48 protein-coding genes and 1 pseudogene (2 of these 49 only partly in view) are annotated in these 57,671 nt (G+C 70.3%); 19 read left to right on the forward strand and 30 right to left on the reverse strand.

The genetic code is table 11. The annotated features are described in order from the left end of the window. On the reverse strand, positions 1–776 hold the start of the coding sequence (locus Q8A52_RS20860; protein WP_316754180.1) for an ArnT family glycosyltransferase. 1,444 nt of this gene lie to the left of the window's left edge; the window shows 776 of its 2,220 coding nt (coding positions 1–776); the start codon lies at positions 774–776; its stop codon lies beyond the left edge, outside the window. Between the two features lie 158 nt (positions 777–934). Between Q8A52_RS20860 and Q8A52_RS20865 the strand changes: the two genes are divergently transcribed. The 5 genes from Q8A52_RS20865 to Q8A52_RS20885 all read left to right on the forward strand — a co-directional run bounded on the left by Q8A52_RS20865 (position 935) and on the right by Q8A52_RS20885 (position 8,919). Further along, positions 935–1,858 (forward strand): serine hydrolase, encoded by a 924-nt coding sequence (locus Q8A52_RS20865; RefSeq protein ID WP_316754181.1) that lies wholly within the window; start codon positions 935–937, stop codon positions 1,856–1,858. Positions 1,859–1,911: 53 nt separating this feature from the next. Next, positions 1,912–2,979: an esterase-like activity of phytase family protein gene (locus Q8A52_RS20870; RefSeq protein ID WP_316754182.1), complete on the forward strand. Its 1,068-nt coding sequence runs from the start codon at positions 1,912–1,914 to the stop codon at positions 2,977–2,979. A 173-nt stretch (positions 2,980–3,152) separates the two neighbouring features. Further along, positions 3,153–6,896, forward strand: a complete 3,744-nt coding sequence (locus tag Q8A52_RS20875) for an ABC transporter ATP-binding protein (RefSeq protein WP_316754183.1) — start codon at positions 3,153–3,155, stop codon at positions 6,894–6,896. A 115-nt stretch (positions 6,897–7,011) separates the two neighbouring features. Beyond that, positions 7,012–7,401: a hypothetical protein gene (locus Q8A52_RS20880; protein ID WP_316754184.1), complete on the forward strand. Its 390-nt coding sequence runs from the start codon at positions 7,012–7,014 to the stop codon at positions 7,399–7,401. Positions 7,402–7,485: 84 nt separating this feature from the next. Then, positions 7,486–8,919, forward strand: a complete 1,434-nt coding sequence (locus Q8A52_RS20885) for a S28 family serine protease (protein ID WP_316754185.1) — start codon at positions 7,486–7,488, stop codon at positions 8,917–8,919. A gap of 41 nt (positions 8,920–8,960) precedes the next feature. Here Q8A52_RS20885 and Q8A52_RS20890 read toward each other — a convergent pair whose 3' ends face one another. Next, positions 8,961–9,581 carry a hypothetical protein gene (locus Q8A52_RS20890; RefSeq protein ID WP_316754186.1) on the reverse strand — a complete coding sequence of 207 codons (621 nt, stop codon included), beginning with the start codon at positions 9,579–9,581 and terminating at the stop codon, positions 8,961–8,963. Positions 9,582–9,694: 113 nt separating this feature from the next. Beyond that, positions 9,695–11,545: a glycoside hydrolase family 3 protein gene (locus Q8A52_RS20895; RefSeq protein ID WP_316754187.1), complete on the reverse strand. Its 1,851-nt coding sequence runs from the start codon at positions 11,543–11,545 to the stop codon at positions 9,695–9,697. 399 nt (positions 11,546–11,944) lie between these two features. Here Q8A52_RS20895 and aroA point away from each other — a divergent pair, with 399 nt between their 5' ends. Further along, positions 11,945–13,195, forward strand: coding sequence for a 3-phosphoshikimate 1-carboxyvinyltransferase (gene aroA, locus Q8A52_RS20900; RefSeq protein WP_316754188.1), 1,251 nt, complete (start codon positions 11,945–11,947; stop codon positions 13,193–13,195). Beyond that, entirely contained in the window at positions 13,192–13,794 is a 603-nt protein-coding gene (locus Q8A52_RS20905) for an RBBP9/YdeN family alpha/beta hydrolase (RefSeq protein ID WP_316754189.1), read from the forward strand. Before aroA ends, Q8A52_RS20905 begins: the two co-directional genes overlap by 4 nt. Here the strand turns inward: Q8A52_RS20905 and Q8A52_RS20910 are convergent. The 4 genes from Q8A52_RS20910 to Q8A52_RS20925 form a co-directional block, all read right to left on the reverse strand. Further along, positions 13,769–15,010 (reverse strand): MFS transporter, encoded by a 1,242-nt coding sequence (locus Q8A52_RS20910; RefSeq protein WP_316754190.1) that lies wholly within the window; start codon positions 15,008–15,010, stop codon positions 13,769–13,771. The genes Q8A52_RS20905 and Q8A52_RS20910 overlap by 26 nt on opposite strands. A 152-nt stretch (positions 15,011–15,162) precedes the next feature. Continuing rightward, positions 15,163–15,963: a sugar phosphate isomerase/epimerase family protein gene (locus Q8A52_RS20915; protein ID WP_316754191.1), complete on the reverse strand. Its 801-nt coding sequence runs from the start codon at positions 15,961–15,963 to the stop codon at positions 15,163–15,165. A gap of 16 nt (positions 15,964–15,979) precedes the next feature. Continuing rightward, positions 15,980–16,912: a bifunctional helix-turn-helix transcriptional regulator/GNAT family N-acetyltransferase gene (locus Q8A52_RS20920; RefSeq protein WP_316754192.1), complete on the reverse strand. Its 933-nt coding sequence runs from the start codon at positions 16,910–16,912 to the stop codon at positions 15,980–15,982. Between the two features lie 264 nt (positions 16,913–17,176). After that, a complete protein-coding gene (locus Q8A52_RS20925; protein ID WP_316754265.1) occupies positions 17,177–18,223 on the reverse strand; it encodes a LacI family DNA-binding transcriptional regulator in 1,047 nt (348 codons plus the stop codon). Positions 18,224–18,530: 307 nt separating this feature from the next. Here Q8A52_RS20925 and Q8A52_RS20930 point away from each other — a divergent pair, with 307 nt between their 5' ends. From Q8A52_RS20930 to Q8A52_RS20940, 3 genes are read left to right on the forward strand one after another with little or no spacing between them, the layout of a single operon-like run. Continuing rightward, the gene (locus Q8A52_RS20930) at positions 18,531–19,682 is read left to right on the forward strand and encodes a Gfo/Idh/MocA family protein (protein ID WP_316754193.1); all 1,152 of its coding nucleotides are present in this window, start codon (positions 18,531–18,533) and stop codon (positions 19,680–19,682) included. Next, a complete protein-coding gene (locus tag Q8A52_RS20935; RefSeq protein ID WP_316754194.1) occupies positions 19,679–20,830 on the forward strand; it encodes a dihydrodipicolinate synthase family protein in 1,152 nt (383 codons plus the stop codon). Before Q8A52_RS20930 ends, Q8A52_RS20935 begins: the two co-directional genes overlap by 4 nt. Next, complete coding sequence (locus Q8A52_RS20940) at positions 20,827–21,669, forward strand: sugar phosphate isomerase/epimerase family protein (RefSeq protein ID WP_316754195.1); 843 nt, start codon at positions 20,827–20,829, stop codon at positions 21,667–21,669. Before Q8A52_RS20935 ends, Q8A52_RS20940 begins: the two co-directional genes overlap by 4 nt. 22 nt (positions 21,670–21,691) lie before the next feature. On the opposite strand, the gene Q8A52_RS20945 is transcribed toward Q8A52_RS20940, so the two are convergent. From Q8A52_RS20945 to Q8A52_RS21025, 17 genes and pseudogenes are all read right to left on the reverse strand, one after another. Continuing rightward, positions 21,692–21,847 carry a hypothetical protein gene (locus Q8A52_RS20945; RefSeq protein ID WP_316754196.1) on the reverse strand — a complete coding sequence of 52 codons (156 nt, stop codon included), beginning with the start codon at positions 21,845–21,847 and terminating at the stop codon, positions 21,692–21,694. Positions 21,848–22,071: 224 nt separating this feature from the next. Then, on the reverse strand, positions 22,072–23,472 hold the full coding sequence (locus Q8A52_RS20950; RefSeq protein WP_316754197.1) for a DUF6177 family protein: 1,401 nt from the start codon (positions 23,470–23,472) through the stop codon (positions 22,072–22,074). After that, positions 23,469–27,443, reverse strand: coding sequence for a type VII secretion protein EccCb (eccCb, locus tag Q8A52_RS20955; protein WP_316754198.1), 3,975 nt, complete (start codon positions 27,441–27,443; stop codon positions 23,469–23,471). The genes Q8A52_RS20950 and eccCb overlap by 4 nt, the downstream gene beginning before the upstream one ends. 52 nt (positions 27,444–27,495) lie before the next feature. Further along, positions 27,496–28,764, reverse strand: a complete 1,269-nt coding sequence (locus Q8A52_RS20960) for a hypothetical protein (protein WP_316754199.1) — start codon at positions 28,762–28,764, stop codon at positions 27,496–27,498. A 13-nt stretch (positions 28,765–28,777) separates the two neighbouring features. Further along, positions 28,778–30,151, reverse strand: a complete 1,374-nt coding sequence (eccD, locus tag Q8A52_RS20965) for a type VII secretion integral membrane protein EccD (RefSeq protein WP_316754200.1) — start codon at positions 30,149–30,151, stop codon at positions 28,778–28,780. 31 nt (positions 30,152–30,182) lie between these two features. Next, a complete protein-coding gene (locus Q8A52_RS20970; RefSeq protein ID WP_316754201.1) occupies positions 30,183–30,464 on the reverse strand; it encodes a hypothetical protein in 282 nt (93 codons plus the stop codon). Next, a complete protein-coding gene (locus tag Q8A52_RS20975; RefSeq protein ID WP_316754202.1) occupies positions 30,461–31,201 on the reverse strand; it encodes an immunity 49 family protein in 741 nt (246 codons plus the stop codon). Before Q8A52_RS20975 ends, Q8A52_RS20970 begins: the two co-directional genes overlap by 4 nt. Positions 31,202–31,341: 140 nt before the next feature. Continuing rightward, on the reverse strand, positions 31,342–31,776 hold the full coding sequence (locus tag Q8A52_RS20980) for a hypothetical protein (RefSeq protein ID WP_316754203.1): 435 nt from the start codon (positions 31,774–31,776) through the stop codon (positions 31,342–31,344). Positions 31,777–32,000: 224 nt separating this feature from the next. After that, entirely contained in the window at positions 32,001–32,372 is a 372-nt protein-coding gene (locus tag Q8A52_RS20985; RefSeq protein WP_316754204.1) for a toxin-antitoxin system YwqK family antitoxin, read from the reverse strand. After that, positions 32,372–34,762: a YwqJ-related putative deaminase gene (locus tag Q8A52_RS20990; protein ID WP_316754205.1), complete on the reverse strand. Its 2,391-nt coding sequence runs from the start codon at positions 34,760–34,762 to the stop codon at positions 32,372–32,374. Before Q8A52_RS20990 ends, Q8A52_RS20985 begins: the two co-directional genes overlap by 1 nt. Then, on the reverse strand, positions 34,759–35,148 hold the full coding sequence (locus Q8A52_RS20995; RefSeq protein ID WP_316754206.1) for a DUF6507 family protein: 390 nt from the start codon (positions 35,146–35,148) through the stop codon (positions 34,759–34,761). The genes Q8A52_RS20990 and Q8A52_RS20995 overlap by 4 nt, the downstream gene beginning before the upstream one ends. A gap of 63 nt (positions 35,149–35,211) precedes the next feature. Further along, positions 35,212–35,523 carry a pore-forming ESAT-6 family protein gene (locus Q8A52_RS21000; protein ID WP_316754207.1) on the reverse strand — a complete coding sequence of 104 codons (312 nt, stop codon included), beginning with the start codon at positions 35,521–35,523 and terminating at the stop codon, positions 35,212–35,214. Positions 35,524–35,557: 34 nt separating this feature from the next. Then, entirely contained in the window at positions 35,558–35,890 is a 333-nt protein-coding gene (locus Q8A52_RS21005) for a hypothetical protein (protein WP_316754208.1), read from the reverse strand. Positions 35,891–36,567: 677 nt separating this feature from the next. After that, positions 36,568–37,047 (reverse strand): hypothetical protein, encoded by a 480-nt coding sequence (locus tag Q8A52_RS21010; protein WP_316754209.1) that lies wholly within the window; start codon positions 37,045–37,047, stop codon positions 36,568–36,570. Between the two features lie 224 nt (positions 37,048–37,271). Then, the gene (locus Q8A52_RS21015) at positions 37,272–37,643 is read right to left on the reverse strand and encodes a toxin-antitoxin system YwqK family antitoxin (protein WP_316754210.1); all 372 of its coding nucleotides are present in this window, start codon (positions 37,641–37,643) and stop codon (positions 37,272–37,274) included. Between the two features lie 219 nt (positions 37,644–37,862). Continuing rightward, positions 37,863–38,081 carry a DUF397 domain-containing protein gene (locus Q8A52_RS21020; protein WP_316754211.1) on the reverse strand — a complete coding sequence of 73 codons (219 nt, stop codon included), beginning with the start codon at positions 38,079–38,081 and terminating at the stop codon, positions 37,863–37,865. After that, positions 38,068–38,890 (reverse strand): annotated as a pseudogene (locus Q8A52_RS21025) (helix-turn-helix domain-containing protein). The gene Q8A52_RS21020 and the pseudogene Q8A52_RS21025 overlap by 14 nt, the downstream one beginning before the upstream one ends. Positions 38,891–39,310: 420 nt before the next feature. Here Q8A52_RS21025 and Q8A52_RS21030 point away from each other — a divergent pair. After that, on the forward strand, positions 39,311–39,640 hold the full coding sequence (locus tag Q8A52_RS21030; RefSeq protein WP_316754212.1) for a hypothetical protein: 330 nt from the start codon (positions 39,311–39,313) through the stop codon (positions 39,638–39,640). A 180-nt stretch (positions 39,641–39,820) separates the two neighbouring features. Here the strand turns inward: Q8A52_RS21030 and Q8A52_RS21035 are convergent, their stop codons facing one another. After that, positions 39,821–40,723 (reverse strand): ribokinase, encoded by a 903-nt coding sequence (locus Q8A52_RS21035; protein ID WP_316754213.1) that lies wholly within the window; start codon positions 40,721–40,723, stop codon positions 39,821–39,823. 119 nt (positions 40,724–40,842) lie between these two features. Between Q8A52_RS21035 and recD2 the strand changes: the two genes are divergently transcribed. Both recD2 and Q8A52_RS21045 read left to right on the forward strand, forming a co-directional pair. Then, positions 40,843–43,101: an SF1B family DNA helicase RecD2 gene (gene recD2 / locus Q8A52_RS21040; RefSeq protein ID WP_316754214.1), complete on the forward strand. Its 2,259-nt coding sequence runs from the start codon at positions 40,843–40,845 to the stop codon at positions 43,099–43,101. A gap of 197 nt (positions 43,102–43,298) precedes the next feature. Beyond that, complete coding sequence (locus Q8A52_RS21045) at positions 43,299–44,588, forward strand: citrate synthase (protein WP_316754215.1); 1,290 nt, start codon at positions 43,299–43,301, stop codon at positions 44,586–44,588. Positions 44,589–45,285: 697 nt separating this feature from the next. Here Q8A52_RS21045 and Q8A52_RS21050 read toward each other — a convergent pair. From Q8A52_RS21050 to Q8A52_RS21065, 4 genes are all read right to left on the reverse strand, one after another. Next, positions 45,286–47,538, reverse strand: a complete 2,253-nt coding sequence (locus Q8A52_RS21050; RefSeq protein WP_316754216.1) for a heavy metal translocating P-type ATPase — start codon at positions 47,536–47,538, stop codon at positions 45,286–45,288. A gap of 114 nt (positions 47,539–47,652) precedes the next feature. Continuing rightward, complete coding sequence (locus tag Q8A52_RS21055) at positions 47,653–47,892, reverse strand: heavy-metal-associated domain-containing protein (protein ID WP_316754217.1); 240 nt, start codon at positions 47,890–47,892, stop codon at positions 47,653–47,655. Between the two features lie 73 nt (positions 47,893–47,965). After that, a complete protein-coding gene (locus Q8A52_RS21060) occupies positions 47,966–48,916 on the reverse strand; it encodes a PrsW family intramembrane metalloprotease (protein WP_316754218.1) in 951 nt (316 codons plus the stop codon). Between the two features lie 162 nt (positions 48,917–49,078). Next, complete coding sequence (locus Q8A52_RS21065; RefSeq protein ID WP_316754219.1) at positions 49,079–49,750, reverse strand: TetR/AcrR family transcriptional regulator; 672 nt, start codon at positions 49,748–49,750, stop codon at positions 49,079–49,081. A gap of 160 nt (positions 49,751–49,910) precedes the next feature. On the opposite strand from Q8A52_RS21065, the gene Q8A52_RS21070 reads away from it, so the two are divergent. Continuing rightward, positions 49,911–52,121 carry an MMPL family transporter gene (locus tag Q8A52_RS21070; protein ID WP_316754220.1) on the forward strand — a complete coding sequence of 737 codons (2,211 nt, stop codon included), beginning with the start codon at positions 49,911–49,913 and terminating at the stop codon, positions 52,119–52,121. 30 nt (positions 52,122–52,151) lie between these two features. Further along, positions 52,152–53,195: a zinc-dependent alcohol dehydrogenase family protein gene (locus Q8A52_RS21075; RefSeq protein WP_316754221.1), complete on the forward strand. Its 1,044-nt coding sequence runs from the start codon at positions 52,152–52,154 to the stop codon at positions 53,193–53,195. 67 nt (positions 53,196–53,262) lie between these two features. On the opposite strand, the gene Q8A52_RS21080 is transcribed toward Q8A52_RS21075, so the two are convergent. Further along, on the reverse strand, positions 53,263–53,463 hold the full coding sequence (locus Q8A52_RS21080; protein ID WP_263208920.1) for a helix-turn-helix transcriptional regulator: 201 nt from the start codon (positions 53,461–53,463) through the stop codon (positions 53,263–53,265). Between the two features lie 385 nt (positions 53,464–53,848). Here Q8A52_RS21080 and iolC point away from each other — a divergent pair, with 385 nt between their 5' ends. The 4 genes in view from iolC to iolD are tightly spaced (at most 59 nt apart) and all read left to right on the forward strand, a layout consistent with a single transcriptional unit that may run on beyond the window. Beyond that, positions 53,849–54,823, forward strand: a complete 975-nt coding sequence (iolC, locus tag Q8A52_RS21085; protein WP_316754222.1) for a 5-dehydro-2-deoxygluconokinase — start codon at positions 53,849–53,851, stop codon at positions 54,821–54,823. Positions 54,824–54,882: 59 nt separating this feature from the next. Further along, on the forward strand, positions 54,883–55,758 hold the full coding sequence (locus Q8A52_RS21090) for a Cgl0159 family (beta/alpha)8-fold protein (protein WP_450820763.1): 876 nt from the start codon (positions 54,883–54,885) through the stop codon (positions 55,756–55,758). A 7-nt stretch (positions 55,759–55,765) separates the two neighbouring features. Continuing rightward, the gene (gene iolB, locus Q8A52_RS21095) at positions 55,766–56,581 is read left to right on the forward strand and encodes a 5-deoxy-glucuronate isomerase (RefSeq protein WP_316754223.1); all 816 of its coding nucleotides are present in this window, start codon (positions 55,766–55,768) and stop codon (positions 56,579–56,581) included. Continuing rightward, on the forward strand, positions 56,578–57,671 hold the 5' portion of the coding sequence (gene iolD / locus Q8A52_RS21100; RefSeq protein WP_316754224.1) for a 3D-(3,5/4)-trihydroxycyclohexane-1,2-dione acylhydrolase (decyclizing). Its footprint extends 790 nt past the window's final position; only the first 1,094 of its 1,884 coding nucleotides appear in the window; the start codon lies at positions 56,578–56,580; the stop codon falls past the right edge of the window. The genes iolB and iolD overlap by 4 nt, the downstream gene beginning before the upstream one ends.

Raw genomic sequence — 57,671 nt, forward strand, 5'->3', positions numbered from 1 at the left:
TCGGAGGCCGGGACGAGCGAGACCGCCGCCGCCCACCAGAAGCTGGAGACGGCCAGGACCACGGCCGCGATCGCCAGGTTGGCCATCCGCCTCATCAACGGAAGGCGTGTCGCGTAGAGATAGACCGCGAAGACGGCGGGCAGCGCGATGTAGCCCTGCAGCATCTTCGTGTTGAACGCGAGGCCGAAGCAGGCCGCCGAGCCGAGCAGCGGCAGCAGCCGGCCGCCCGTCACCGCCCGCAGGGCGAGGGCCGCGCCCCCGACCATCAGCAGGACCAGCAGTGTGTCCGGGTTGTTGTCGCGGTTGATGGCCACCGTGATCGGGGTCAGCGCGAGGACCAGCGCGGCCAGCGCCGCGGCGCCGTGGCCCCACACCCGCTTCACCGACGAGTGCAGGATCCAGATCGTCGCCAGCGCGGCCACGATCATCGGCGCCATCATCTGCCAGGTCCCGAAGCCGAAGACACGGCAGGACAGGCCCATGACCATCAGCGCGAGGGGCGGCTTGTCGACGGTGAGGAAGTTTCCCGCGTCCAGCGAGCCGAAGAACCACGCCTTCCAGCTCTCTGTGCCGCTCAGCACGGCCGCGCTGTAGAAGCTGTTGAGGCCGGAGCCGGAGAGGTTCCAGGAGTAGAGCGCCGCCGCCAGGATCATGATTCCGATCAGCGCGGGGAGCGACCAGCGCGGTGCCGCGTCCGGCGGCGCCGTCGGCGGGGCCGGCGACGGCGGATCGGGGGTCACGGTCGGGTGGGGGTGAGGGTCGGTGGCAGAAGTCACAGGGCGCATCGTGCACAGCGGGGGTGGGTGAGCGCTGTGCCAAACCTGGCGACTTCCTGTGAAAACGCTCAGGGTGGGGTAACGGCTTGCAAAGGCTTTGCCCAACGACAAGATCCGCACGTACAACCATTCGGGTGAATGTGTGAGTCAACACGGGTATGACTCACCGGACATCCAGACGCGCCAGAGCGCTGGCGGCCGCCGTCGGCGCCGCGGTGCTCATACCGGGCATCGCCGCAGCCACGCCTGCCGCCGCGGCGGCGCCCGCGGTCAGCTGCACCTCCGCCAAGGCGGGCCTGGCCGACAAGCTGAAGAAGGACATCACGGCGGCGCTCGCGAACCGCAGGGGCACGGTCGCGGTCGGCCTGTACGACCGCTCCACCAAAACCACCTGCACCCTTCGGCCCACCACCGCGTACGACTCGGCCAGCACGGTCAAGGTCACCGTCCTCGCCACGCTGCTGTGGGACGCGAAGAAGCACAACCGGTATCTGACGAGCACCGAGCAGTCGCTCGCCACGGCCATGATCACCAAGTCGGACAACGACGCGACCAGCAAGCTGTGGAAGCAGCTGGGCATGACGAAGATCAAGGGCTTCCTGGCCGCCGCCGGCATGACGCAGACCACGCCGGGGGCCGACGGCTACTGGGGCCTGACCCGGGAGAACGTCACCGACGAGCAGAAGCTGCTCAAGCTCATCACCGCCAAGAACACCGTGCTGAGCGACAACTCCCGTGCCTACATTCTGAAGTTGATGGGCCAGGTCATCTCGTCGCAGCGCTGGGGCACGCCCGCCGGTGCGCCCTCCTCGGTGGCCGTGCACGTCAAGAACGGCTGGCTGCAGCGGTCCACGCACGGCTGGCGGGTGCACAGCCTGGGCACCTTCAACGGCGCCGGCCACGACTACATGATCACGGTGCTGACACAGGACAACAGCACCATGGACTACGGCGTCACCACCATCCAGAACGTCGCCAAGGCGATCCACAAGGACCTGGTGCCGACGACGTCCGCCGCCACGCGCTACACCCCGACGAGCGCGCCGAGCGAGGCGTTCGTGGCGGTGCCGCCGCAGGGCTGACGCTTCACGAGGCGGTCTCCTGCCCGTCATCGGGCCGCCCTACGGTGACGCCCATGCGCCTGAGAACCGTACTCGCCACCCTCACCGCCGGCCTGGCGGCGGCCACTTGTGTGTCCGCCGCCGGGTCCGCCGGCGCCGATTCCGTTGCGGACAACGCCTGTTCGCCCTCCGTCTCCATCGACCGTTTCTCCGACGCGCTCGACAAGACGACGTACCACGGCACCTTCGTCGGCAACTTCTCCGCCCTCGCCGTGGACGGCGACGGCTCCCTGGCCGCGCTGGAGGACCGCTCGTCCCACCTCGGCCTGGACCCGAAGACCCTCCAGCCGACCTCGGCCGTCCACCTGGCCGACGAGAAGGGCGCCGACCTCGACTCCGAGGGGCTCGTCATCGACATCCCCCACTCTCGGCTTCGCTCGAGCGGGGGGACCCCCGTCAGCACCCTGCTGATCACCTCCGAGACAGAGCCCTCCGTCCGCCGCTACTCCCGCGACGGGAAGATCCTCGACCGCCTCCCGGTCCCGGCCTCCCTCCAGGTCGCCCCGGCCGGCCGCGCCACGGGCAACCAGACCTTCGAGGGCCTGACCCTGCTGCCCGGGGGCCGCACCCTGCTCGCGTCCATGGAGTACGCGATCTCCGGGGACTCCGCCGGCATCGTCCGCTTCCAGACCTGGAAGCGTCACCACGGCCGCTTCGAGCTCGCCGCCCAGTACGCCTACCGCACCGACGCGGGCCTCGGCGTCCCCGAGGTCCAGGCCACCCCCGACGGCCGTCTCCTCGTCCTGGAGCGCGGCTTCACCGCGGGCGTCGGCAACACCGTCCGCCTCTACCGGGCCGACCTCCGCCACGCCACGGACACCAGCGGCATCGAGAACCTGACGGGGCAGCCGGACGTTCACCTGATCAAGAAGACCCTGCTCACGGACATCGCCACCTGTCCGTCCCTGGGCGCCACGGCCAAGCAGCCCCAGCCGAACCCCCTGCTGGACAACATCGAGGGCATGACGATCACGGGACGTGACCGCACCGGCCGTCTGAAGGTCCTGCTGGTCAGCGACGACAACCAGAACGCCGCACAGACGACGCGGTTCTACTACCTGCGGGTAAGGACAACTCCCTAGGGGCCGCGGGCTGTATCGATGTGCGGCTCCGCCGCGTGGGCGCGACCAGCCACAACGGCGCCGCACCGGGAAAACGGCCGAACCCAGTGCAGCGATTTGTTGCGGAGGGATGAAATCCGCTTCCGTATGCGTTGGTGCTTTCCGGGACATCACCATCAACGGAGGGCACCGGCGTGGCAGCGCAGCAGGGGGAGAAACAGGGCTGGGCACGGAGACTGGTGGGCTATGCCTGGCGCTACCCGAAGGACGTGATCCTCGCCCTCGGCTCCTCGCTGGCCGGTATGGCCGTCATGGCGCTGGTCCCACTGATCACCAAGGTGATCATCGACGATGTGATCGGCGACCACAGCCGTTCCATGGCCCCCTGGGCCGGCGCCCTGATCGGCGCCGCCGTCCTCGTCTACGTCTCCGCCTACATCCGCCGCTACTACGGCGGCCGCCTCGCCCTCGACGTCCAGCACGATCTGCGGACCGAGATGTACGGCACGATCACCCGCCTCGACGGCCGCCGCCAGGACGAGCTGTCCACCGGCCAGGTGGTGGGCCGCGCCACCAGCGACCTCCAGCTGATCCAGGGCCTGCTCTTCATGCTGCCGATGACCATCGGCAACGTCCTGCTGTTCCTGATCTCCCTGGTGATCATGGCCTGGCTGTCGCTCCCGCTGACCCTGGTCGCGCTCGCCGTGGCGCCCGCGCTGGGCTGGATAGCCCGGCGCAGCCGCACCCGCCTCCACCCCGCCACCTGGTACGCCCAGGCCCAGGCCGCCGCCGTCGCGGGCGTGGTCGACGGCGCCGTCAGCGGCGTACGCGTGGTGAAGGGCTTCGGGCAGGAGGACCAGGAGACCGGGAAGCTGCGGGAGGTCGGCCGCCGCCTCTTCGCCGGGCGGCTGCGCACCATCCGGCTGAACAGCAGGTTCACCCCCGCCCTCCAGGCCGTCCCCGCGCTCGGCCAGGTCGCGATGCTGGCGCTGGGCGGCTGGCTCGCCGTGCGCGGGCACATCACCCTCGGTACCTTCGTCGCCTTCTCCACCTATCTCGCCCAGCTCGTCGGCCCGGTCCGGATGCTCGCCGTGGTCCTCACGGTCGGCCAGCAGGCCCGTGCGGGCACGGAGCGCGTCCTGGAGCTCATCGACACCGAGCCGACGATCAAGGAGGGCACCAAGGCCCTCCCCACGGACGCGCCCGCGACGGTCGAGTTCGACGACGTGTCCTTCGGGTACGGCGACGCCCCCGGCAGAACCAGCCCGGTGCTCGAAGGGCTCAGCTTCGAGATCCGCCCCGGCGAGACCCTCGCGGTCGTCGGCTCCTCCGGCTCCGGCAAGTCCACGGTCTCCCTCCTCCTCCCGCGCTTCTACGACGTCACCCACGGCGCCGTCCTGGTCGGCGGCCACGATGTGCGCGAGCTGACCCTCGACTCCCTCAGGGCCGCGATCGGCCTGGTCCCCGAGGACTCCTTCCTCTTCTCGGACAGCGTGCGCAACAACATCGCGTACGGCCGCCCCGAGGCGACGCAGGAAGAGATCGAGAAAGCCGCCCGCGCCGCCCAGGCGGACCGTTTCATCGCCGAGCTGCCCGACGGCTACGACACCAAGGTCGGCGAGCACGGCCTCACCCTCTCCGGCGGCCAGCGCCAGCGCGTCGCGCTCGCCCGCGCGATCCTGACCGACCCGCGCCTGCTGGTCCTCGACGACGCGACCTCCGCCGTGGACGCCCGCGTGGAGCACGAGATCCACGAGGCCCTCAAGCAGGTCATGGAGGGCCGCACGACCCTCCTGATCGCCCACCGCCGCTCCACCCTCAACCTCGCCGACCGCATCGCCGTCCTCGACGGCGGCCGCCTGGCCGACATCGGCACCCACGAGGAACTGCAGGAACGATCCGCCCTCTATCGCCGACTGCTCACCGACCCCGACGAGCTGGGCGGCGTCTCCCCGGGCCACGCCGAGCCCGCCCTGCCGCGCGAGGACACCACCGTCCGCGAGGAGTTGGACGCCGAGTTCGACGCCGAACGCGGAGTGACCCCCCACCTGTGGACCGGCGACCGTGAGCCCAGGGATCAGGCGCTGGCCGACTCCCCGGCCACCCCCGAACTCCTCACCCTGGTGGAGGCGCTGCCCCCGGCGACCGACACCCCCGACGTCGACGAGGCGACGGCGGTCCGGCCGGAGGACTCCTACGGGCTGACCCGGCTGCTCCGCGGCTTCGGCCCGCCCCTGCTCGCCGGCCTGCTGCTGGTCGCCGTGGACGCCGGCATGGGCCTGCTGCTGCCGATCCTGATCCGGCACGGCATCGACCAGGGCGTCACCCGGCTCGCCCTGGGCGCGGTCTGGTCGGCTTCCCTGCTCGCCCTGCTCGCCGTACTCGTCCAGTGGACGGCCCAGATCGGCGAGACACGGATCACCGGACGCACCGGCGAACGCGTCCTCTACGCCCTCCGTCTCAAGATCTTCGCCCAGCTCCAGCGCCTCGGCCTCGACTACTACGAGCGCGAGCTGACCGGCCGGATCATGACCCGGATGACGACGGACGTCGACGCGCTGTCGACGTTCCTGCAGACCGGTCTGGTCACGGCGTTCGTCTCGGTCGTCACCTTCTTCGGCATCATGGGCGTCCTGCTGGTGCTCGACGTACAGCTGGCGCTGGTCGTCTTCGCGACCCTGCCCCCGCTGATCGTCGCCACCTTCTTCTTCCGCCGGGCGAGCGTGAAGGCGTACGAACTCGCCCGCGAACGCGTGTCGTTGGTCAACGCCGACCTCCAGGAGTCCGTCTCCGGGCTGCGGATCGTGCAGGCCTTCCGGCGCGAGCGGGACGGCGGACGGCGGTTCGCGGAGCGCAGCGACGCCTACCGGCGCGCCCGTATCCGCGGTCAGTGGCTGATATCCGTCTACTTCCCCTTCGTCCAGCTGCTGTCGTCGGTGGCGGCCGCCGCCGTCCTCATCGCGGGCGCCGGCCGGATCGAGGCGGCGACGCTCACCACGGGCGCGCTGGTCGCCTATCTGCTCTACATCGACCTCTTCTTCGCCCCCGTCCAGCAGCTCTCCCAGGTCTTCGACGGCTACCAGCAGGCCACCGTCTCCCTGGGCCGCATCCAGGAGCTGCTCCGGGAGCCGACCTCCACCAGGCCCGCCGACGAGCCGCTCGAAGTCCGCTCGCTCAGCGGCGAGATCGCCTTCGAGGACGTGCGCTTCGCGTACGGCACCGACGAAGAGGCGCTCAGCGGCATCGAGTTGACGATCCCGGCCGGTCAGACCGTCGCCTTCGTCGGCGAGACGGGGGCGGGCAAGTCGACCCTGGTCAAGCTGGTGGCGCGGTTCTACGACCCGACGGGCGGCCGGGTGACGGTCGACGGCACGGATCTGCGGGCGCTCGACCTCACGTCGTACCGCCACCGCCTGGGCGTCGTCCCGCAGGAGGCGTACCTCTTCCAGGGCACCGTGCGCGACGCCATCGCCTACGGCCGGCCCGACGCCACCGATGCCCAGGTCGAGGCGGCGGCACGGGCGGTCGGCGCCCATGACATGATCGCCACGCTCGAGGGCGGCTATCTCCACGAGGTCGCCGAGCGCGGCCGCAACCTCTCGGCGGGCCAGCGCCAGCTGATCGCACTCGCCCGCGCCGAACTGGTCGACCCGGACGTCCTGCTCCTCGACGAGGCGACGGCGGCCCTGGACCTGGCCACGGAAGCCTTGGTCAACCAGGCCACGGATCGCCTCGCCGGCCGTCGGACGACACTGGTCGTCGCCCACCGCCTCACCACCGCCGCCCGTGCGGACCGCGTCGTGGTGATGGACCACGGGCAAGTGGTGGAGGACGGCACCCACGAGGAGCTGCTGGCGCTGGACGGCCGGTACGCCTTGCTGTGGCGCACTTTCGTGGGCCAGTCCGAACCGGAGGAGCCGGTGGGCGTGTCCCGCTGACGGCCGCCGGTGGACGTGCAGTTCTGACGATCGTGCAACCATCCGACATATGTCGTGCGTCCGTACATCAGTACGTTCATCGATGGTGCTTGACTGCGGTACGGGAGGGACGACAGTGGACAGTGGTGCGATACGCCGAAGGCTGGCACTCGGCGCGGCCGTGCTGGCCGCGTCCGGGGTGCTCGCGCTCGTGGCACCGGGCAGCGCCCAGGCGGCGGACGGCTCGTGCGCCGGGCGCAAGGTGAAGACCCTGCCCTTCTCCACCGGCATCGTGCGCGTCTACAAGAGCAATGGCTACGTCTGCGCGGTCACCGTGCCCGACCACCCGGGGACCAGGCGCTCGATGTCGGTCAGTGTGCAGGCCCGCGGCAACCGCCCGGTCGTCGACAAGGGCCGGTTCGCGTACCTTGCGGGCCCGGTGACGGTGCACGCGGGTCACCGCTGCGTGTGGGTGAAGGGTTCGGTGGGCAGTGGCACGGTGAGTTCCGGCTGGATCCTGTGCTGATGCTGCGGTAGCTCAATTACCCCTGGTGTGACGGATGTTGCTCCGATAGTTTCCGGCGCACATCTGTCTCACAGGGGAGTGTGCATGCGCAAGGCGCTCAGATGGCTGCTCGCGCTCATGGTGTTCCTAGGCACGCTGAGCACGGCGGGAGCGGCCACCGCCGCCAACGCCACGGGTGGCACGGACGTCGACATCAAGGACCGGCTGCTCGGGATACCGGGTATGAGCCTGATCCAGGAGAAGCCGTACGCCGGCTACCGCTACTTCGTCCTGAACTACACCCAGCCGATCGACCACCGGCACCCGTCGAAGGGCACGTTCCAGCAGCGGATCACCGTGCTGCACAAGGACGTCGGCCGCCCGACGGTCTTCTACACCAGCGGCTACAACGTCTCCACGAACCCCGGCCGCCGTGAGCCGACCCAGATCGTGGACGGCAACCAGGTCTCCATGGAGTACCGCTTCTTCACCCCGTCCCGCCCCGACCCGGCCGACTGGTCCAAGCTCGACATCTGGCAGGCGGCGAGCGACCAGCACCGCGTCTTCGAGGCCCTGAAGCCGCTCTACACGGGCAACTGGCTGGCGACGGGCGGCTCGAAGGGCGGCATGACCGCCACCTACTACGAGCGCTTCTACCCGCACGACATGGACGGCGTGGTCGCGTACGTGGCCCCCAACGACGTCGTGAACAAGGAGGATTCGGCCTACGACCGCTTCTTCGAGAACGTCGGCACCAAGGAGTGCCGGGACCGGCTGAACGCCGTCCAGCGGGAGGCGCTGGTGCGCCGTGCGCCGCTGGAGAAGAAGTACGAGGCGTACGCCACCGCCAACGGCCTCACCTTCACCACCATCGGCGGCCTGGACCGCGCCTACGAGGCGGTCGTCCTCGACTACGTCTGGGGCTTTTGGCAGTACAGCCTGCTGTCCGACTGCGACAAGATCCCCGCGAACGCGGCGAAGGCGACCGACGACGAGATCTGGACCTCGGTGGACACGATCTCCGGCTTCTCCGCCTACGCCGACCAGGGCCTGGAGACGTACACCCCGTACTACTACCAGGCCGGCACCCAGCTCGGCGCGCCCACGATCCACTTCCCGCACATCGAGAAGAGCCTGATCCGCTACGGCTACCAGCCGCCGCGGAACTTCGTACCGCGCTCGATCCCGATGCGCTGGCAGCCGGGCGTCATGCGTGATGTGGACACCTGGGTCCGCCACCGCGCCGACCACATGCTGTTCGTCTACGGCCAGAACGACCCGTGGGGTTCGGAGCGCTTCCGGCTGGGCGCGGGCGCCCGTGACTCCTATGTCTTCACCGCGCCCGGCCTGAACCACGGCGCGAACGTCGCGGGCCTGGTACCCGACCAGAAGGCCCTGGCCACGGCCCGGATCCTGGAGTGGGCGGGGGTCGCGTCGCCCGCGGTACGGGCGAACCCGTCGGCGGCGAAGCCGCTGGCCCGCTACGACGCGAAGCTGGACAGGGCCGACGTGGAGCGGGAGCCCGTGCTGCGGCCGTAGCCGTGTCCCCCTGAGAGGACCGGTAGGGGGCCGGTGGGATGTCACACGCGCCGTGCGCATCCCACCGGCTCCGGCCCCCCGAGCTGTACGTACAGGGCCGTCGACGCGGGGCATTCGGTGCGGCCGGCTCCCGCCTTGACGACCTTGTACTGGGGCTTTCGGCTGCCCGAGCCGTCGCAGGCCGTCTCCCGGACCTGGCCGTCGCCGGAGCTGTAGACGCAGTCGCCGACGATCGTGCGGGGGCCGCCTCCGCCGCCGGGGTCGCCGGGGTGCGGGGGTTCGAGGTTGCGCATACAGGCGTAGCCCTGCGGGATCGTCCCGTCGCCGTCCTCGTCGCTCGACGGGCGCTGCTCGCTTATGTGGAGCACGAAGTCGGTCGTGGCCGGGCACAGGGGGCCGTCGCCCATCCTGCCGTCGTAGCGGGCGACGACCCGGGCCGCCGCACGCTCACCGGTGCACGGGACCTCGGTGAAGCTCGTCGTGCCGAAGGAGCTGCACTCGTCGACCGCGAGGAACTGGACGCCGTATCCGGAGGTTTGGGCGGGCGCCGGTTTCGCGACGGGCTCGCCGGAGCCCTGCGATCGCTGGCAGCCCGTCGCCGCCAGGGCGAGGACCAGCGCCGGCAGTGCGTACACCACCCCCACCGACCGTCTCCCGCGCATTGCAATCCCCCCTGACACCCCCGCCCAGCGTGGCCCGCGACGGCGGGCACACGCCAGAGGTGTGGGAGGCTTTCCGCCTGTTGGCGGTGTTACGCCCGGTGTGCGACGTACGTCTAGTACGACAGTCCATGGCCGATGGGGTACAGCACCTGTGTCGGATCGTCCGCCCGCTGCACCGGCACCGGCAGCTTCCCGCGCGGCGCGACCCGCCCGGCGATGACCCGCGCGGCGGCGCGCAGTTCGACGTCGGTCCAGGAATAGGTGGCCAGACAGCCCGGGACGGAGGGGAGCTGGGCGACGTCGTACGGGTTGCGGATCGCGATCGCCACCACCGGCCTCCCGGTCCCCACCAGCCGTTCCACCAGCGTCTTCTGACTGCCGGCCGCCGTGACGTTGTACGTCCCGACCACCACCGCGTCCACGTCCTGCGCCGCAGTGACCGCCTTGGCGATGGTCGCGGCGGAGGGGGCCGTGCCCGTCGGCAGGGCGGTGGCGGTGAAGCCGAGTTCGGTGAGGGCGGCGGCCAGGACCGAGGTGGGCGGGCCCGTGGTGCCGGACGGGGAGGCGGGATCGGCGCCGACGACCAGGATCTTGTTGTGCGTCGGACGGGACAGCGGAAGGAGGCTGCCCTCGTTGACCAGAAGGGTCGTCGTCCGCTCGGCGATCCGGTCGGCCGCCGCCAGATGCGCGGGCGTGCCCACCACCCGGTCGACGCCCGCGTCGCTGACGTACGGCTGCGCCAGCAGCCCCAGCTTCGCCTTCAGCCGCAGGATGCGCAGGATCGATTCGTCGAGCCGTGCCTCGGTGAGCTCGCCGTCCTGTACGGCCTTGAGGACGGCGTTCCACGCCACGCTCAGGTTCGGCGGGTTGAGGAGCTGGTCGACTCCCGCCTTCAGAGCGAGCACCGGCACCCGGTCGTCCCCGTACTTCGTCCGTACCCCCTCCATGCCGAGCGAGTCGGTGACGACGACTCCGTCGTAGCCCAGTTCCTCACGGAGGATGCCGGTGAGGATGGGGTGGGAGAGGGTGGCCGGGTCGCCCGAGTCGTCGAGGGCCGGGAACTGGATGTGCGCGGTCATGATCGAGTCGATGCCGGCCCTGATCGCCGCCCGGAAGGGCACCGCGTCCAGCCGCTCCCACAGCTCCCGGCTGTGCGTGATGACCGGGAAGCCGTAGTGGCTGTCCACGGTGGTGTCGCCATGCCCGGGGAAGTGCTTGGCGGTGGCCGCGACCCGGGCCGACCGGTACCCCTTCACCTCGGCCGCCACCAGCTCGGCGACCGCGTCCGGATCGGCGCCGAAGGACCGTACGCCGATGACCGGGTTGGCCGGGTTGACGTTCACGTCGGCGTCGGGGGAGTAGTCCTGGTTGATGCCGATGGCGCGCAGTTCGGCGCCGGAGATCCGGCCGAGGGTGCGGGCATCGGTGCGGGAGCCGCCGGCCCCGATGGCCATGGCCCCCGGGAAGAGGGTGGCGGGCTTGCCGACCCGGCAGACGATGCCGTGCTCCTGGTCGGTGGCGACGAGGAGGGGGAGTCCGCGGGGCTGCTCCAGCGAGGCCCGCTGGATGCCGTTGGACAGATCGGCGATCTGGTGGGGATCGCGGGTGTTGTGGGCCCAGGTGAAGTAGATGATGCCGCCGACGCGGTACTTGGCGATGAGCTCGGCGGCGGTCCGTACGCCGATCTCCTTGAGGTTGGCGTCGATGTCGGCCTGGTCGGGGGCGGTGGCCGAGTGGCCGTAGACCCGCATCACGAAGAGCTGGCCGACCTTCTCCTCCAGCGGCATACCGGAGATGAGGGCGCGGAGCCTGCGTTCACCGGGGACGGCGGCGTGTGCGGAACCGCCGGCCGTCAGCGCGGCGGTGAGGCCGGCGGCCGCCGCGAGGACGGCACGTCTGGCCGGACGTCCCGTGTCTCCCGCTCTTCCCGTGCTTCCTGTTCTTCCCGTACTGGTGTCGGGCACGTGCGCTCCTTTCGGAGATCACTGAAGGAAACTTCCGAGAAGTCACCCATATCCGGGAAGTTTCTGCCAGTCAAGGGAATGCACAGTAACCAGACCGGGGCCGCCATCGGCGCAGTTGGAGGGGGGCGCGCCGATGACGGCGTGCTGCCGGCCGCAGTGCGGCGGAGAGGGTGGTCAGCGATCGCAGCCAGCAGCGAGGGCCGACACCGCACCGCGGAGACTCGTCCGGCAGCCTGCGTGTTGGACGGACCGGGGTGGGGCAGGGTTCCCCGGTCCGGGCGCATTCCCGCAAGTCGGTGAAGGGGTGCCGGAGGTGCCGGGGGAGGCGCGTGCGACGGCGCGCGGTCCAGTCGGCGGACGCACCGGCACACGCCGGGCCCTGCGTCGGATCATGTGGGCATGCCCGTAGTCGACATCCCCGGTTCCAAGTCCATCACCGCCCGCGCCCTCTTCCTCGCGGCAGCGGCCGATGGAGTCACCACCCTCGTACGACCGCTTCGTTCGGACGACACCGAGGGCTTCGCCGAGGGCCTGACCCGGCTCGGCTACCGAGTGGGCCGCACCCCGGACACCTGGCAGATCGACGGCCGCCCCGAGGGCCCCACGGTCCCCGAGGCCGACGTGTACTGCCGCGACGGCGCCACGACCGCCCGCTTCCTGCCCACCCTGGCGGCGGCCGGCCACGGCAGCTACCGCTTCGACGCCTCGCCCCAGATGCGCCGCCGTCCCCTGGCTCCCTTGACCCGGGCCCTGCGCGACCTCGGCGTGGACCTGCGGCACGAGGAGGCGGAGGGGCACCACCCGCTGCGGATCGAGGCGGCGGGCGTCGAGGGCGGCGAGGTGGTCCTGGACGCGGGCCAGTCGTCCCAGTACCTGACGGCCCTGCTCCTGCTGGGCCCGCTGACCCGCAAGGGCCTGCGGATCCGGGTGACGGACCTGGTCTCGGCGCCCTACGTGGAGATCACCACCGCGATGATGCGGGAGTTCGGGGCCGAGGTACGGCGGGAGGGCGACGTCTTCGTGGTCGCGCCGGGCGGCTACCGGGCCACGACGTACGCGGTGGAGCCGGACGCGTCGACGTCGAGCTACTTCTTCGCGGCGGCGGCCGTGACGCCGGGCGCGGAGGTCACGGTCCCCGGGCTGGGAGCCGGCGCCCTCCAGGGGGACCTGGGCTTCGTGGACGTGCTGCGCAGGATGGGCGCCGAGGTGGAGATCGGCCCGGACCGCACGACGGTGCGGGGGACGGGCGAACTGCGCGGTGTCACGGTCAACATGCGGGACATCTCCGACACGATGCCCACGCTGGCGGCGGTCGCGCCCTTCGCCTCCGGCCCGGTCCGCATCGAGGACGTGGCCAACACGCGCGTGAAGGAGTGCGACCGGCTGGACGCCTGCGCGGAGAACCTCCGGCGGCTGGGGATCTCCGTGTCCACGGGCCCCGACCGGATCGAGATCGAGCCCGGCGAGCCCCTGCCCGACGTACGGATCAAGTCCTACGGCGACCACCGCATCGTCATGTCCTTCGCGGTGACGGGACTTCGGGTGCCGGGAGTGTCGTACGACGACCCCGGGTGCGTACGGAAGACGTTCCCCGGGTTCCACGAGGCCTTCGGGAACCTGCGGGCCGCACTGGGATCATCGAACGCATGACCAAGCGCGCTCCCGGCTCCTACCTCATCCTGCACGGCTGGCAGAACCGCCGCCCCGAGGACCACTGGCAGCACTGGCTGGCCGACCGGCTCACCGAGCTGGGACACCGGGTCACCTATCCGCAGCTGCCCGACCCCGACGACCCGGACCTCGACGTCTGGCTCGGCGAACTGGCCCGCCACCTCGGCGGGCTCGACCCGGCCGGGGACCGGGTCGTCCTCGCCCACAGCGCCTCCGCCGTGCTCTGGCTGCACGCGGCCGCCCGTGGCATGAAGGAGCAGCGGGAGGCGGATCGGGTGCTGCTCGTCGCGCCGCCGTCCGCCTCCGTGCTCGTACGGCATCCGGAGATCGCGGAGTTCGCCCCGCCCGCCCTTGACTTCACCCTCCCCGGGCCCACCCGGCTCGTCGCCGGCGACGACGACCCGTACTGCCCCGAGGGCGCGCGGACCGCTTTCGGCGACCCGCTCGGCATTCCCACCGAGGTCATCCCGGGCGCCGGCCACCTCGACCTCGTCGCGGGCTACGGCTCCTGGCCCGCCGTACTGGAGTGGTGCCTGGACGCCTCCGCGCCGCTCACCGCTCGTCCGGCGGCGGCGTAGCCCCGTCGCGCAGCTCCGGTGTCGTGGCGCCCACCGCCCCGACCGCCAGCAGGCACAGCAGGCCGCCGGTGATCAGGGCGGTGGCACCGGAGGTCCAGCCGGCCACCAGGCCGCCGCGCACATTGCCGAGGCTGGGGCCCGCCTGGCCGACGATCGTCTCCGCCGCCGTGACCCGGCCCAGCAGGGCGTCGGGGGTGCGCGTCTGCACGATCGTGGAGCGCGAGACGACGGAGAGGGCGTCGGCCGCCCCGGCCACGACCAGGAGGCCGAGGCCGGTCCACGGGTCGGTGGACATGCCGAACAGGACGAGTGCGGCGCCCCAGGTTCCCGCCCCCCACAGCATCACCCGGCCCGGTCGCCCGAGCCGGGTCACCGAGCCGGACATGGCCGTCGCGCCGATGCCGCCGATCGCCATCGCGGAGAGGAACAGGCCCAGCGTGCGCGGGTCGTCGCCGAAGCGCTCGGCGTTGACCAGAGGGAAGAGGCTGGCCGGGAAGGACAGCACGGTCGCGGCCAGGTCGGTGATCAGCGCGCCCCGCACCACCCGGTGCCCGGCCAGGAAGCGCAGGCCGTCCAGCACCCCGTGCAGGCCCGCTCGCGACGGCTCGCCCTCGGGCTGCAGCGCGGGCAGGCCGAAGGCGCCGTAGAAGGCGAGGGCGAAGCTCAGGGCGTCCAGGAGGTAGCAGGCGCCGATGCCCAGCCAGCCCAGCAGGACACCCCCCAGCGCGGGGCCGATGAGCATCATCGACTGGCCGGTCATCTGGTTGAGGGCCAGTCCCGCGGCCACCTGGTCCTTGGGCAGCAACCGGGGGACGAAGACGCCCGCGGCCGGTGCGCCGAGGGCGCCGAAGGCCGACTGCGCGGCCACCAGGGCGAGGACGGCGGTCCCCGGGACGTGCCCGGTGAAGCCCTGCACGGCGAGCAGCAGGGAGCAGGCCGCCTGGCCGACGGTCGCCGTCAGGAAGACCCGGCGCCGGTCGGCCCGGTCCACCCAGGCCCCGGCGAACAGCCCGAACGCCGTCATCGGCAGCGCCTGCGCGAGCCCGACCGCACCGCTCCAGGCCGCGCTGTGGGTCATGCCCCAGACCTGGTACATCACGGTGACCATGGTCATGAAGCTGCCGAGCACGGACACCGTCCGGCCGATCAGCAGTCGCCGGAAGACCGGGGAGGTGCGCAGCGGCCTGACGTCGATGAGCGAACGCGTCAGGCTCATGAGGGCATGACGGGGCAGGGCGGGGCGGGTGGCTGAATCACCGGGGGAGGCTAACCGGGGCCTGGCGGCCGGGCCAATCAATTACCGGGCCCGGTCGCCCGCCGGGTACCGGGCCCGGTACCCGACCGGGTCGGCCCGTCGGGGAGGGTGCCTCAGGCGGCGTCGGTGAGCAGTCGCGCGAGATGCTCCCGGCCCTTGCCCAGCAGCTCCGGAAGCGGCGGTGCCGCCTCGTACCACCGCTTCTCGTACTCCCAGCACAGCCAGCCCTCCCAGCTGTGCCGGCAGAGCACGTCCACGCACTCGGTGAGCGGCAGCACCCCGGCGCCGAGCGGCAGCGGGGTGGTGTCGTCGGCCGAGGCGATGTCCTTGACCTGGACGTATCCGAGATACGGCGCGAGCGCCGCGTAGGTCTCCGAGGGCTGCTCGCCGCCCAGCCAGGTGTGCATCACGTCCCACAGCGCGCCGACCTGGCGGTGGCCGACCCGGCCCAGGACACGGATGGCGTCGGCGCCGGTGCGGTGCGAGTCGTGGGTCTCGAGCAGGATGCGGACCCCGAGGGCGGAGGCGTGCTCGGCGGCGGTGCCCAGCCGCCGGGCGGCCGTGGCGTCGGCCTCGTCCCGGGACTGGTCGGGGGCGGCGCCCGGGAAGACCCGGACGAAGGGGGCTCCCAGGTCATGGGCGAGATCGAGGAGCCCGCGGAGCTCGTCGAGCACGGGCTCGTCGTCACCGGGCGCGGCCACGCGCGTGTACCCGGCGAGCCCCATGATCTCGATTCCCGCCGCTTTGAACTCGGCGGCCACATCAGCTCGTTCGTCCGGTCCGAGGCCGGGGTGCACCGGCTCCTCCGGATGGGTGCGCAGCTCGACACCGTGATAGCCGTGCGCGGTCGCCAGCGCCAGTACCTCAGGTACGGGCAGACCGGGAACGCCGAGGGTGGAGAAGGCGAGCTTCATAATTGGACCCTACTCGTCACTCGCCCGATCCGTGCAGATCCAGACGCCAGTCCTGTCCCGTCAGATCCTTGCCGAAGGAGCGGTGGGCCTCCTCGGTGACCAGGGCGAAGCCGTGGCGCTGGTAGATACGCCGGGCGGCGGAGAGGACGTCGTTGGTCCACAGGACCAGCTCGCGGTAGCCGACACCGCGCGCGAAGTCGACGACGGCCTCGACGAGCCGGTCCCCGATGCCGAGCCCGCGCGCGTCGGGCTCGACCAGGAGGAGACGGAGGCGGGCGGTGGCCGGGGCTTCGTCCCGTACGCACATCACACATCCCACGGCCCGCCCGCCGAGCTCGGCGATCCACACCCGCTCCAGATGCGGGTCGTGGTCCTGCGCGAAGTCGGCGACGATACGCGCGACCAGCCCTTCGTAGTCCGCGTTCCACCCGTACTCGGCGGCATACAGCGCGGCATTGCGCTGCACGATCCAGCCGAGGTCGCCGGGCCCGGGCTCGCGCAGTACAAGCTCCCCGGGGCCCGGGGCGGGCTGGTCCCCCAGGAGAGTACGGATGGTCCGCATCGCCTCCGCGAGGCGCGGCCGGTCGCCGGGGCGCACGGTCCCGAGCAGTGAGCCGACGCTTTCCCGGGCCCGCTCGTCGAGCAGCTCGGCGGCCTCCCGCCCCCGCGGGGTGAGCGAGATGCGCCGCCGCCGCGGATCCTTCTCCGAGGCCGAGCGCTCGACGAGTCCGTCCTGCTCGAACTTGTTCAGGATCCGGCTCAAGTAACCGGCGTCCAGCGACAGTTCGGTGCGGAGGTCGGCCGCGTCCGTACGAGGGGAGTGCGCCAGTTCGTACAGGACGCGGGACTCGGTGAGGGTGTAGGGGGCGTAGAGGTGGCGGCCGTAGTCGAGGGCGCCGATGACGTTCGTGTAGAAGCGGTTGAAGGCACGGATGTCCTGAACGCTCATGATCGGTCGGCTCCCCGGATGGTTGACTCAGTCAGAGATACCGTCACTTTGAGGCTAGGGCACGGGGACGAGGGCGTCCATGCCGGGGATGGCGTTGGCCCTCCTGCGGCCCCACCCGTCACGCGCACGGGCGGGATTGGAAGGAATGGGTCGGACAGAGGCCGGGAAGGGTCAGGTCGGTGGCGGTGCGGAGTGGCCCGAAGGCTCCACTCCCGGCGTGGCGACGAGCAGGCAGGGCGGCCGGGGTTTCAGGGTGCGGTGGTGTCAGCCCCGCGGTACTCCGGAGGAGCCGCGGACCATCAGTTCGCCGCGTACCGTCGCGATCCCGCCGGGCGGCGGTTCCTCTCGGCCCATCGCGATGCGGCCCGCCCGGGCTCCGGCCTCGGACAGGGGCAGGCGCACCGTCGTCAGGGAAGGCACCGCGTCGAGGCTGAAGGGCAGGTCGTCGAAGCCCGCCACCGAGACGTCCTCGGGGATGCGGCGGCCGGAGTCCCGCAGGGCCGCGCAGGCGCCCAACGCGACGGAGTCGTTCGCGGCCAGCACCGCCGTCAGGGACGGGTCCCTGCGCAGCAGTTCGAGCGTCGCCTCGTAGCCCGACCGGCGGTCGTAGCGGCCGTGGACGGTCCGGCGTGCGTCCTCCTCGATGCCCGCCGCCTCCAGTGCCGCCCGGTGTCCTTCCAAACGGTGCCGGGTCGTGGTCCGCTCCTCGGGACCGGCGATGTAGCCGAGCCGGCGGTGGCCCAGGCCGATCAGGTGCTCGGTCAGTTGGCGGGCGCCGCCGCGGTTGTCGAAGGTGAGGGCGATCGCCTGGGTGTCGGGGGCCGGCGGGCGTCCGCACAGGACCACCCGTGTTCCCGCCTCCGTCAGTTTGCGGAGCTTGGCCGCCACCGCGGCCGCGTGCGGCTCGTCCTCCACCGCTCCGCCCGTCAGGACCACCGCCGCGGCCCGCTGCCGCTGGAGCAGGGTCAGGTACGTGAGTTCGCGCTCCGGCGAGCCTCCGGTGTTGCAGACGACCGCGAGCCTCTCTCCGCCCGCGCGGCCGCCGGGGCCGCCGATCTCGCCCTGGATCGCGCTCGCCATGATGCCGAAGAAGGGGTCCGCGATGTCGTTGACCAGGATGCCGACCAGGTCGGAGGTCGCCGCCGCGAGTGCGCTCGCCGGGCCGTTGAGGACGTAGTCCAGCTCGTCGACCGCCCGCAGCACCCGCTCCCGCGTGGAGGCGGCCACGGGATAGTTGCCGTTCAGCACGCGCGACACCGTCGCGGGCGAGACCTGCGCGCGGGCCGCCACGTCCGCCAGGGTCACCGTCATCTCGTCGTCCTCCGGTCGCGCTCTCTCGTCGTACGTCCACGTGCGGCGTACGTCGTCGTACACAGGCCGTACACAGGTCACGGTTCCACGGCCACTGTTTTGTGCAGTTCGAGCAGACCTTACGGCCCAGAACCCTTCTTGTTCGCCCCCTCGAACAACTCGATGTGGACACGGCCTTGTCCGGACCACCGGTCAGCGGACGGCTTCTCCTATGATGGAAAGCGCTTGCTGTGCGGTCCACCAGTAGTACCGGGGAAGGCATGAGAAGACCGGCATCCAGGCGTCGAACGCCTACGAAGGGAATGACGTGACACGCAAGACCGTGCGTATCGCCATGAACGGCGTGACCGGGCGTATGGGTTACCGCCAGCACCTCGTCCGGTCGGTCCTCGCCCTGCGTGACCGGGGCGGCCTCGACCTCGGCGACGGCACCGCGCTGTGGCCGGAGCCGATCCTCGTCGGCCGCCGTGAGCACGCCCTGCGCGAGATCGCCGAGCGGCACGGGCTGGAGCACTGGTCGACGGACGTGGACGCGGTCCTCGCCGACCCGACCGTCGACATCTACTTCGACGCCCAGGTCACCTCCGCCCGCGAGGAGGCCATCAAGCGGGCCGTCGCCGCGGGCAAGCACATCTACACCGAGAAGCCCACCGCCACCGGACTGGAGGGCGCCCTCGAACTGGCCCGCCTCGCCAGTGAGAAGGGGATCAAGCACGGTGTCGTGCAGGACAAGATCTTCCTGCCGGGGCTGCTCAAGCTGAAGCGGCTCATCGCCGGCGGGTTCTTCGGGCGGATCCTGTCCATCCGGGGCGAGTTCGGATACTGGGTCTTCGAGGGCGACTGGCAGTCCGCCCAGCGGCCCTCCTGGAACTACCGTGCCGAGGACGGCGGCGGCATCGTCGTCGACATGTTCCCGCACTGGGAGTACGTGCTGCACGAGCTCTTCGGCCGGGTCACCTCCGTGCAGGCGCTCGCCGCCACCCACATTCCGCAGCGCTGGGACGAGGACGGCAAGCCCTACGACGCCACCGCGGACGACGCCGCCTACGGCATCTTCGAACTGGAGGGCGGTGCCGTCGCCCAGATCAACTCCTCCTGGGCGGTACGGGTCAACCGGGACGAGCTCGTCGAGTTCCAGGTCGACGGGACGGCGGGCTCGGCCGTCGCCGGGCTGCGCAAGTGCCGCGTCCAGCACCGGTCCGCCACCCCCAAGCCCGTGTGGAACCCGGACATCCCCGCCACCGAGGTCTTCCGCGACCAGTGGCAGGAAGTGCCGGACAACGCCGAGTTCGACAACGGCTTCAAGGCGCAGTGGGAGCTGTTCCTGAAGCACGTGTACGCCGACGCGCCGTACCACTGGGACCTGCTCGCCGGAGCCCGTGGCGTCCAGCTCGCCGCACTGGGCCTGAAGTCCTCGGCCGAGGGCCGCCGCCTCGAGGTCCCGGAGATCTCGCTGTGACCATTCAACTTCCTGGCACGGATGGTCGGTTGCGGGCCTATGAGCCGTGTGCGGAGCCGCTCGCGCTCACCCCGGGCGCTCCTTTCACCTCCCGGACGGTCTTCGCGGCCGCGCATGTCGTCGCCGATCCGTTGGCCGACGTGTCGCCCGACTCCCCGGCTGCCGTCGACTGGGACGCCACCCTCGCCTTCCGCCGCCATCTGTGGTCCCACGGGCTGGGCGTCGCCGAGGCCATGGACACCGCCCAGCGCGGGATGGGGCTGGACTGGGCGGGCGCGGCCGAGCTGATCCGGCGGTCCGCCGCCGAGGCGAAGGCGGCCGGCGGGCGGATCGCCTGCGGTGTGGGCACCGATCAGATCGCCGGCGGGTCACTCGCGGAGATCCGTGCGGCGTACGAGGAGCAGCTCGCGCTCGTCGAGGAGTCCGGGGCGCAGGCGGTCCTGATGGCCTCGCGGGCGCTGGCCGCGGCCGCCGAAGGGCCCGAGGACTACCTGGAGGTGTACGGCCGTCTCCTGCGGCAGGCCTCCGAACCGGTGATCCTGCACTGGCTCGGACCGATGTTCGACCCGGCGCTGGAGGGCTACTGGGGGTCGGCCGGCCTCGACACGGCCACCGACACCTTGCTGGAGATCATCGCCGCGCATCCCGACAGGATCGACGGAATCAAGGTCTCCCTGCTGGACGCCCAGCGGGAGATCGACCTGCGCCGCCGGCTCCCGCAGGGGGTGCGCTGCTACACCGGCGACGACTTCAACTACCCCGAACTGATCGCGGGCGACGAGAAGGGCTTCAGTCACGCCCTGCTCGGCATCTTCGACCCGCTCGGTCCGCTGGCGGCTCAGGCGGTCCGGGTCCTCGACACGGGCGACCGGGTCGGCTTCCGTGAACGGCTCGACCCGACCGTCGAGTTGTCCCGCCACCTCTTCCGGACCCCGACCCGCTTCTACAAGACCGGGGTCGTCTTCCTGGCCTGGCTCGCGGGACACCAGGCGCACTTCACGATGCTCGGCGGCCTGCAGTCGGCCCGCTCCCTGCCGCACCTGGCCCGCGCCTACGAACTCGCCGACGGCCTCGGCCTGTTCCCCGACGCGAAGCTCGCCGAGGAGCGGATGAGGAGTCTGCTGTGTCTGTACGGGGTGAACCAATGAAGTCGGCCGGAGACCTCTCGCGTTTCTCCATCAACCAGATGACGGTCAAGCAGCTTTCCATGGCCGAACTGGTCAAGTGCTGCAATGAGTTGGGCATCACCAACGCCGGCTTGTGGCGGGACCCCGTGCGGACGTACGGCCTGGAGGCGACGGCCGAACTGGTACGTGACGCCGGCCTGACCGTGACGACGCTGTGCCGGGGCGGCTTCCTCACGGCGATCGGCCCGCAGGCGCGTGCCGTCGCCCTTGCCGACAACCGTCGTGCCGTCGACGAGGCGGCCGCGCTCGGCACGGACACGCTGGTGCTGGTCTCGGGTGGCCTCCCGGCGGGGTCCAGGGATCTGTACGGCGCCCGGGAACGCATCGCGGACGCGCTCGCGGAGCTCGGCCCGTACGCGGAGTCCCGCGGTGTCCGGCTGGCCATCGAGGCCCTCCACCCGATGTACGCGGCCGACCGCTGTGTGGTCTCCACCCTCGCCCAGGCCCTGGACCTCGCGGAACGCTTCCCCGCGCACCAGGTGGGCGTCACGGTGGACACGTACCACATCTGGTGGGACGACTCGGCCCCCGCGCAGATCGAGCGGGCGGGCGCGGGCGGCCGTATTCACAGCTTCCAACTCGCCGACTGGACCACCCCGTTGCCGGAGGGCGTCCTCAACGGCCGCGGACAGCTCGGCGACGGCTCGATCGACATGCGGGAGTGGACGGGGTACGTGGCGGCGGCGGGGTACGCCGGTCCGATCGAAGTCGAGCTGTTCAACGAGGAGCTGTGGGCGCGGGACGGACGGGAGGTGCTCGCGGAGACCGCGGCGCGGTTCGTGGAGCACGTGATCCGATGAGCGTGTGAGTGACACGTGCGCTTCACCGGGTCCGCCGACCACGCAGGACGGCCGCTGGGTGGTGGGAGCCGTCCGGTGGCGGGACGGCTGGTGGGTGGAGTTCCGGGAGGACGGGCTGGAGCAGCACGCGCCCGAGTCCGAGGGAGCTGATCCCCTGGTCCAGGATCCTGCTGAGCATGCGCCTGACATGGGCGCCAGGCATCCGTCCAGGGACCATTCCATGATGGGGCTCTCGGCGGCCTGCCGGGCCCCTGGAGGCCCCTGACCATCTCGCTGATCGGTGTGAGCGGCCGGCCCTCCGTGTCATCGCCTCGACCCCGCGCTGCGCCGTCCCGACCCTCGCCCGCGGCGACCTGCCCCGCGACCCCGACGCACTGCGCCTGCCCATTTTGACGGCGGTGCCTAGGGTGCTCCGGGTACGCCTGCCTTCAGGTGCGCCGCCAGCAACCGCAGCGCCGTCCAGGCCTCGGTGTCCGTGCCTCCTCCGAGGGGATAGTGCAGGGCCGGGGCCGAGGGCGGGCCGAGTTGCACCGGGCCGACCGAGACCGGTGGGCGGCGGGCGTGGGTGAGGCCGATGCCTCCCACGTCACGGGCGCCCAGGGTGAAGGCGAGCGGGGTGGGCGGGGCCTGAAGACGCGGGGCCGCGGTGAGGTCGCGGGAGGCCCGGTGCACGGATGTGAGCATGGTGGTCAGGGCGTGGTCCGTGACGAGGGCCTCGGCGAGCGACTCGATCCGGTCCGTGGGCGGGATCTCGCCCTCGCCGTAGCCGAGGGTGAGTGTGACGTCCTCCTCGACCCCGCTCTCCGTACGTGTGCAGCGGAGCGAGGCCAGCGCGGGGCGGTCGGGGTGCCCGACGGCGATCAGATGTGTGGGCGCGGGCGCCCGGTCGCGCGCCAGGTCGGTCAACTGGCGCGGCGACCATGGCAGGTTGACGGGCTCCGCGGTGCCCCAGCCGGCGGGCGGGGCGCCGGTCAGCGTACGCCAGGCCGCCTCCAGGGACCGTCCCAGAACGAGGTCGGTGTCGGCCGGGCGTACGGTGCGGAACGCGACGACGAGCTGCCGTTCGCCCGTCGGCTCCGCCCTGGCGAACGCGTCGGCGACCGTCGTCGTGCCGTCGGCCGCGGGTGCGGGCGCGAACGTGCCGTCCTGCCAGCGCAGCACCGCCCCGGACAGGCCGTCGTAGTAGCCCTGCGCCGGATCCTGCACGACCCAGCGGTTGGGTACCTGCAGCAGGGCCTCGCGGGCGGGCGGACTGACGCGTACGCCGGGTGGGGTGACGATCTGCAGGGCGCGGCCCGTGGCCGTGGTGTTCCGGAAGACGTCGGACAGCCACGGGGTCAGGGCCAGCACGGGCCGGTCGGCCAGGACGACGGCCGTGCTCCCGGTGAGCACGTCCACGACCGGCTGTCCGTCGTCCGGCGCCACGACGGCCCCGAGGTCGACCACCTCCGTGGTCACCGCCCCCTCGGGCCATACGCGCCCGTCCAGCAGCAGGGCGAGCCGCCCGCACACCGAACCCGCCAGGCGCTCCGCCTCGGGCACCGCACCGGAGGCCCGGACCTCGGTCCACCAGAACGGCACGGCAGCCTTCTCTCCCAGCAGCCGCTCGGCCTCACCGGACACCTGGACCAGCATCGGCGCCTCCACGGAGACGAGCGGCCGGCCCTGTGGCCCGCACAGGCGCAGGACCGCGCCGTCGGCTCCGGCGCTCACGTCGAGACCGGGGCCACCGGCGTAGAGCCCGGCCAGCAGGGCCCAGGTGTCGGGCATCTTCGGGGTGAGGGCGATGACGTCCTTGGTCACGGAGTCTCTTCGGTCGCGAGGGCGGTCTGGATCAGCAGATGCGGGCGGCCGCGGCGGACGAGCGTGCCCCGTCCCGGCGGCTGCTGGGAGGCGTACAGGCCGGGGAAGAGCTGGCCCTCGGTGCGGTCGCCGGTCATGACCAGCGCGGCCGTGCCGGTCTCCCGCAAGGTGGTCAGCAACGGCTCGTACAGGGCCCGGGAGGCACCGGCGGCGCGGCGGGCCAGGACGAAGTGCAGGCCGATGTCCTGGGCCGAGGAGACGTACGGCAGGAAGGGTGCGAGCGGCTGCTGTCCGGCCGTGGTGAGGATGTCGTAGTCGTCGATCAGGATGACGATCCGTGGCCCCGAGAAGGCGGGCTCCGCAGTGTCGGCGTCGGGGTCGGCAGTCTCCGGCAGGCGCTTCTCCAGCTCGGCGGCGATGCCCGTCGCCAGGGCGTTCGCGAGCTTGGCGTTGTGCGCGTAGCCGCCGCGGTAGGGCTCGGGGACGACGCCGCGCAGTCCGCGGCGCGGGTCGAAGACGCCGAAGACGAGTTCCTTGTCCGAGTACCGCTCGACGAGCTGGGTGGCGACGAGACGCAGCAGATTGGTCTTGCCGCACTCGTTGTCGCCGAGGATCAGCAGGTGCTGGTCGGTGCCGAACAGGTCGAGGGGGACCGGGGCGAGGGTCTCCTGGTCGACGCCGAGGGGGATCCGCGCGGGTTCGGCACCCGGGGCAGGGAGCCGGTCGATGGGCAGCCGGGTGGGCAACACCCGTACGGGCGGAGCGAGTTCCCCGTGCCAGGTGGCACGGATGGTGCGCGCCGCCTCCTCCAGTGCGGCGGCCAGGTCGCTCGTCGTGGGCCGGTTGTCGAGACGGGGCAGCGCGGTCTGGGCGAACAGCTTGCCGTCGGTCAGCACCCGGCCCGGGGTGTCGGGCGTGAGCGTCTCGGACAGCTTCCGGTCGACCGACGAGTCCGCCGGGTCGTTCAGGCGCAGCTCGACACGGGTGCCGAACATCGACTGGGTGGCGATGCGGACGTCGTTCCAGCGCAGCATGCCCGCCACGACGTGGATGCCGTAGCCGCCGCCCCGCTTGAGCAGGTCGGCCACCGCGTCGTCGAGGTCGGCGAACTCGTCCCGCAGGGCGCCGAATCCATCGATCACCAGGACAACATCGGTGGCGCCCGGACCGGGCAGCCGGCCCTGGGCCCGCAGTCGGCGCAGCTGGTCGACGGAGTCGATGCCGTGCTCGCGGAACAGTTCCTCGCGTTCCGTCAGCATGGCCCGCACCTCGGCGACCGTGCGGGCGGCCCGCTCGTGGTCGGCGCGGCCGGCGATGCCGCCGACGTGCGGCAGCCCGGTGAGCGCGGACAGGCCGCCGCCGGCCAGGTCGAGGCCGTAGACGGCGACGTCGTCCGGCGTGTGGGTGACGGCGAGCGAAAGGACCAGCGTGCGCAGGAGCGTCGTCTTGCCCGACTGCGGCCCGCCGATCACCGCCGCGTGTCCGCCCGCCACCGTCAGGTCCAGCAGCCACCTGCCCTGCCACTGCCGGGCCGGGTCGTCCAGCACGCCGAGCGGAACGCGCATCCCGCCCGCCGCGCCCGCCAGGTGCAGCCCGTGCTCGGAAACCCGCACCGGCCCGGCCGCCGCGTCCAGGGTGACCGAGTCCGGCAGCGGAGGCAGCCAGATCCGGCGCACCGGGGGCGCGGCCGCGGCGAGCTGCTCGACCATGACGGACAGGACGGTGGGACCGGTCTCGCGTTTGGTGGCGAGGGGTTCCTCCGCCTCCGCCTCGTCGTGCCCCTGGGGCGTGTTGTACGCCGGATAGGGCAGGGCGAGCGGTTCGCCGTCGCGCTCCTCGCGCGGAGCCGGACCCCGGTGGGCACCGGAGACGTAACCGGCCTTGAACCGCTCGTACGTGGAGGTGTCCACCTTCAGGTAGCCGAAGCCCGGCAGCGGCGGCAGATGGAAGGCGTCGGTGGTGTCGAGGACCGTACGGGACTCGTCCGCGGAGAAGGTGCGCAGACCCAGCCGGTACGACAGGTAGGTGTCCAGGCCCTTGAGCCTGCCTCCCTCGATGCGCTGGCTGGACAGCAGCAGATGGACGCCGATGGAGCGTCCGATGCGTCCTATGGACAGGAACAGGTCGATGAAGTCCGGCTTGGCGGTGATCAGTTCGCCGAACTCGTCGATGACGACGAAGAGGTGGGGAAGGGTCGCGAGGTCCGGGCGGTCGGTGGCGCGCAGGGCGGCGTAGTGTCCGATGTCGGCGACGCTCCCGGCGTCCTTCAGCACCTGTTGCCGGCGTTTGACCTCGCCGGCCAGGCTGGTGTGGACGCGTTCGACGAGCCCGGCCTGGTTCTCCAGGTTGGTGATCACGCCTGCCACGTGCGGGAGTTCACCGAAGGGGGCGAAGGTGGCGCCGCCCTTGTAGTCGACGAGGACGAGCGCGAGGTCCTCGGGGGAGTGCGTGGCCGTCAGGGCGAGGACCAGGGTGCGCAGCAGCTCGCTCTTGCCGGAGCCGGTGGCGCCCACGCACAGTCCGTGCGGGCCCATGCCGAGCTGAGAGGACTCCTTCAGGTCGAGCAGCACGCGCTCATGACGGTCCGTCAAGCCGATGGGTACGCGCAGGAAGTCCCGTTCTCCGCGAGGTGCCCACAGCCGCTCCAGATCGAGGGCGGCCGGCTCGTCGATGCCCAGCAGGCCCGGGAAGTCGACCGGTCCGGCGACCGGGGTGCCCTCGGCGGCCGACTCCGCGGACAACCGCAGCGGGGTCAGCATGCGGGCGATGCCCTCGGCCCCGGCCGCGGTCACGGGGTCGACCGTGCCCAGCGCTGTGCCCCCGCTGAGGTCGTCGCCGTCGACCCGGTCGCCGTCGACGGTGATGCGCACGCTCACCCGGTCGGGCTCGTGCACCTGCTGCTCCAGCAGGTGCAGCACGGTGACACCCATGTCCGCCAGGTCGACGGCCGAGTCCGGGCGGGGAAGCTCGCCGGCCGGTTCGCCGTACTCGTCGCTGACGACGACCAGTCGGCCGGCCATCCGCAGCGCGTCCCGGTCGGCGAGCCCGCGTCGTACCTCCGCCGCGTAGGCGGCCCTCCGCCCCAGCTCGTGCCGGATCCGGTCGGCCAGCTGCGGCAGACTCGGCGCGATCCGGCGGGCGGCGACGGGACCGTCGTACTCCTGGGTGTCGAGGACATGGGGCAGCCACTTGGCCCACTCCCACTCCGCGAGCCGGTCCCCGGGTATGGCGAGACCGAGGGCCACGTCGTCCGGCGCGTGCGTCACGGCGGTCTGCAGGAGGAGGGCCCGGGCGACGCGCAGGACGCCCTCCCGGTCGCCGACGACGCTCACGTTCCCGGCGCGGTCCAGAGGAACGGTGAGCGGGAAGTCCGAGGCGATGCGGAAGCGGCTCTGCAGCGCGCGGGCCTCGTTGAGCATGAAGGGATCCGGTGGCGTCAGCACCCCGCCCGTGCCGCTCTGGCTGACGGCCACCTCCTGCACGGGCACCTCGCCGGTGCCCAGCCGCGGATGCAGGAAGTCGGCGTCCTGACGGCGGCGCTCCCACAGCCGTGCCGGATCCCTGACGATGTCGTAGAGGGACTCGGGCGGCGGATTCAACTCGCGTGCCATGAGCCGCCGTTCGCGTTCGCTTGCCCCCAACTCGTCTCGCAGCTCTTCCAGATACTCCAGATAGCGCTCCCGCTGGACCCGCCGGGTGCGCTGCGCCTTCCCGCGCTGGGACAGGAACAGAGCCACCGCGCCGAGCAGCGCGAAGACCAGCACGACCGCGCCGAGGGCCGCGAACCGACTGTTGCGGACGACCGTCATCATGATCACCGACCCCATGACACCGGCCATGGGGAGTAACGCCGTCGCCGCGTTGCCGAGCTTGCCCTCGGGCAGGTTGGGCGGTGCCTCGATCGTGCGCGGTACGGCGGGGGCGAGGGGGCGCGTGCTACGGGCGGGTCGGTGGACGAGCTGTTGGGTCACGGACCGGGCTTTCGGAGTCGGCGGGCAGGTCGGGCTGCAGTGCTGTGCCACCTCACCGGACCCTCACCGCCCGGTGCATCGCCTCCGCCGCCAGCCCGAGCGCCGCGTCCTGGGTGGCGCGGCCGAGCAGCTCCGTCCGGATGGGCCCGCCGCCGGCGAGATGGCGGTCGTACGGCAGGACCACGACGGTGGCGCCCGTCTCCTTCAGGTGCGCGGTGGCCGCCTTCACGTCCAGGATCATGTCGGGCGAGTTCGCGGTGAGTGCGACGACCGTCGTCGCCAGGGCGGAATGCGGCAGCCCGGCCAGCCAGTCCAGGACCTGACGGGTGCCGCCGACGCCTTCCGCAGTCGTCGGCGCGACGACGACCCTGGCGTGGGCGGTGTCCATGGCGGTGCGGGCCACCTCGCCGGGCAGCGTCTCGCAGTCGACGACCGTCACGGCGAAGTAGCGCCGCAGCGCGAGGGTCACCGTGCGGTACGTCCGTACGTCCAGGGGGGCGCCGACCCTTCCCTGGCTCGCGGGCAGCAGCCAGCCGCCGTCGGACACGGGCACCAAGTAGCCGGTGACGTCGGTCAATTGCATGGCGGGCGTAAGGATCCGGGCGAGGTCGCCACACGACCAGCGGACGGACTCCGCGCCCATCCGCACCGGCAGGGTGCCCAGCGCGGCGTCCGCCTCCAGGGTGAGCACCGGGTCGTGCCGGTAGTGGTTGAAGGTACGGCCGAGCAAGGCGGCGACGGTCGACTTGCCGACGCCGCCGCGGATGGAGGTGACGGCGATGACCCGCCCGGTGGTCACCGGCTGCTGCAACTCCTTGGCGATCCGGGTCCGTTCGGTCACGTCCTGGGAGACGGAGGAGGTGAGCCTGCGGAGGGAACGGCCGGTGCGGTGGGCGAGGGAGTCGCCGTGCTGGGGGCGGCCGAGGGCTATGGCGAGGCGGGGGTCGACGGTGGGGACGGATTCCGGGGTGGGGGTGGGGGTGACGGGGGCTGACGGCGGAGTGGGGGTGGGGAGGCGGGGGGCGGGGCGAGGAGTGGGCGCGGGCGGGGTTGGCCGGGGCTCGGCGGGCTGTGCGGGGTTCGTTTGCGCAGGTGCGGGTCGTGCGGCGGTCTCCTGCGGAGGTTCGGGTCGTGCGGCGGTCTCCTGCGGAGGTTCGGGGCTGGCGGAGTGAACGAGTCGCAGGGCCGGCTCGCCGGAGCGCGCCCACGTTCCCTGCTGCCCGTGCTGCCCGTGTTGCCCGTGCTGAGCCAACTGCCGCAGCACATCGCGCTGCCAGTCGCCGCCACCCTGCTGTTGCTGCTCCTGTTCCCCCTGAGCCATGCCGTCCCGTCTCCTAAGCGAAGGTGCCGAGCAGACGCCCGTACACGCCGAAGACCCCGATGAGCAGCGGAAGCAGCGCGATGACACCCACGGACTCAAGCAGGTCGCCCACCCGCCGCAGCCGTACCCGCACATGCTCGGCGGGCTGCACCACGAGCACGGCCAGCGGCAGCACGGCCAGCGCCGCGAGCACCGCCAGCGCCGGACCCGCAGCGCCGGACCGCTCCACCCACACCGACAACGCCCTCACGGCCACCAGAGCGCCGCCCGCGAGCAACCCCACGACCTCGGCGATCAGGGGGAAGGCCCGGGCCCGCAGCACCATCACCACCGCCGTGACGACAGCGAGCGGCACGGTCCACACCGTGGGGGCACGCAATGTCCACATCCCCGCCAGCGCCGCCGACACGGCCACGGCGACCGTGGCGAGCACCAGCCCGCGATGCGCGGCGGCCAGGGCCGCGGACACCTGGTACCGGCTCACCGAGACGCCACTGGCCCGCCGGTCGTCGAGCCCGGCCAACCCGGAGGCCATGAGAGCGAGACGCGGCAGCAGGCCGAGCACCACGACGGACGCGACGGCGAGTACGGCGCCCACCCGGGCCTGCTGCCCGGCCGTCCCCGCCCCCGACTGCATGGCGACGACGCCCTCCCAGCCGAGCACGGTGACACCGACAGCGGCCGCACCGACCAGCCCACCGCGCCCCAACGCGGTGAACCACCCCAGCAGTACCAGCGTGACGACACCCACCGAGGCCAGGGCTGCCACGTGCAGCGCGGCGGACCAGCCGCGGCCGTCGGCGAGGGAGGACACCCCCAGCATGCCCAGCAGTCCGGCCGAGCAGAGGAGGGTGGTGACGAGCCCGCGCTGCTGCCGGGCCCGCCCGAGCAGGACCCCGGCGAGAGCGGCGACGACGGCCACGGCGAGCAGCGCGCCCGCGACGACGGAAGGGTCGTAGGCGGCCCGCGCGAACAGGGCGGCCACGCCGGCCCAACCCACGGTCGCAAGCCCGGCGGTGACGCGCCGGGATCCGGGCCCCCATCGCCAGGACCGACCACCGAGATCCTCCGCGGCCTCGTCGCTCACGTCGTGCACGACGGGCGCGGACGGGGCATCCTCGGCCCGAACCAGCCGCAGCACAGCACCGTCGCGGACGCCGGCGGACTCAAGGGTGCTGTCGTGGTCGAGCGCGGACCCGTCCGTGGTCACGAGATGCCGCAACTCGGGCCGCTCGCCCACCCGGTCGTCCAGCAGTCGCAGGATCTCGGGCAACAACAGCCCGACCGGCTCCCGCGCCGGCAGTACGAGATCGATACGACGTCGCTCCCCGACCAGGGTGACGCGACTCAGGGCGACCGCGGTCCCACTGGCCGCCGTACGATTCATGGCCCCCGCAGACATCACGTGTTCGAACCTATCACCGGTTTGAAGGGGCGCCGGAGGGTGTCGCAACCCCCGCCGAGGGCCCCACGGAACCTCCGTACGGACTCTTCCCGATCACCCGATGCGACACGAACGACCACCCCACACACCCGGCACACAGCACGGCGGCGATCACGACTCCGGCGAAGACCTTTCCCACCCGCTCATCCACGGAACGGCGTTGCCGCTGCGTTCCGAAGAGGAGGGCATCGCGGAGGCGTCGGCGCCGTACGGACACGGACTCCAGCAACTGACTGTCGTAGTCCTGAGCTGTCACGTCGGAAACTCTCCGAGCCAGCTTCGCTTCAGCAGGTGCTCGGGCAGGTACTCCGACTCGACCTCGACGGGACGGCCGGCGTCGTGGGCGAGACAGGTGATGGCGAGGGCGGCGAGGGGAATGTCGCCGTCTGCGGACTCCTCGCGCTCGGGGTCGGCGGTCCAGTACTCCTTGTGGAGCGTGAGGGCTTGCACGAGTGCCTCGTTGAACTTGACCGGGTCCTGGCCGATGAAGCGGTAGAAGAGGTTGATCGGCGGATACAGGACCTTGAGCATCATCTCGCGGTCGATGAGCCGCAGCCGGTCGGGATCCGTTCCGTCGAAGGCGGCGACCAGCTTCTCGCCGAGACCGGGCTGCTCCAGCCAGTACGTCTGGAGGACGTCGACCCAGTCGTAGATGTACTCCTCGAACACGGCGCCCGACGCACGCAGGGTGTCGATGGGTACCTTGCAGAGCTGGGTCATCCGGGCCTGGTCACGGCAGATCACCGCGAGCCAGAAGGCTTCCAGCCAGGTGCCGGCGTCCGCGAAGTGCTTGACTCCGACAGCCGGAATGCTGCGGACCTCGTGGGCGATCATGCATGGCACGGTGGAACCCGGGGGAGCGGTGACCGAGGCGAACAGCGCGGACCCGACCTGCATGGCCATGGTCCAGGCCTCCCAGGTTTCGAGCATCGCGGCCGTGGGGTCGTTCAGGCACTGGAGAAAGGCTCTGGACCGCGCCCGGTGGAACGTCATACCGAAGCTGTCCGGGTACTCTTCGAGACCTTCGATGTCCGCGACGGTACGCGCATTGAGTTTCTGCCGGAAGCCGTCCGGATCCGGGTGGTGACTCTCGCTCGGAGGCCGCGGAATCCTTGTCGGCAGGGGAGGATATGTCACTGGCCTTCGCCGACCTGCGAGACGAGGCGCAGAGTGAGTTCCGCGCTGGCGAGCATCCGGACGATTTCGATGGGGCGGTTAGCGAATTCCATCTTCACCACCTCAACAGGATCGACCCGACGGGCCTGTCCGTCGAGTCCGGTTGCTTCTATGACATATCGGTATCCGACGAGACCTGTGGGATCGTCCACAAGCGTCCAGTGTGCGCTATATTTTTGGATGAGCAGGTCGACGTGGAGCGTGATCCGGTCGTCCTCTTCGAATTCATCCAGGGGAGCCTGTGACACATAGTCGTCCAGGGGCGGAACGGCGCTCATCGGGTCACGAGTGTAGGTATCGGGAGGCACTCCGAGCATCTCCGCTATGTCGATGGCGTTCCGGCGCCTCTCCTCGCTCCATTCTTGAAGATCCGGTTCATTCACGTTCACCATGCCGCGTGCCTTTCATAAGGTCCAGGGCTACTTGGGAGGTGGCCCGTATCCGACAAAGATGATGCGAGCCTGGATGAGATAGCTCCTCTGGGCCTCTGTCCTGGTCTGTCACGTCGGGAACTCACCGCCCCGACTGCTTCATCAGGTGCAGGCGCAGATACTCCGAATGGACCTCGATGATGCGGCCGTCGTCGTAGGCAAGAAAGAGGGACCAAGCAGCCTGTTTAGTTGTCTCCGAGTCGCCAGGCCCTTGTCGGCTGGCCGTCCTCGTCCCATGTGCATTCTTCGCGGAGCGTGAGGCCGTCATCGTCGAAGATCTTCCGTGATGCTAGGGATCCATTCGGATGCCACTCCTTGAACTCCCCACGCGGCAGGCCTTTGTGCACGGTGCCCTCTGATCGCAGAGTTCCGTCCTTGTACCACTCGCGTGATGGGCCACTCTGAATTCCATCGACATAGATGTCCAAGCTCACCAGCTTGCCGGCAAGGTGCTCTGTCACCTCGCCGGTAAATGGCTTTCCTCGGTAGAGGAGACGTTGCGCCTCATCCATGTCCACTTCTGGGTCATCAATGTCGATTCGTTGAGCGGTAGCCATCAGGGGATCCAGTTCTCATCGCTCGGAGGGTAACCAGTGAAACGTCCATGGCTGCTTGGAACCCCTCGCAGCATATGGTTGCAGTTCGCGCAGAAGGGAGCCGCTCGTCCGGGAGTTCCTGTTGTTTTGTCCAAGAGGTAGGGGAATTCCACAGAGGCCCGCATCTCGGTGAGTGCTTCTTCGCCGTCGGGCAGACCGCGCTTTGTGCGCTCCCAGAGTAGTGAGTTGGCTGCCTTTACCTCGGCATGCCCCAGGGGGTGATCCTCGTGTGGCGGTCGCCCCTTGATGTCTTCGTAGCGGGCGGCAAGCGTCGGGTGGAGCTTGTCGGGTGGAATGATGTCAGCGGGTTTGCCGTTGATGCCCTCGATGATCTGGCCGGTGCGCAAGTCGACCACGGCTCCCACGCATGCACCAGTCTGCTTTCGAGGAAAGGTTCCCGCCTCCTTTGCCTCCCGGTACGCGGCACCGCGCTCGTGTGACAAATCGTCAAGGTAATCGGTGACGGAACGGCCGTCGACGTGGGTGATCAGACCGTTGGTCCGCGTGACGCGTGCCTCGGGAAGCTGAGTGAGAACCTTCTCACCCGGGCCAGGGACAGGCGCGGAATCAAGGTCTGTCCGGAGGTGATCCGCTGCGTGATCTTCAGCCGAAGCCACACCGTGATCGTGATGATAGCCTGAACCGTTTGGCCCGTCGCCGACCTCGATACTCGGCGACGAGTGAGAAGCATCGCCACCACCGGAGTCGTGTGGCCCGGTGTCGGGAGGCTCGTGGGCATGTGGCCGTCCAGAGTCACCGGTTGGCCTCTCGCTGTGTGAGGGGGAGGCCCCGTGCGCTGAGCCGGGGGGTGATTCGCGGCTGGCGGACGGACTGCGTCCCGTATCGCGTGCGGTGCCGCCAGGCATGTGGCGGCTTGACTCGTTGGGCAGGTTGTTCGCCTGACCGGGCCCGGAGTCGCCCGTACGCCCCACAGGCCCCTTGATGTCGTCGCCGGTATGTGCACTGACCAGGGCAGGATCGCGATGGGCGAGGTTCTGCTCCAGCATGGCGCGATCCGAGGCCGACAGCTCCACCTTCGCCGCCGCGGCTGTGCCGTCCGCCTTGATCACGGATCCGTCGTCCAGATTGAGCCGCGTGCCGTCGGGCCATTCGATGTGGTTGCCGACCACGACAGGGACGTCGTCGGCGATCTTCAGCACGCTGCCGTCCGGCTGGACCTTCCCCGCCCCCGAGAGGACGTCCGTATAGGCGCCCGCCTTGAGGTTCTTCAGGCTTCCGAACAGGTCGGCCACCTTCACCGTGCCGAACTTCGCCGCCTTCCCGATGTACGTCATCGGGTCGACCAGCCGCCCCGCTTTGCCGAGCGCGCCGATCGTCCGGGCGACGGCGCCACTCTTGGCCGCCGAGCCCGCGCCCCCGGTGAAGATGGTCGTGACCGCGTTGAAGGTGACCGCACCGCCGACCCGCGCCGGGTTCTTGCCCCACTCGTCGTAGGCGATCAGCGCCTTGCCGGTCTCGACCACCGTCTGGCGGGACTCCCTGAGGTAGGCGGGGAGCTTGTCGTCGGGGGCCAGCCAGTACGCCGTCCCGAGCGGGGTGAGCGTGATGGCGATGCCGGTCGCGAGCTTGCTCAGATGCGTCCAGGCCTCGCCCATCGCGTCAAGTCCGTCGAAGCCGACCATCGTGCCGAGCCCGCGGATGGTGCCCCACAGGCCGTCGACGAAGAAACCCTTGCCGAACTCGACGATCTGATGGCCCAGCCAGTCCAGACCGTGCCGCTCCTTCTCGACCGTCTTGCCCCAGGGCAGTTCGTCGGACGAGTCGAGGAGGTCCTCGGTGAAGCCGTAGGTGGACGTGCCCCGCTTGAGAAGACGTTTCTGCGCCCCGTCCTCGATGATCAGCGTTGTGCCGTGCACCAGCGCCGTGATCTTGTTGTGACAGGTGACCTCGGCCTGCCAGAAGGCATGGGTGGTGGCGTTGACGTCGTGCACGAGGTCGTTGTTGAGCTGGACGTTGTCCTCGTCCTCGCGCCAGTGGTCGTCGCCCGCGATGTGCAGCCGGAAGTTCTGGGCGCGATCCTTGAGACTCTTGAGCTTGGCCACCAGCGGCTGGATCTCCGCCTCATAGGCGCTGAGTGCCGCGCCCACCTTCTCCAGGTCGTCGGCGAACTTGTCCGCCTTGGCCGCCACGGGAGCGGTCGTGGCGAACAGTTGCTCCGCCTCCGGTGCGGAGTAACAGGCCGACAGTCCCTGGAACTTGCCGTGCACGTCCGCCCCGGCGAACCGGAAGGCGGACGCCTCCGCGGTCAGCAGCAGAGCGTCGGTACTGAGCTGCTCCAGGTCGCCGGTGAACTGCGGGATGTTCTGCGGATCGATGAGGTCCGGGCTCACTGACCCTCCTGGCGTCCCTTGGCCCCGGGCAGATCGATCTTGGGCTCCTTGAGCCCAGCCGCCTGCGCCTTCGCGGCCATCTCCAGGTCGCCCTTGACGTACTCGCTGGTCGCGGTGGCGGCCCCACTGAGGGAGTTCGACGTTCGGACCGCCACGTACGTCAGATCCTTCTGGTACGCCTCGAAGAACTCACCCAGCGCCGCAGCGACCGGTCCCATGACCCCGCTCTTCTCCAAGCCGCCCTGCCGGATCGTGCCGGCGGACTTCGCCGCGCTCGGCATGGTCTCCCCAAGTGCCTTGCCGGTGTTGGAGAGCCCCTCGGCCGCCTTTCCGGTCTCGTTGAGGACGTGCTGGACGCCCGAGGGAGAGATGTCCCACGTCGGCATGTCGAACCCCCGTTGAATTCACGCAGTTGTCGTCGTCATCGCCTCGCCGTAAAGCGCCTGCGTTCAGCCGATGTTGTCGACAGCCGCCCGCGCCTTCGCCACCGTGGACTGCGCGGTGCCGTCGTTCTCCTCGAGCGTGCTGCGGACGAGGTGGATGATGTTGCGGACCTCGGTTGCGGCGCGGTTCCAGCGGACCTCCTTACCGTGGTACTCGTCCGAGACCCCGTCGGCCTGGAAGTCGGCCATGGCGGCCTTGACCGCGCGGTCGCGGTCGGACAGCACGCGTTCCAGCCGGCCGATGATGCCCTGCAGACTGCCCTGCACCTCGCTGGAGGCGCCGGTGTCGTAAGAGAGGCGGTCCTGGTTCTGACCCATCGTCACGATCCCCCTGTCGTAGTGGCTGTGGCGTCTATCGCGCGCCGAAGCGGGCGGCGTCGAAGTTGGCCGCGCCCATGCTCTTGTTGGCGTTGTCCTGCGTCTCGATGTCACCGCTGCCGAAGGCGGTGTCCATGCCGCTCTGACCGCCCAGGATCGCGCCGAGCGAGCTGTTCAGCGCGTTGGTGATCTCGTCCGCCCGGGACTTGAACGAGTCGAAGGCGACCTTGCCGGACCCGTTGAACTTCCCCTCCAACGGCTCTGCCGCCTGGATCAGCCAGCGGATCAACGTACCCAGGTCGTCACTGGAACCGACCGTGCTCTTGCCGAGCTCCGACAGGGTCGTCGATCCCATGTCGAACTTCACGTGTCCACCCCCGTGCATCACGTCAGAATCAAAAGCTTGTTTGGGCATCTTGCATTGCAAGTGATCGCAGTGGCAACGCAGTTGGCCCCGATGTGGCGCGATCCGGACAAGATCGGAACGCGATCGCAAAGGCAGACGCGGCGTCACGGAGCGCCAGTAGGAAGCAGGTTCAGTACGGAGTTGCACGTAGGTGATCGTGTTGCGAGGAGAACAGTGGACAGGCGCGGGGGTGCGGGTGCGAACGCGCAGAGCAGTGGTCAGGGGCGCGGGAGCAGTGGTGCCTGCACTGGTTGTGGCTGCGTGTAGGGCGGGTGGCTCGGATTCCGTGGGTCGAGCCGTTCTGGTGGTGGCGCGGGCGCCGATTTCGGCAAAGCCGGCTAACCCGTGGCGCTGGCGGTCGAGTTGAGATAGGGCAGACGACCTGGGCCAGCGGGAGTGCGGCGCATCACCTGAAGATCGCGCCCGAGCGGCTCGCGCGCGGTACGGCGGTTTGCTCGCCCAGCCGCTCAACGAAGCGCTCGGTGGGTGGCAGCATGACGGAAGGCCGGGCAACCGTCATGATCATGGAGCGCTCCTGCCGACAGTGCCGAACTTCCTTACTCAGTCGAACTGCTGGACTCCATCGATCACGCGCGCCTGGTGACGTTGTCTCCGACTCCTGGGAACCGGGGAGATGGTTAGTCCGCCACCGGCGACAGAATATACTCGCTTTTGCCGACCTGCGAGACGAGGCGGAGGGTGAGTTCCGCGCTTGCGAGCATCCGGACGACTTCGATGGGACAGTTGGCGAATTCCATCTTCACCACATCAACCGGATCGACCCGACGGGTCTGTCCATCGAGCCCAGTTGCCTCGATGACATATCGGTATCCAACGGGACCTGTGGGATCGTCCACAAGCGTCCAGTGTGCACCGTACTTTTGGATGAGGAAGTCGGCGATGAAGGATGCCAAGTCGACGTGGAGCGTGATCCGGTCGTCCTCTTCGAATTCATTCAGGGGAGCGTGTGACACATAGTCGTCCAGGGCCGGAATGGCGCTCATCGGGTCACGGCTGTAGGTATCGGGAGGCACTCCGAGCATCTCCGCTATGTCGATGGCGTTCCGGCGCCTCTCCTCGCCCCATTCTTGAAGATTTGGTTCATTCACGTTCACCACGCCGTGCGCCTTTCATAAGGTCCAGAGCTACTTGGGAGGTGGCCCGTATTCGACGAAGATGACGCGAGCCTGAATGAGATAGTTCCTCAGCGCCTCTCTCCGGGGCTGTCACGTCGAGAACTTACCGCCCGACTGCGCTTCAGTAGGTGCAGACGTAGTTAGTCCGACTCGACCTTGATGGTGCGGCCGGCGTCGTAGGCGAGAGAGGGGGGCAAGCAGCCTGTCTAGTTGTCTCCGAGTCGCCAGGCCCTTGTCGGCTGGCCGTCCTCATCCCATGTGAATTCTTCGCGGAGCGTGAGGCCGTCATCGTCGAATATCTTCCGTGATGCCAGCGTTCCATTCGGATGCCACTCCTTGAACTCCCCGCGAGGCAGGCCTTTGTAAACGGTGCCCTCTGATCGCAGAGTTCCGTCCTTGTACCATTCGCGCGAAAGGCCATTCTGAATTCCATCGACATAGATGTCCAAGCTCACCAGCATGCCGACAAGGTGCTCTGTCACCTCGCCAGTGAACGGCTTTCCTCGACAGAGCAGACGTCGTGCCTCATCCATGTCCACTTCTGGGTCATCAATGTCGATTCGTTGAGCCGTAGCCATCAGGGGATCCAGTTCTCATCGCTCGGAGCGCCCGTCCCAGAGTTCCTGTTGTCTTGTCCAAGGGGGAATTCCACAGAGGCCCGCATCTCGGTGAGTGCGTCTTCGCTGTCGGGTAGACCGTGCTCTGTGCGCTCCAAGAGCAGTGCTTTGGCTGCCTTTACCCGAGGCACGCGTCACGCGGGCCAACTGAGTCCTGACGACAGCTCACGGAACGCCTTCTCAAACGCCCATGCGGCGCTCCTTGAGAGCGGTCACGAACGACGTCCAGCCGCCCGCCGAGAAGACCAGGGCCGGCCCGGCGACGGACTTGCTGTCGCGGACGGGCACGTCGGCGTGGCCACGGGCGACCTCCAGGCAGTCGCCCTGGCTGCCGCCGCTGTAGCTGGACTTGTACCAGCCGGTGAGCGTGGGCGAGTCGGTGTGCTCACTGCTGACCATGTGCGTGTTCCTCCGCTACCGCCCTGACGAGGGCCAGTGACTCCTGTTGCGAAAACGCGTCGCTCAGCGCAAGAGCGTATGCGGTCTGGCTGTCGGCCACCAGCGCCGGATCGTCCATCAAGTGGCCGGTGAGGAAGCCCTCGACGTAGGCCACCGGGGCGGACTCCTCGAAGCTCATGAGCGTGAGGTAACTCTCCATGAGCGCGTGTGCCCCAACGCCGTACGGCAGCACATGCAGCCATAGCCGCCCCGCCTCAGCCAAGTCTGCGATCTTGTCCAGCTGTTCGGCCATGACCTGCGGGCCGCCGACGCGGCGCCGCAGCACGGACTCGTCGAGCAACGTCCAGACGACAGGCTTCGCCGGGCCGTCGAGAATCCGGGCACGCCTTGTTCGAATGACAACGGCTTCGTCAAGTTCCTCTGCCGTGTGGTTCGGCCGGTACGCGCGGAACAGGGCACGCGCATAGTCGTCGGTCTGGAACACACCTGGCACCAGTGAGAGCGCAAACTGCTGGATCAGCGTGGCCTGTTGCTCCAACTCGGCTACAGGAGCGAAGTAGTCGTTGTACTTCGAGTCCAGGTCTTCCAGCCACCGAGCGAAGAACCCGTCCGTCCCCAGCGCCCGGTCGATCCGCTGCGCGTCATCCGGCTTCGGCAGTCGTCGCCCGGCCTCGAAATGGCTGATCAGCGTGGGCGAGCACACGACCCGGTCGCCCAGTTCCTCCTGGGTGAGCTGCGCTGCCACCCGCCGCAGCCTCAACTCCTCTGTACTTCTCCCGGGGTGTTCGAGGCGTACGACCTTCGTTCATCCGGCCAACTCCTTTTCTTGACAGGCGCGATGTCAAGCTTCAACCCGTGGAAGCGTGGCCAGCGGCGACCTCATTCTGTGATGGGTTCACCACAGAGCGCATTCACTGCGCCCGGAGAAAGCAGGCTGCCGTGACAGACCTCTTCGCCCGGCTCATCGAATCGTTCCTTCGTTTCCTCTTTTTTCCTATCCGTGGGCGGCGGCGCCACACAGCGTCTCCGCCCCGGTGCCCGTACTCGAACAGGTGCCCGTGTGCCGACGACGGCGGACCGGCCGTCCACCGCACGGGAGAACGGCCGCCGCGCGGCGAGGACAGTCGGCCGCCGCGTCCCCACGCCCCCGGGCCCCCGCTCGTCCTGTGGCTCGCGGAGCCGGGAGCGGATCTCCGTTCGAGGCCACCCCGCATCGCGGGGGTGCGCGGATGAACGGGGGGCAGTACGAGCACGCGGTCAGGCGCCTGCTGCCCTGGTCCACCCCGGAAGGAAAGCCCTGCTACCTCCTGGGCAGCGGTACCGGCTATGTCTCGCGCCTCGCCGACGAGATCGAGACCATCCAGCTCGGGATGGCCGACGAGCTCCTCGGTCACGCCGCCGAACTCCTTTCCGAGCCCCGCGTGACCAGTCATGAACTGCGCTACCTCGCCGGTCGGCTCAGCGAGTCCCTGCTGGACGTGAGACGTGTCGCCGAGAGCAGGGGCACACGGCTCGAGCGGGCGGACCCCGCAGCCGACACAGCCGGCGAAAAATCTTGAAGATGCCGTACAACCCTTCTCCCACCTGCTGTGTCGTACTTGGCATCAGGACTTCTGGAGGGGGATCCGGGGGGATCGCGGGGGTTCTGATACGGAGGGGAAGAGCCGAGGGGGCCTGGTCGACGGATCGGGCCCCCTCGAAGCTGTCCGGCGCTTTCCGAAGCTGTCCGGCGCCTTCTCTCAGAGCCTTGCGACCTCTTCTGCCGTCGGGAACGACTCCTGCGCGCCCCGCTTCGTGACGGCGGCGGCTCCGACCCGGGCCGCGTAGGCCGCCGCCTCCGTGAGGGACGCGCCCGTCCCCAGGCGCCAGGCCAGTGCCGCGGTGAACGCGTCGCCCGCGCCGGTGGTGTCCACGGCGGCCACCTTCACGGACGGGACACGCACCACGCCCTGGGCACCGGCCACCAGCGCGCCCTGCGCGCCCAGCGTCACGACCACCGACCGCGGGCCCTTCGCGAGCAGGAGCCGCGCCCAGTCCTCCGGCTCCTGGCTCACGCAGGCGTCCCCGAGGATCACCTTCGCCTCGTGCTCGTTGACGATCAGCGGGTCGCAGGCGGCCAGCACCTCCACCGGAAGGGGCTGTGGCGGTGAGGGGTTCAGGACGAAGCGGCCTTCGGGGGCGAGGCTGCGTACGACCTCCACGACCGTCTCCAGCGGGATCTCCAACTGCGCCGAAACCACCCGGGAGGCGTGGAAGAGGCTCCCGGCGGCCCGTATGTCCGCGGGCGTCAGCCGGCCGTTGGCGCCCGGCGACACCACGATGCTGTTGTCCCCGGACGGGTCCACCGTGATCAGCGCGACCCCGGTCGGCGCGCTTCCGACCAGCAGCCCCACCGTGTCGACACCGGCCGCCCGCTGCGACTGCAGGAGCAGCCGGCCGTGCGCGTCGTCCCCGACCCGGGCCAGCAGGGCCGTACGGGCCCCTAGCCGGGCCGCCGCGACTGCCTGGTTGGCGCCCTTGCCGCCGGGGTGGACGGCCAGGTCGCCGCCGAGCACCGTCTCTCCGGCAGCGGGACGCCGTTCGACACCGATCACCAGGTCGGCGTTGGCCGAACCCACGACCAGGAGGTCGTAGTCGTACATGTGAGGACTCCTGTTCCGACGAAGAGCGCGGTACCTCGGACGTGTATAGCGCGCCTGTACTTCCGGCCGGATGCCCGCGGGCTTCCCGGACTGTCACAGGCCCCCTGTAGCGTCGGATCATGTCCAATCAGGCGGGGGCTTCCCAGACGGGGGAGCGGCGGTCGGCCACCCTGGAAGGCGTGCTCGAGCGGATCACGTACGCCAACGAGGAGAACGGCTACACGGTCGCCCGGGTCGACACCGGCAGAGGAGCCGGCGATCTCCTCACGGTCGTCGGCGCGCTGCTCGGTGCCCAGGTCGGTGAGTCCCTGCGCATGGAGGGCCGCTGGGGCTCACATCCCCAGTACGGCAAGCAGTTCACCGTCGAGAACTACACGACGGTGCTGCCGGCCACCGTCCAGGGCATCCGGCGCTACCTCGGATCCGGGCTGGTCAAGGGCATCGGACCGGTCTTCGCCGATCGCATCACCCAGCACTTCGGCATGGACACCCTGCGGATCATCGAGGAGGAGCCCAAGCGGCTGATCGAGGTCCCCGGCCTGGGGCCCAAGCGGACCAGGAAGATCGCCGACGCCTGGGAGGAGCAGAAGGCGATCAAGGAGGTCATGCTCTTCCTGCAGACGGTGGAGGTCTCGACGTCCATCGCGGTGCGCATCTACAAGAAGTACGGCGACGCCTCGATCTCGGTCGTGAAGAACCAGCCGTACCGGCTGGCCGCCGACGTCTGGGGCATCGGCTTCCTCACCGCCGACAAGATCGCCCAGTCCGTCGGCATCCCGCACGACAGCCCGGAGCGCGTCAAGGCAGGACTGCAGTACGCGCTCTCGCAGTCCGCCGACCAGGGGAACTGCTATCTGCCCGAGGAGCGGCTCATCGCCGACGCGGTGAAGCTGCTGCAGGTCGACACCGGGTTGGTCATCGAGTGCCTCGGCGAGCTGGCGGAGCCGCCCGAGGACGGGGCCGATCCCGGTGTCGTACGGGAGAAGGTCCCGGGCCCGGACGGCGGCGAACCCGTCACCGCGGTCTACCTCGTCCCTTTCCACCGCGCCGAACTCTCCCTCGCCGCCCAGCTGCTGCGCCTGCTGCGCACCGACGAGGACCGGATGCCCGGCTTCCGGGACGTGACGTGGGACAAGGCGCTGGGCTGGCTGAAATCCCGCACCGGCGCCGAGCTCGCCCCGGAGCAGGAGGCCGCTGTCAAGCTGGCGTTGACCGAGAAGGTCGCCGTCCTGACCGGCGGGCCCGGCTGCGGCAAGTCCTTCACCGTTCGCTCGATCGTGGAGCTGGCCCGCGCCAAGAAGGCCAGGGTCGTGCTCGCCGCGCCCACCGGCCGGGCCGCCAAGCGTCTGGCCGAGCTGACCGGAGCCGAGGCGTCCACCGTCCACCGGCTCCTCGAGCTCAAGCCGGGCGGCGACGCGGCGTACGACAAGGACCGCCCGCTGGATGCCGACCTGGTGGTTGTGGACGAGGCCTCCATGCTGGACCTGCTGCTCGCCAACAAGCTGGTCAAGGCGGTGGCTCCGGGGGCCCATCTGCTGTTCGTGGGAGACGTGGACCAGCTGCCCAGCGTGGGCGCGGGCGAGGTGCTGAGGGACCTGCTGGCCGACCGCAGCCCGATCCCGGCGGTCCGCCTGACCCGGGTCTTCCGCCAGGCGCAGCAGTCCGGGGTGGTGACCAATGCGCACCGGATCAACGCGGGGCAGCATCCGCTCACTGACGGGATGAAGGACTTCTTCCTCTTCGTCGAGGACGACACGGAGGAGGCCGGGCGGCTCACCGTGGACGTGGCGGCCCGGCGTATTCCGGCCAAGTTCGGGCTCGACCCGCGCCGGGACGTCCAGGTCCTGGCGCCCATGCACCGCGGCCCCGCGGGCGCCGGCACGCTCAACGGCCTGCTTCAGCAGGCCATCACGCCCGGCCGCCCCGATCTGCCCGAGAAGCGGTTCGGCGGCCGGGTCTTCCGTGTCGGCGACAAGGTCACCCAGATTCGCAACAATTACGAGAAGGGCAAGAACGGTGTCTTCAACGGCACCGTGGGCGTGGTCACCTCGCTCGACCCGGTCGACCAGCGCCTCACGGTGCTGACGGACGAGGACGAGGAGGTTCCCTACGAATTCGACGAGCTGGACGAACTGGCGCATGCCTATGCGGTGACCATCCACCGCTCGCAGGGCAGTGAGTATCCGGCAGTGGTGATCCCGGTCACCACGGGAGCCTGGATGATGCTTCAGCGCAACCTGCTCTACACGGCGGTCACCCGCGCCAAGAAGCTGGTCGTCCTCGTCGGTTCACGCAAGGCGATCGGCCAGGCGGTGCGGACGGTGTCGGCCGGACGACGCTGTACGGCACTGGACTTCCGGCTCGATCTCAAAAAATGATCGATCAAATGAGTCGCGAAGGTCACAGAGCACTTCCAGATGGGGAAACAACGCGGCAGGATGAGCAGGTTGGCGGCACTGAGTGCCGTCAGTAGGCCCAATGGTCGACCCCGAGTGCACTCTCCTGAGCCAAATGGGGGATGGTAGAGACAGTCAGGGCACCTCGAAGATGAGGCACTACGTCGGTGAGGGAAGACGTGAGCGACAACTCTGTAGTACTGCGGTACGGCGACGGCGAGTACACCTACCCGGTGATCAACAGCACCGTCGGCGACAAGGGCTTCGACATCGGGAAGCTCCGCGCCCAGACCGGTCTGGTGACTCTGGACAGCGGCTACGGCAACACCGCCGCCTATAAATCCGCGATCACCTACCTCGACGGCGAGGCGGGCATCCTCCGGTACCGCGGCTACCCGATCGAGCAGCTGGCCGAGCGCTCCACCTTCCTCGAGGTGGCCTACCTGCTGATCAACGGTGAGCTGCCAACCGTCGACGAGCTCACCTCCTTCAAGAACGACATCACGCAGCACACCCTGCTGCACGAGGACGTCAAGAACTTCTACAAGGGCTTCCCGCGCGACGCCCACCCGATGGCGATGCTGTCGTCGGTCGTCTCGGCGCTGTCCACCTTCTACCAGGACAGCCACAACCCGTTCGACGAGAAGCAGCGCAACCTCTCGACGATCCGTCTGCTCGCCAAGCTCCCGACGATCGCGGCCTACGCGTACAAGAAGTCGATCGGTCACCCGTTCGTCTACCCGCGCAACGACCTCGGCTACGTCGAGAACTTCCTCCGCATGACCTTCTCGGTGCCGGCGCAGGACTACGAGCTGGACCCGGTCGTCGTCTCCGCGCTCGACAAGCTGCTCATCCTGCACGCGGACCACGAGCAGAACTGTTCGACGTCGACGGTTCGCCTGGTCGGCTCGTCGCAGGCGAACATGTTCGCCTCGATCTCCGCCGGCATCTCCGCCCTCTGGGGCCCGCTGCACGGCGGCGCCAACCAGTCCGTCCTGGAGATGCTGGAGGGCATCCAGGCGACCGGCGGCGACGTCGACTCCTTCATCCGCAAGGTGAAGAACAAGGAGGACGGCGTTCGCCTGATGGGCTTCGGCCACCGGGTCTACAAGAACTTCGACCCGCGCGCGAAGATCATCAAGGCGGCGGCGCACGACGTCCTCTCGGCCCTCGGCAAGTCCGACGAGCTGCTGGACATCGCGCTGAAGCTGGAGGAACACGCGCTCTCCGACGACTACTTCGTCTCGCGCAGCCTCTACCCGAACGTCGACTTCTACACCGGCCTGATCTACCGGGCCATGGGCTTCCCGACCGAGATGTTCACGGTCCTGTTCGCCCTCGGCCGGCTGCCGGGCTGGATCGCCCAGTGGCACGAGATGATCAAGGAGCCGGGCTCCCGCATCGGCCGCCCGCGCCAGATCTACACGGGCGTGGTCGAGCGCGACTTCGTCCCGGTCGAGGAGCGCTGACACCTGCCGGTGGGGGGCGCCGGTTCGCTGGTGCCCCTGCCACGGGGTGACTCAGGGCGGCGCCGCCTCGGATGGGGCCGCGCTTGAGCATGCCGCGCACGTGGTGACGCGCGATGGCGTTCCCTTACTGCGGCGACGTACTGCGACGAACCGAGTCAAGACAGACGGAAGGCGCCCTGGAGCGTCGGTCCCCCCACGGGCCGACGACCAGGGCGCCTTCCCATGTCCCGGTGCGGATTCCCCCCACGGGATCCGGCCGGGCGCTTGCGAGGACAGCGCCTGAATCGCTGTTTGAGCACAACGAGCAAAACTCGCCGTACTCGGTCGTACTCCAGTGATGCGGTGCGATCTGCCGGGACCCGTACCGATCGGGAGGGCCGCTCAAAGCTTCCCGAAGTACGCGCCCCGGCAACGCATCTCTGAGGAAGTCCCCCAAGACATCCCCAGATGCCGTCCAACGCCCCCCAAGACGCTGTCCGACATCGCCAACTTAGACCTTCGAACCCCTTCGATGGTTACGTTCACATCACTGTGATCTGCGTCTCTTGCATATGTCCATTAGATACGCAAGAGCCCCGATACGACGATCGAAGCCCAAGCGTAAGGATGATGCGCGAGCCTTGTGAAGAGCTTATGTGAGGCGCGCGTTGGACTCTAGAGGGACTCTTACTTCGACTTGGACGTACTGTCGGTAACTTCAGCGGAACGTACGGAGCCGAAGGCTGTTCGTCACCACGAACACCGACGAGAAGGCCATCGCCGCCCCCGCGATCATCGGGTTCAGCAGCCCCGCCGCGGCCAGCGGCAGCGCGGCCACGTTGTATCCGAACGCCCACACCAGGTTGCCCTTGATCGTGTTCAGTGTCCGCCGCGACAGCCGGATGGCGTCCGCCGCCACCCGCAGATCCCCCCGCACCAGCGTCAGATCGCCCGCCTCGATCGCCGCGTCCGTGCCGGTCCCCATCGCCAGACCCAGATCGGCGGTGGCAAGCGCGGCCGCGTCGTTGACGCCGTCGCCCACCATGGCGACCGTCCGCCCCTCGCCCTGCAGCCGTCGTACGACCGCCACCTTGTCCTCGGGCAGCACCTCGGCGATCACCTCCTCGATCCCCACGGCACGCGCGACCGTCTCGGCCACCGCCCGGTTGTCCCCGGTGAGCAGCACCGGCGTGAGTCCGAGCGTGCGCAGTTCGCGCACCGCCTCGGCGCTGGTCTGCTTGACCGCGTCGGCGACGGCGAGAACGCCGCGCGCCGTTCCGTCCCAGCCGACCACGACGGCCGTACGACCGCCCTTCTCGGCCTCTTCCCGGGCGCGGGCCACGTCCTCCGGAAGTGCGTCGAAAAGGCGGCCCACGGCCACCTCACGGCCCGCCACGCGCCCGCGCACGCCCCGTCCGGGGACGTTCTCGAAGTGCTCGACGTCCGGCAGGGTTCCGACACGCTTCTCGGCGCCCGCCGCGACCGCCCGGGCGACCGGGTGCTCGGAGGCGTGCTCCAGGGCGCCCGCGAACCGCAGCAGCTCCTTCTCGTCGGTGCCCTCGCCGGCGTACACCTCCTGCAGGGTCATACGGCCGGTGGTGACCGTGCCGGTCTTGTCCAGGACGACCGTGTCGACGCGGCGCGTGGACTCCAGGACCTCCGGGCCCTTGATCAGGATGCCGAGCTGGGCGCCCCGGCCGGTGCCGACCATCAGCGCGGTCGGCGTGGCCAGACCCAGCGCGCACGGGCAGGCGATGATCAGTACGGCGACGGCCGCGGTGAAGGCGGCCACGCTGTCGCCGGTGACGCCGAGCCACACGCCGAACGTGGCCAGCGCGATGAGGATGACCACCGGCACGAACACGGCCGAGACCCGGTCTGCCAGCCGCTGCACCTCCGCCTTGCCGTTCTGCGCGTCCTCCACCAGCTTCGCCATCCGGGCGAGCTGGGTGTCCGCGCCCACCCGGGTCGCCTCGACGACCAGCCGGCCCCCGGCATTGACCGTCGCGCCCGTCACGAAGGAGCCGACCGACACGTCCACCGGTACCGACTCGCCGGTCAGCATGGCGGCGTCGACCGCGGACACGCCCTCGACCACGGTGCCGTCGGTGGCGATCTTCTCACCGGGCCGTACGACGAACCGGTCGCCGACCGCGAGGGAGGCCACCGGGACGCGCACCTCACGGCCGTCCCGCAGGACGGCGACGTCCTTGGCGCCCAGCTCCATCAGCGCCCGCAGCGCCGCCCCGGCGCGCCGCTTGGAGCGGGCCTCCAGATAGCGGCCGAGCAGGATCAGCGCGACGACTCCGGCGGCGACCTCGAGGTAGATGGTGGACGCGCCGTCCATCCGGGAGACGGTGAGCCGGAACTCGTCGTGCATGCCCGGCATGCCCGCGTCGCCGAAGAACAGCGCCCACAGCGACCAGCCGAACGCGGCCAGCGTGCCGACCGAGACGAGCGTGTCCATGGTGGCGGCGCCGTGCCGGGCGTTGGTCCACGCGGCCCGGTGGAAGGGCAGACCGCCCCAGACGACGACCGGGGCCGCGAGGGTGAGCGAGAGCCACTGCCAGTTGTCGAACTGCAGCGCCGGGATCATGGCCAGCAGCACCACCGGGGCGGCCAGCAGGGCGGAGACCAGCAGACGGTGCCGGAGGGCGGTGAGCTCGGGGTCCGCCTCGGACGCTTGCGGGCTCTCGGACTCGGCCTCGGGTCCGGGGCGCGGCGGCGGGGGCTCCTCGGCCGTGTACCCGGTCTTCACCACGGTGGCGATCAGATCGGTGACCTGGACGCCTTCGGCGTACGAGACCTTCGCCTTCTCCGTCGCGAAGTTCACCGTGGCGGTAACCCCGTCCATCCGGTTCAGCTTCTTCTCCACCCGGGCGGCGCAGGAGGCGCAGGTCATCCCGCCGATGACGAGCTCGACCTCGGCGGCCCCGGTGTGTATCGGCGTTTCTGCGGTGCTGCTGGTCATGTCCGGACTCCAGACATCGGACCGGAGCGTACGGAAGCCAGTATCAGCTGGTCGGTACGGCCCGGTCGGAGGCGAAAGGTTTCGGGCCCCGCTCGCTGTGCCGGGCCCGGCGGGTCAGGCCTTGCCGACGAGCTCGAAGCCGGCCTCGTCGACGGCGGCGCGGACGGCCTCCTCGTCGAGCGGGGCGGCGGAGACCACGGTGACCTCGCCGGTCGAGGCGACCGCCTTCACCGAGTCGACGCCGGGGATCTCGGAGATCTCACTGGAGACGGAGCCCTCACAGTGTCCGCAGCTCATCCCGCTCACCTTGTAGACGGTGGTGACGGAGCCCGGGGTGTCGGTCTGGGTGGTCATGTCGTTGCTCCTCGTCGAGGCGTGTGAGGCCGGTGGGACCCACGATGAGGCCCTCATTCCTCAGACTATACCCCTAGGGGGTATTTCTCCAAGGGATGTCCCGGCGTGCCAGCGAGCCCGCCCAGGCGACGCCGAGCAGCGAGACGAGCACCAGACCGCCGATCGAGAAGAGCGCGAAGAGGTGGTCCCGCACCTCGGTGGGCGCGGGGATGTACCCCTGGCCGGGCGACTGCCGGTCCAGCCCGGTGCCGACCAGATGTGCCACGAACCAGGCCGCCGCGCCGTGCGTGGAGTCCCACAGGGTGTGCAGCAGGCAGACGCCGGCGTATGCGGCGACGACCGGAGAGACGAGCCGGAAGCGGCCGCTCGGGTGGCGGTGGGAGAGCAGGACGGCGCCCGTGATCGCCGTCCACAGACCGTGCCCGAAGGGCGTCAGCACCCCGCGCAGGAGCTCGGTCTCGAGCAGTGCCCGCAGATCGATGCCGTCGGCGGAGACGGCCGCGTCGAAGGCGTAGCCGAAGCTCTCCACCGCCGCGAAGCCGAGGCCGACGGCCGCGCCGAGCACCATCCCGGCCCGGGTGCCGCGGATCCCCGGCTGCCGCCGCAGCACGAACACCAGCGCGCCGAGCTTCGCCGCCTCCTCGATCAGCCCGACGCCGACGAACATCGACAGGGAGGGGCGGAGCAGGTGGTACTCCATCACCGACGCGCCGAGCACGCCGAGCGCGCCGCCGGCCAGGAGGCAGCCGAGGATCGCGCTGACGCCCAGGTCGCGGCTGTGCCGCTCGTAGGCCCAGAGCACGAAGGTGACGGGGACGAGGAAGCCGCCGAGCAGGATCAGCGTGGGCAGGAGTGCGGGGTTCCTCGTCGCGTACACCGTCAGCGCGGTCAGCACCCACAGGGCGAGCCCGCCGCCCAGACAGCGCCGCCACAGACCGGCGCGGATGCGGGGGTAGGGCGGTGGGGGCTGCTTCGGTCCGGGGATGCGGGCCCGGGGCGCGCCGGGTGGCGGAGAGTGGGTCACGGCAAGTCCCCTCGTGCTCCTGCTGACTGAAGCGATTCATCCGCACCTTATGCAGATGTGCCTTGTGCTGCAGTCCGAGGGGAATCCGGCCTTCTGGTCCGATGCGTGCCTGGTCGCGCGGTCCGGGGGCGTGGGGGTCCGCGGGGGTGAGCGCAACGCGCCCTATCTCGCCGCCCGGCTACCGCCGCTGACGCCGAGTCGGCTGCCGACCTGGGGCTCCAGGTAGCGGATGAGGACGTTCTTCACTTCCTGGATGTATGCCTCGCGCTCCGCACCCTCATGGGTGAGGACCAGCTCCAGGCCCGACTTGTAGATGCCGAGGCAGATCTGCGCCGTGCGCGTGACGTCGGCCTCGGGTGTGTCGGGGAGGTACGAGGAGAGCAGCCCTTCTATGCGGCCGACGAGGGTGGAGTGCAGCGCGTCGTGCTCCTCGGCGATCCGGCCGGGGATGTCGGGGCCGTGCATGAGTGCGAAGAAGACGGGGTGCTCGGTGTTGAAGGCCATGAAGCGGTCGACGGCCGCGGAGACGGCCTCCGCCAGCGGAGTGTCGGGGTCGACCGGCGCGAGCGCCTCGCCGTAGGTCTCCCGCATCTCGTGCATGAGCCGGTCACCCAGTTCGATCGCGATCGCTTCCTTGTTCGGGAAGAACTGGTAGAGCGTGCCCGGCGAGACGCGCGCCTCGCGGGCGATGGCGTTGGTGCTGGCCGCCGTGTAGCCGGTGGTGCAGAAGACGGATGCCGCGGCCTCCAGCAGCTGGGCGATGCGCCGCTCGCCGCGGGCCTGGCGGCGGCGCGGCTGTTCCTTCCCCTGTTCCTTCCCCGGCTTATCGGGCACGGCTTATCCCCAGCTTCCGAGTGTGATTGACAAACGCGAGCACTCGCTCGCATTCTTGAGAAACGCGAGCGATCTCTCGTGTTTGTCAGTCTATGGCAATGACCGATCCATGCTCCCTGCCTGCGTACAGCACGGGTCACGGTGAAGGGGACACCGCACGATGACCGAAGTCAACAGGCCACCCCGAGTCGGAGGGTGGACCCGCTTCGTGACCGCCCGGCCGAGGCTGTCGCTGCTCGCGGCCCTGGTGCTCACCGTGCTCGCGGTGCTGGCCGGCAGCGGCGTCGCCGACCGCCTCGGCAGCGGCGGCTGGGAGGACCCGGCCGCCGAGTCCACCTACGCGACCAAGGCGCTGGAGCGCGAGTTCCCCGGCTCCCAGCCCAACCTCCTGCTCCTCGTCGACTCCGGCCGGGCCTCGGTCGACGACCCGTCGGTCGCCGCCCAGGCCCGCGCCCTCGTCGAGCGCCTGTCCGGTGAGAAGGGCGTCGTGGGCGTCGGCTCCTACTGGCAGACCGATCCTTCGGCGGCCCCGGCCCTGCGCGCCAAGGACGGCCACGAGGCGCTGATAGCCGCCCGCATCACGGGCGACGAGAAGGCGATGGGGGAGACCCTGGACCGCATCGCGCCCCACTACCGCGGGACGCACGGTCCGGTGAAGGTGAAGGTCGGCGGCATCGTCGCCGTGCGGCACGAGATGCAGACGATCATCAAGGAGGACCTGGCCCGGGCCGAGCTGATCGCCCTGCCGGTGACCCTCGTGCTGCTGGTGATGGTCTTCGGCAGCGCCGTCGCGGCCCTGCTGCCGCTGGGCATCGGCATCGTCGCCATCCTGGGGACGAACGCGGTGCTGCGCGGCCTGACGGAGCTCACCGACGTCTCCGTCTTCGCGCTGAACCTCACCACGGCCCTGGGACTCGGCCTCGCCATCGACTACGCACTCTTCATCGTCCGCCGCTTCCGTGAGGAACTGTCCACGGGCGCCGAGCCCTTGACGGCCGTCGGCACCACCCTGCGCACGGCGGGCCGCACGGTGCTCTTCTCCGCCCTCACGGTCGCGGTGTCCCTGGCGGCGATGCTGGTCTTCCCGCAGTACTTCCTGCGCTCGTTCGCCTACGCGGGCATAGCGGTCGTGCTGCTGGCCGCCGCGGCCGCCCTGATCCTGCTCCCTGCCGCGCTGATGCTGCTCGGCCACCGGGTGAACTCCCTCGACCTGCGCCGTCTGTTCCGCCGCGGCCGGGAGCCGAAGGTCTCGGGCGAGGAAGGCACGGCCTGGTCGCGCACCGCGACGCTGGTGATGCGCCGCGCCCCGTTCTTCGCCATCGGCACCACGGCGCTCCTGATCCTCCTCGGACTGCCCTTCCTGGGGGTGAAGTTCGGTACGGCGGACGACCGTCAGCTGCCGTCGGGCGCCGAGTCCCACGTCGTGCAGCAGCACATCCGGGACGGCTTCCCCGGCAGCCCCGGCGGCGGACTCGAGGTGCTGGCCGAGGGGAAGGCGACCAAGGCGCAGTACGCCGCCTATGTGCAGCGGGTCTCCGCCCTGCCGGAGGTGTCACGGGTCGACGGCCCGCTGGTGAAGGGCAACTCGGCGTACTTCACGGTGCTGCCCAAGGGCGAGGCCGTGGACGACGCGGCCCAGAGCCTGGTGGGCGACCTGCGCGCCATGGACGTCCCGTTCGACACCAAGGTGACCGGCACGGCCGCCGTCCTGGTCGACTCCAAGCACGCGATAGCCGAACGCCTGCCGTGGGCGGCCGCGTTCATCGCGATCGTCACCCTGTTCCTGGTCTTCCTGCTCACCGGCAGCGTGCTGATACCGGTCCAGGCGGTGGTGCTCAACGCGCTCAGCCTGACCGCTATGTTCGGCGCGGTGGTCTGGGTCTTCCAGGACGGCCATCTCTCCGGCCCGCTCGGTTTCACCAGCCCCGGCTCCATCGAGACGACCCTGCCGGTCCTGATGTTCTGCGTGGCCTTCGGTCTCTCCATGGACTACGGCGTGTTCCTGCTCTCCCGCATCAAGGAGGAGTACGACCGCACGGGCGACCACAACGAGGCGGTGCGGCACGGGCTGCAGCGCACGGGCGGGCTGATCACCGCGGCGGCGGTCATCCTTGCCGTGGTGATGGTCGCGATCGGGACCTCCCGGGTGACCAACACCAAGATGCTCGGTCTGGGCATCGCGCTCGCCGTCGTGATGGACGCGATGGTCGTCCGCAGTCTGCTGGTCCCGGCGATCATGCGCCTCACCGGCCGCGCCACCTGGTGGGCGCCGGGTCCGCTGCGCCGCTTCCACGAGCGGTTCGGACTGAGCGAGGGAGAGCCGGCCGCGCCCGCCGAGGCGGACGAGGAGAAGGAGACCGCGACGGTGTGAACGGCGGGGTGTTCTGGGAGGCTGTGGGACATGAAAGCCGTGGTGTTCGAGCAGTACGGGGAGCCGGCCGAGGTGCGGGAGGTGCCCGACCCGGAGCCTGCCGAGCACGGGGTCGTGGTCCGGGTCGAGGCGACCGGGCTGTGCCGCAGTGACTGGCACGGCTGGATGGGGCACGATCCGGACATCCGGCTCCCGCACGTGCCGGGGCACGAACTCGCCGGTGTCGTCGAGGCGGTGGGCCGCCGGGTGACCGGCCGGCGCCCCGGCGACCGGGTCACCGTCCCCTTCGTCTGCGCCTGCGGCAGCTGTCCCTCCTGTGCGGCGGGCGACCAGCAGGTGTGCGAGCGCCAGACCCAGCCGGGCTTCCACCAGTGGGGCTCCTTCGCCCAGTACGTGGCGCTCGACCACGCCGATGTGAACCTGGTCGCGGTCCCGGACGGCATGTCCTTCGCCACCGCGGCCTCCCTGGGCTGCCGCTTCGCGACCGCCTTCCGTGCGGTGGTCCAGCAGGGCCGGGTGTCGGCGGGGGAGTGGGTCGCGGTGCACGGCTGCGGGGGCGTGGGCCTGTCGGCGGTGATGATCGCCGCGGCGTCGGGAGCCCGGGTGGTCGCCGTCGACGTGTCCCCTCAAGCCCTGGACCTGGCACGGAAGTTCGGCGCGGCTGAGTGTGTGGACGCCACGCACGTGCCGGACACGGCGGCGGCCGTCATCGACCTCACCGGAGGCGGCGCCCACCTCTCGCTCGACGCTCTCGGCTCCCCGTCCACCTGCGCTGCCTCGGTGAACGGTCTGCGCCGCCGCGGACGCCATGTCCAGGTCGGTCTCCTGCCCTCCCCGGACGGTACGACCCCGGTGCCCATGGCCCGCGCGATCGCTCTCGAGCTCGAACTCCTCGGCAGCCACGGCATGGCCGCGCACACCTACCCGGCGATGCTGGAATTGGTCCGTGCGGGCGTCCTCCGCCCCGACCTGCTGGTCACCTCGACGATCCCGCTCGACGCGGCCCCGGCCGCACTCGCGGCGATGGACACGGCACCGGGCGCGGGCGTCACGGTCGTCGAACCCTGGAGCTGAGCCGACCGAGGCGTCCGTGTCGCCCGTGTCCCACGCCAGGGCGGGACACCGGGCGCGCCGGGCGGGTTCAGGCCTGTCTGCGGCCGCGGTTGCCGGGCCGGGAGGCGACCCAGGCCCGGACGGTGTCCGCGTACCAGTAGGGCTTGCCGCCCTCCACATGGTCGGGCGGGGGCAGCAGCCCGTGCTTGCGGTAGGACCGCACGGTGTCGGGCTGGACGCGGATGTGTGCCGCGATCTCCTTGTAGGACCAGAGCCGTCGGTCGGTCATGAGTTGCACCTCCGTGCGCGCACCGCGGGGGCGGCCGGGAACGGCCGTCGGGGGAGCCGGGCGCTTCGCTGGCGATCACCAAGCCTGTGCACGGTGAACGACGCAGAGTGAGCAACGGGCAGCGCCTGTCGGCCGAGTGTGACCGAGGACCCGCGTACGTGTGACGTATGTGACACGGGGGAGGTGTTTGTGACACAGCCGTCGCAAAGGCACACGTCGGCACATGAACGTCGGTTGACGCCGCCCGGGCCGTCCGGCGCGGCTCGAGGTGACCGAAGTGCCCGGCGCAGGTGGCCGACACTGGTCCGAATGTCTGGACAAACCATTGACAGGGCTCCGGGTACGGGACTACAAACCGGGGAAGAGCCGTGAGGAAGGGAAACCGATGGCGTACGACCTGATCACCATGGGGCGGATTGGAGTGGATCTCTATCCGCTGCAGACAGGTGTTCCACTCGCCCAGGTGTCGTCCTTCGGCAAATTCCTCGGCGGGTCGGCCACCAACGTCGCCGTCGCCGCGGCCCGCATGGGCCGGAGCGCCGCGGTCATCACCCGCACCGGCGACGACGCCTTCGGCACCTATCTGCACGAGGCCCTGCGCGGCTTCGGAGTCGACGACCGCTGGGTCACCCCGGTCCCCGGACTGCCCACACCGGTCACCTTCTGCGAGGTCTTCCCGCCGGACGACTTCCCGCTCTACTTCTACCGTCAGCCCAAGGCGCCCGACCTGGAGATCGACGCCCATGAGCTGGACCTCGACGCCATCCGCGAGGCGGGCATCTTCTGGGTCACCGGGACGGGACTGAGCGAGGAACCCAGCCGTACGGCGACGCTGGCGGCCCTCGCGCACCGGGACAGGTCCGGCACGACGGTCTTCGACCTCGACTGGCGCCCCATGTTCTGGAGCGATGACATCAGCGGTTCCCGCCGCGGGCCGGACAGCGCCCGCCCCTTCTACGCCGAGGCACTGCGCCACACCACGGTTGCCGTGGGCAACCTGGACGAGGTGGAGGTCGCCACCGGCGTGCGTGAGCCGCACGCCGCCGCCCGCGCGCTCCTCGACGCCGGCGTCGAACTGGCCGTGGTCAAGCAGGGACCGAAGGGTGTCCTCGCCGTGCACCGGGAGGGCGAGTCCGCCGAGGTCCCGCCGCTCCCGGTCCACGTCCTCAACGGACTCGGCGCCGGTGACGCCTTCGGCGGCTCGCTCTGCCACGGCCTGCTGGCCGGCTGGGACCTGGAGAAGATCATGCGGCACGCCAACGCGGCCGGCGCGATCGTCGCCTCCCGCCTGGAGTGCTCCTCCGCGATGCCCACTTCGGACGAGGTGGCCGCCGCGCTCGAGGCGGGAGCGGTGCTGTGAGGGCCGGCAAGGTGGGCGGCGCCCACCACGACGGCGGGGGCGGCATCGGACACGCGCGCGTGGACGTCTCCGCGCTGGTCCACACCCGCACCCACCACCCCGAGGCGATCGGCGAGGCCGCCGTCCGCCGCGCCCGTCGGCCCCTCCTCAACGAGGACGGCCGGCTGATGATCGTCGCCGCCGACCACCCGGCCCGCGGCGCCCTCGGTGTCGGCGACCGCGGACTGGCCATGGCCAACCGCGCCGACCTGCTCGAACGCCTCTGCCTCGCGCTGTCGCGGCCCGGCGTCGACGGCGTGCTCGCCACCGCCGACATCCTCGACGACCTGCTGCTGCTCGGTGCCCTCGACCACAAGGTCGTCATGGGCTCGATGAACCGCGGCGGCCTGCAGGGCGCGTCCTTCGAGATGGACGACCGCTTCACCGGCCACCGCCCCGAGGACATCCAGCGGCTGGGCTTCGATGCGGGCAAGCTGCTGCTGCGCATCGACTACGACGACCCGGGCTCCCTCACCACCCTGGAGTCCACCGCCCGGGCCATCGACGACATGGCCGCCCGACGGCTCCCGGTCTTCGTGGAGCCGTTCATCAGCCGCCGCACCCCCGACGGGAGGGTGACGAACGACCTGTCCGCCGAGGCGGTCACCAAGTCCATCGCCATCGCCTCGGGCCTGGGCGGCAGCTCGGCCTACACCTGGCTGAAGGTTCCGGTCACCGACAACCCCGACGACATGGCCCGGGTCATGGAGACCTCCACGCTCCCCGCGGTACTGCTGGGCGGCGAGGTCGGGGACGACCAGGAGGCGGCGTACGAGAAGTGGCGCGGCGCCCTCCAACTGCCCACCGTGCGGGGCCTGGTGGTGGGACGTTCACTGCTGTACCCGGCGGACGGCGATGTGGCCGCCGCCGTGGACACCGCCGTAGGACTGCTGTGAGGGCCGCATGACCAGCAATGACCTGCACCTCCGCAAGGGCTCGACCGCGGGCGCCCAGTATGTCGTCGACATCGACCCCAAGCGGGCCGGATGGACGCACAGCAGTCTGCGGATCGTCGAGCTGGAGCCCGGCGGCACGCATATCTTCACCACCGGTGACAGCGAGTGGATCGTGCTTCCGCTGGAAGGCGGATGTACCGTCCGGACAGAAGGAAACGAGTTCCAACTCCTGGGCAGGGAGAGCGTGTTCGGCGGAGCCTCCGACTTCGCCTACGCCCCCCGTGACACCCGGGTCCAGATCGCCTCCGGCGCGGGAGGCCGCTTCGCCCTGGCAGGAGCGAAGTGCGAGCGACGACTCCCCGCCCGCTACGGCTCCGCGCCGGAGGTCCCCGTCGAGGTGCGCGGCAGCGGCCACTGCTCGCGCCGCGTCCGCAACTTCGCCTCCGCCGACTCCTTCGACTGCGACCGGCTGATCGCCGTCGAGGTGATCACGCCCGGCGGCAACTGGTCCTCGTACCCGCCGCACAAGCACGACGAACACCGGCCCGGCGAGGAGTCGGAGCTGGAGGAGATCTACTACTTCGAGATCGACGGCCCGAACGGTTTCGGCTATCAGCGCGTATTCCCCTCCCGTGAGGGCGGAACCGACGTCCTCGCCGAGGTCCGCTCCGGCGATGCCGTTCTCGTCCCCGACGGATGGCACGGCCCGTCGATCGCCCAGCCCGGGCACGACATGTACTACCTGAACGTCATGTCCGGTCCGGGTGAGACCCGGGAGTGGCGGATCTGTTTCCACCCGGACCATACGGAGGGTTACCGATGACCTCAACGACGAGGCTCACGGTCGCGCAGGCGCTAGTCCGTTTCCTGGCCGCGCAGTACACGGAGCGGGACGGCGTCCGGCGCCGGCTGATCGGGGCCACCTGGGGCATCTTCGGCCACGGCAACGTCGCCGGGATCGGCCAGGCGCTCATCGAGTACGCCGAGGACATGCCGTACCACCAGGGCCGCAACGAGCAGGCCATGGTGCACGCGGCCGTCGGCTACGCACGTCAGTCCAACCGCCTGTCCACGCACGCGGTGACGACCTCCATCGGCCCCGGCGCCACCAACCTGGTGACCGGCGCCGCCCTGGCCACCATCAATCACCTCCCCGTCCTGCTCCTGCCCGGTGACGTCTTCGCCGCCCGCCCCGCCGACCCGGTCCTGCAGCAGCTCGAAGTCCCGTACGCGGGCGATGTGTCGGTCAACGACTGTCTGCGCCCGGTGTCGAAGTACTTCGACCGGATCACCCGGCCCGAGGCCCTGATCCCGGCCGCCCTCCAGGCCATGCGGGTGCTGGCCGACCCGGTCGAGACCGGCGCCGTCACCCTCGCCCTCCCGCAGGACGTGCAGGCGGAGGCGTACGACTGGCCGGACGAGTTCTTCGCCGAGCGTGTGTGGACCGTACGGCGGCCGGGCCCCGACCCGGTCGAACTCGCCGGGGCCGTGCGGGCGATCCGGGCGGCACGGCGGCCGCTGGTGATCGCGGGCGGCGGTGTCCACCACAGCCGTGCCGAGGACGCCCTCGCCGAGTTCGCCACGGCCACCCGCATCCCGGTCGCCTCCACCCAGGCCGGCAAGGGCTCTCTGCGCTGGGACCACCCGCAGGACGTCGGCGGCGTCGGCCACACCGGCACCGCGACCGCCGACGAACTCGCCCGCACCGCCGACCTGGTGATCGGCGTGGGTACCCGGTACACCGACTTCACAACCGCCTCCGGCACCCTCTTCGCCCACCCGGACGTGCGCTTCCTCAACCTCAACATCGCGCCCTTCGACGGCCACAAGCTCTCCGGCACGCCCCTGATCGCGGACGCCCGCAGCGGCCTGGAGGAGCTGACCGAGGCGCTGGAGCTGCACGACCACCGGGT

Source organism: Streptomyces herbicida (genome assembly GCF_032656585.1).
In the GTDB taxonomy this organism is placed as follows: Bacteria; Actinomycetota; Actinomycetes; order Streptomycetales; family Streptomycetaceae; genus Streptomyces; species Streptomyces herbicida.

Coding starts and splice junctions, on each gene's coding strand:
- Q8A52_RS20865 (WP_316754181.1), top strand. CDS start 935: ATGACTCACCGGACATCCAGACGCGCCAGAGCGCTGGCGGCCGCCGTC.
- Q8A52_RS20870 (WP_316754182.1), top strand. CDS start 1,912: ATGCGCCTGAGAACCGTACTCGCCACCCTCACCGCCGGCCTGGCGGCG.
- Q8A52_RS20885 (WP_316754185.1), top strand. CDS start 7,486: ATGCGCAAGGCGCTCAGATGGCTGCTCGCGCTCATGGTGTTCCTAGGC.
- Q8A52_RS20890 (WP_316754186.1), bottom strand. CDS start 9,581: ATGCGCGGGAGACGGTCGGTGGGGGTGGTGTACGCACTGCCGGCGCTG.
- aroA (WP_316754188.1), top strand. CDS start 11,945: ATGCCCGTAGTCGACATCCCCGGTTCCAAGTCCATCACCGCCCGCGCC.
- Q8A52_RS20905 (WP_316754189.1), top strand. CDS start 13,192: ATGACCAAGCGCGCTCCCGGCTCCTACCTCATCCTGCACGGCTGGCAG.
- Q8A52_RS20910 (WP_316754190.1), bottom strand. CDS start 15,010: ATGAGCCTGACGCGTTCGCTCATCGACGTCAGGCCGCTGCGCACCTCC.
- Q8A52_RS20915 (WP_316754191.1), bottom strand. CDS start 15,963: ATGAAGCTCGCCTTCTCCACCCTCGGCGTTCCCGGTCTGCCCGTACCT.
- Q8A52_RS20920 (WP_316754192.1), bottom strand. CDS start 16,912: ATGAGCGTTCAGGACATCCGTGCCTTCAACCGCTTCTACACGAACGTC.
- Q8A52_RS20925 (WP_316754265.1), bottom strand. CDS start 18,223: ATGACGGTGACCCTGGCGGACGTGGCGGCCCGCGCGCAGGTCTCGCCC.
- Q8A52_RS20940 (WP_316754195.1), top strand. CDS start 20,827: ATGAAGTCGGCCGGAGACCTCTCGCGTTTCTCCATCAACCAGATGACG.
- Q8A52_RS20945 (WP_316754196.1), bottom strand. CDS start 21,847: ATGCTCAGCAGGATCCTGGACCAGGGGATCAGCTCCCTCGGACTCGGG.
- Q8A52_RS20960 (WP_316754199.1), bottom strand. CDS start 28,764: ATGGCTCAGGGGGAACAGGAGCAGCAACAGCAGGGTGGCGGCGACTGG.
- eccD (WP_316754200.1), bottom strand. CDS start 30,151: ATGAATCGTACGGCGGCCAGTGGGACCGCGGTCGCCCTGAGTCGCGTC.
- Q8A52_RS20975 (WP_316754202.1), bottom strand. CDS start 31,201: ATGACGTTCCACCGGGCGCGGTCCAGAGCCTTTCTCCAGTGCCTGAAC.
- Q8A52_RS20980 (WP_316754203.1), bottom strand. CDS start 31,776: ATGGTGAACGTGAATGAACCGGATCTTCAAGAATGGAGCGAGGAGAGG.
- Q8A52_RS20985 (WP_316754204.1), bottom strand. CDS start 32,372: ATGGCTACCGCTCAACGAATCGACATTGATGACCCAGAAGTGGACATG.
- Q8A52_RS20995 (WP_316754206.1), bottom strand. CDS start 35,148: ATGCCGACGTGGGACATCTCTCCCTCGGGCGTCCAGCACGTCCTCAAC.
- Q8A52_RS21000 (WP_316754207.1), bottom strand. CDS start 35,523: ATGGGTCAGAACCAGGACCGCCTCTCTTACGACACCGGCGCCTCCAGC.
- Q8A52_RS21015 (WP_316754210.1), bottom strand. CDS start 37,643: ATGGCTACGGCTCAACGAATCGACATTGATGACCCAGAAGTGGACATG.
- Q8A52_RS21020 (WP_316754211.1), bottom strand. CDS start 38,081: ATGGTCAGCAGTGAGCACACCGACTCGCCCACGCTCACCGGCTGGTAC.
- Q8A52_RS21030 (WP_316754212.1), top strand. CDS start 39,311: ATGAACGGGGGGCAGTACGAGCACGCGGTCAGGCGCCTGCTGCCCTGG.
- Q8A52_RS21035 (WP_316754213.1), bottom strand. CDS start 40,723: ATGTACGACTACGACCTCCTGGTCGTGGGTTCGGCCAACGCCGACCTG.
- recD2 (WP_316754214.1), top strand. CDS start 40,843: ATGTCCAATCAGGCGGGGGCTTCCCAGACGGGGGAGCGGCGGTCGGCC.
- Q8A52_RS21050 (WP_316754216.1), bottom strand. CDS start 47,538: ATGACCAGCAGCACCGCAGAAACGCCGATACACACCGGGGCCGCCGAG.
- Q8A52_RS21055 (WP_316754217.1), bottom strand. CDS start 47,892: ATGACCACCCAGACCGACACCCCGGGCTCCGTCACCACCGTCTACAAG.
- Q8A52_RS21070 (WP_316754220.1), top strand. CDS start 49,911: ATGACCGAAGTCAACAGGCCACCCCGAGTCGGAGGGTGGACCCGCTTC.
- Q8A52_RS21075 (WP_316754221.1), top strand. CDS start 52,152: ATGAAAGCCGTGGTGTTCGAGCAGTACGGGGAGCCGGCCGAGGTGCGG.
- Q8A52_RS21080 (WP_263208920.1), bottom strand. CDS start 53,463: ATGACCGACCGACGGCTCTGGTCCTACAAGGAGATCGCGGCACACATC.
- iolC (WP_316754222.1), top strand. CDS start 53,849: ATGGCGTACGACCTGATCACCATGGGGCGGATTGGAGTGGATCTCTAT.
- iolB (WP_316754223.1), top strand. CDS start 55,766: ATGACCAGCAATGACCTGCACCTCCGCAAGGGCTCGACCGCGGGCGCC.